The 56,909-nt window shown below is 75.7% G+C and carries 58 protein-coding genes and 1 tRNA gene (2 of these 59 cut by a window edge); 14 read left to right on the forward strand and 45 right to left on the reverse strand.

The genetic code is table 11. The features are described 5' to 3' along the window. The 6 genes from ACI789_RS03295 to ACI789_RS03320 form a co-directional block, all read right to left on the reverse strand. Positions 1-138 carry the beginning of an ABC transporter permease gene (locus ACI789_RS03295; RefSeq protein WP_457006712.1) on the reverse strand. Its footprint begins 735 nt before the window's first position, so 138 of the gene's 873 nt are visible here — the first part of the coding sequence; it begins with the start codon at positions 136-138; the stop codon falls past the left edge of the window. Continuing rightward, entirely contained in the window at positions 135-3,032 is a 2,898-nt protein-coding gene (locus tag ACI789_RS03300) for an alpha/beta fold hydrolase (RefSeq protein WP_457006713.1), read from the reverse strand. Before ACI789_RS03300 ends, ACI789_RS03295 begins: the two co-directional genes overlap by 4 nt. 92 nt (positions 3,033-3,124) lie before the next feature. Continuing rightward, positions 3,125-4,501 (reverse strand): LytR C-terminal domain-containing protein, encoded by a 1,377-nt coding sequence (locus ACI789_RS03305; RefSeq protein WP_457006714.1) that lies wholly within the window; start codon positions 4,499-4,501, stop codon positions 3,125-3,127. A gap of 521 nt (positions 4,502-5,022) precedes the next feature. After that, complete coding sequence (locus ACI789_RS03310; RefSeq protein ID WP_457006715.1) at positions 5,023-5,385, reverse strand: DUF3263 domain-containing protein; 363 nt, start codon at positions 5,383-5,385, stop codon at positions 5,023-5,025. Positions 5,386-5,514: 129 nt separating this feature from the next. Next, complete coding sequence (gene rarD / locus ACI789_RS03315) at positions 5,515-6,432, reverse strand: EamA family transporter RarD (RefSeq protein WP_457006716.1); 918 nt, start codon at positions 6,430-6,432, stop codon at positions 5,515-5,517. Between the two features lie 63 nt (positions 6,433-6,495). Continuing rightward, complete coding sequence (locus ACI789_RS03320) at positions 6,496-6,927, reverse strand: CBS domain-containing protein (RefSeq protein ID WP_456917057.1); 432 nt, start codon at positions 6,925-6,927, stop codon at positions 6,496-6,498. Positions 6,928-7,012: 85 nt separating this feature from the next. Between ACI789_RS03320 and ACI789_RS03325 the strand changes: the two genes are divergently transcribed. After that, positions 7,013-7,423, forward strand: a complete 411-nt coding sequence (locus ACI789_RS03325; protein WP_456917056.1) for a DUF5313 family protein — start codon at positions 7,013-7,015, stop codon at positions 7,421-7,423. Positions 7,424-7,492: 69 nt separating this feature from the next. On the opposite strand, the gene ACI789_RS03330 is transcribed toward ACI789_RS03325, so the two are convergent. Beyond that, on the reverse strand, positions 7,493-7,702 hold the full coding sequence (locus ACI789_RS03330; protein WP_457006717.1) for a dodecin: 210 nt from the start codon (positions 7,700-7,702) through the stop codon (positions 7,493-7,495). 269 nt (positions 7,703-7,971) lie between these two features. Here ACI789_RS03330 and ACI789_RS03335 point away from each other — a divergent pair, with 269 nt between their 5' ends. Together ACI789_RS03335 and ACI789_RS03340 are read left to right on the forward strand one after the other, a co-directional pair. Next, complete coding sequence (locus ACI789_RS03335) at positions 7,972-8,589, forward strand: nuclear transport factor 2 family protein (protein WP_457006718.1); 618 nt, start codon at positions 7,972-7,974, stop codon at positions 8,587-8,589. 163 nt (positions 8,590-8,752) lie between these two features. After that, positions 8,753-10,246 (forward strand): M28 family metallopeptidase, encoded by a 1,494-nt coding sequence (locus ACI789_RS03340; RefSeq protein ID WP_457006719.1) that lies wholly within the window; start codon positions 8,753-8,755, stop codon positions 10,244-10,246. Between the two features lie 48 nt (positions 10,247-10,294). Here ACI789_RS03340 and ACI789_RS03345 read toward each other — a convergent pair. The 3 genes from ACI789_RS03345 to ACI789_RS03355 form a co-directional block, all read right to left on the reverse strand. Then, a tRNA-Thr gene (locus ACI789_RS03345) sits at positions 10,295-10,367 on the reverse strand. 119 nt (positions 10,368-10,486) lie between these two features. Further along, a complete protein-coding gene (locus ACI789_RS03350; protein ID WP_457006720.1) occupies positions 10,487-11,803 on the reverse strand; it encodes a BtrH N-terminal domain-containing protein in 1,317 nt (438 codons plus the stop codon). Positions 11,804-12,047: 244 nt separating this feature from the next. Then, on the reverse strand, positions 12,048-12,698 hold the full coding sequence (locus tag ACI789_RS03355; RefSeq protein ID WP_457006721.1) for a hypothetical protein: 651 nt from the start codon (positions 12,696-12,698) through the stop codon (positions 12,048-12,050). A gap of 346 nt (positions 12,699-13,044) precedes the next feature. On the opposite strand from ACI789_RS03355, the gene ACI789_RS03360 reads away from it, so the two are divergent. Both ACI789_RS03360 and ACI789_RS03365 read left to right on the forward strand, forming a co-directional pair. Beyond that, positions 13,045-13,293, forward strand: coding sequence for a hypothetical protein (locus tag ACI789_RS03360; RefSeq protein ID WP_457006722.1), 249 nt, complete (start codon positions 13,045-13,047; stop codon positions 13,291-13,293). A gap of 157 nt (positions 13,294-13,450) precedes the next feature. Beyond that, on the forward strand, positions 13,451-15,247 hold the full coding sequence (locus ACI789_RS03365; RefSeq protein WP_457006723.1) for a hypothetical protein: 1,797 nt from the start codon (positions 13,451-13,453) through the stop codon (positions 15,245-15,247). A gap of 21 nt (positions 15,248-15,268) precedes the next feature. Here the strand turns inward: ACI789_RS03365 and ACI789_RS03370 are convergent, their stop codons facing one another. Beyond that, entirely contained in the window at positions 15,269-15,910 is a 642-nt protein-coding gene (locus ACI789_RS03370) for a hypothetical protein (RefSeq protein ID WP_457006724.1), read from the reverse strand. A 178-nt stretch (positions 15,911-16,088) separates the two neighbouring features. Between ACI789_RS03370 and ACI789_RS03375 the strand changes: the two genes are divergently transcribed. The 3 genes from ACI789_RS03375 to ACI789_RS03385 all read left to right on the forward strand — a co-directional run bounded on the left by ACI789_RS03375 (position 16,089) and on the right by ACI789_RS03385 (position 19,535). Further along, on the forward strand, positions 16,089-16,865 hold the full coding sequence (locus tag ACI789_RS03375) for an ABC transporter permease (protein WP_457006725.1): 777 nt from the start codon (positions 16,089-16,091) through the stop codon (positions 16,863-16,865). 108 nt (positions 16,866-16,973) lie between these two features. Beyond that, positions 16,974-18,206 (forward strand): S1C family serine protease, encoded by a 1,233-nt coding sequence (locus tag ACI789_RS03380; protein ID WP_457006726.1) that lies wholly within the window; start codon positions 16,974-16,976, stop codon positions 18,204-18,206. A 42-nt stretch (positions 18,207-18,248) separates the two neighbouring features. Then, positions 18,249-19,535, forward strand: a complete 1,287-nt coding sequence (locus tag ACI789_RS03385) for a DUF445 domain-containing protein (protein WP_457006727.1) — start codon at positions 18,249-18,251, stop codon at positions 19,533-19,535. Positions 19,536-19,568: 33 nt separating this feature from the next. Here ACI789_RS03385 and rlmB read toward each other — a convergent pair whose 3' ends face one another. The 5 genes from rlmB to ACI789_RS03410 are packed head-to-tail and all read right to left on the reverse strand — an operon-like array spanning position 19,569 to position 23,688. Further along, positions 19,569-20,555 (reverse strand): 23S rRNA (guanosine(2251)-2'-O)-methyltransferase RlmB, encoded by a 987-nt coding sequence (gene rlmB / locus ACI789_RS03390; protein ID WP_456917044.1) that lies wholly within the window; start codon positions 20,553-20,555, stop codon positions 19,569-19,571. Beyond that, positions 20,537-21,937, reverse strand: coding sequence for a cysteine--tRNA ligase (gene cysS / locus ACI789_RS03395; protein WP_457006728.1), 1,401 nt, complete (start codon positions 21,935-21,937; stop codon positions 20,537-20,539). The genes rlmB and cysS overlap by 19 nt, the downstream gene beginning before the upstream one ends. A 59-nt stretch (positions 21,938-21,996) precedes the next feature. Then, on the reverse strand, positions 21,997-22,497 hold the full coding sequence (gene ispF, locus ACI789_RS03400) for a 2-C-methyl-D-erythritol 2,4-cyclodiphosphate synthase (protein WP_457006729.1): 501 nt from the start codon (positions 22,495-22,497) through the stop codon (positions 21,997-21,999). Next, positions 22,494-23,156: a 2-C-methyl-D-erythritol 4-phosphate cytidylyltransferase gene (gene ispD / locus ACI789_RS03405; RefSeq protein WP_457006730.1), complete on the reverse strand. Its 663-nt coding sequence runs from the start codon at positions 23,154-23,156 to the stop codon at positions 22,494-22,496. Before ispD ends, ispF begins: the two co-directional genes overlap by 4 nt. 49 nt (positions 23,157-23,205) lie before the next feature. Continuing rightward, complete coding sequence (locus ACI789_RS03410) at positions 23,206-23,688, reverse strand: CarD family transcriptional regulator (RefSeq protein WP_097206868.1); 483 nt, start codon at positions 23,686-23,688, stop codon at positions 23,206-23,208. A 122-nt stretch (positions 23,689-23,810) separates the two neighbouring features. Here ACI789_RS03410 and ACI789_RS03415 point away from each other — a divergent pair, with 122 nt between their 5' ends. Further along, positions 23,811-24,668, forward strand: a complete 858-nt coding sequence (locus ACI789_RS03415) for a UbiA family prenyltransferase (protein ID WP_457006731.1) — start codon at positions 23,811-23,813, stop codon at positions 24,666-24,668. 20 nt (positions 24,669-24,688) lie between these two features. Here ACI789_RS03415 and ACI789_RS03420 read toward each other — a convergent pair whose 3' ends face one another. After that, entirely contained in the window at positions 24,689-25,621 is a 933-nt protein-coding gene (locus ACI789_RS03420) for a hypothetical protein (RefSeq protein WP_457006732.1), read from the reverse strand. Positions 25,622-25,631: 10 nt separating this feature from the next. Beyond that, positions 25,632-26,225, reverse strand: coding sequence for an RNA polymerase sigma factor (locus ACI789_RS03425; protein ID WP_457006733.1), 594 nt, complete (start codon positions 26,223-26,225; stop codon positions 25,632-25,634). Between the two features lie 213 nt (positions 26,226-26,438). Between ACI789_RS03425 and ACI789_RS03430 the strand changes: the two genes are divergently transcribed. From ACI789_RS03430 to disA, 3 genes are all read left to right on the forward strand, one after another. Further along, a complete protein-coding gene (locus ACI789_RS03430; protein WP_457006734.1) occupies positions 26,439-27,143 on the forward strand; it encodes a hypothetical protein in 705 nt (234 codons plus the stop codon). 60 nt (positions 27,144-27,203) lie between these two features. After that, entirely contained in the window at positions 27,204-28,568 is a 1,365-nt protein-coding gene (gene radA / locus ACI789_RS03435) for a DNA repair protein RadA (RefSeq protein ID WP_457006735.1), read from the forward strand. A gap of 122 nt (positions 28,569-28,690) precedes the next feature. Then, positions 28,691-29,776: a DNA integrity scanning diadenylate cyclase DisA gene (gene disA / locus ACI789_RS03440; RefSeq protein ID WP_456917035.1), complete on the forward strand. Its 1,086-nt coding sequence runs from the start codon at positions 28,691-28,693 to the stop codon at positions 29,774-29,776. 18 nt (positions 29,777-29,794) lie between these two features. On the opposite strand, the gene ACI789_RS03445 is transcribed toward disA, so the two are convergent. Beyond that, positions 29,795-30,484, reverse strand: a complete 690-nt coding sequence (locus ACI789_RS03445; RefSeq protein ID WP_457006736.1) for a MucR family transcriptional regulator — start codon at positions 30,482-30,484, stop codon at positions 29,795-29,797. A 77-nt stretch (positions 30,485-30,561) separates the two neighbouring features. Here ACI789_RS03445 and ACI789_RS03450 point away from each other — a divergent pair, with 77 nt between their 5' ends. After that, positions 30,562-31,455: an A/G-specific adenine glycosylase gene (locus ACI789_RS03450; RefSeq protein WP_457006737.1), complete on the forward strand. Its 894-nt coding sequence runs from the start codon at positions 30,562-30,564 to the stop codon at positions 31,453-31,455. A gap of 158 nt (positions 31,456-31,613) precedes the next feature. Here the strand turns inward: ACI789_RS03450 and ACI789_RS03455 are convergent, their stop codons facing one another. The 16 genes from ACI789_RS03455 to ACI789_RS03530 all read right to left on the reverse strand — a co-directional run bounded on the left by ACI789_RS03455 (position 31,614) and on the right by ACI789_RS03530 (position 47,305). Further along, a complete protein-coding gene (locus ACI789_RS03455; RefSeq protein ID WP_457006738.1) occupies positions 31,614-31,823 on the reverse strand; it encodes a hypothetical protein in 210 nt (69 codons plus the stop codon). A gap of 85 nt (positions 31,824-31,908) precedes the next feature. After that, positions 31,909-34,443, reverse strand: a complete 2,535-nt coding sequence (locus ACI789_RS03460; RefSeq protein WP_457006739.1) for an ATP-dependent Clp protease ATP-binding subunit — start codon at positions 34,441-34,443, stop codon at positions 31,909-31,911. 224 nt (positions 34,444-34,667) lie between these two features. Further along, on the reverse strand, positions 34,668-34,928 hold the full coding sequence (locus ACI789_RS03465; protein ID WP_456917030.1) for a hypothetical protein: 261 nt from the start codon (positions 34,926-34,928) through the stop codon (positions 34,668-34,670). Continuing rightward, complete coding sequence (locus tag ACI789_RS03470; protein WP_457006740.1) at positions 34,925-35,137, reverse strand: hypothetical protein; 213 nt, start codon at positions 35,135-35,137, stop codon at positions 34,925-34,927. The genes ACI789_RS03465 and ACI789_RS03470 overlap by 4 nt, the downstream gene beginning before the upstream one ends. A 323-nt stretch (positions 35,138-35,460) precedes the next feature. Continuing rightward, the gene (locus tag ACI789_RS03475; protein WP_456917028.1) at positions 35,461-35,814 is read right to left on the reverse strand and encodes a histone-like nucleoid-structuring protein Lsr2; all 354 of its coding nucleotides are present in this window, start codon (positions 35,812-35,814) and stop codon (positions 35,461-35,463) included. Positions 35,815-35,964: 150 nt separating this feature from the next. Continuing rightward, a complete protein-coding gene (gene lysS / locus ACI789_RS03480) occupies positions 35,965-37,470 on the reverse strand; it encodes a lysine--tRNA ligase (RefSeq protein ID WP_457006741.1) in 1,506 nt (501 codons plus the stop codon). 11 nt (positions 37,471-37,481) lie between these two features. Further along, positions 37,482-38,288: a type III pantothenate kinase gene (locus ACI789_RS03485; protein WP_457006742.1), complete on the reverse strand. Its 807-nt coding sequence runs from the start codon at positions 38,286-38,288 to the stop codon at positions 37,482-37,484. Between the two features lie 2 nt (positions 38,289-38,290). Further along, a complete protein-coding gene (gene nadC, locus ACI789_RS03490) occupies positions 38,291-39,193 on the reverse strand; it encodes a carboxylating nicotinate-nucleotide diphosphorylase (protein ID WP_457006743.1) in 903 nt (300 codons plus the stop codon). After that, positions 39,190-40,863, reverse strand: a complete 1,674-nt coding sequence (locus tag ACI789_RS03495; RefSeq protein ID WP_457006744.1) for an L-aspartate oxidase — start codon at positions 40,861-40,863, stop codon at positions 39,190-39,192. Before ACI789_RS03495 ends, nadC begins: the two co-directional genes overlap by 4 nt. Continuing rightward, a complete protein-coding gene (panD, locus tag ACI789_RS03500; RefSeq protein WP_457006746.1) occupies positions 40,860-41,282 on the reverse strand; it encodes an aspartate 1-decarboxylase in 423 nt (140 codons plus the stop codon). The genes ACI789_RS03495 and panD overlap by 4 nt, the downstream gene beginning before the upstream one ends. Further along, entirely contained in the window at positions 41,282-42,160 is an 879-nt protein-coding gene (panC, locus tag ACI789_RS03505) for a pantoate--beta-alanine ligase (RefSeq protein ID WP_457006747.1), read from the reverse strand. Before panC ends, panD begins: the two co-directional genes overlap by 1 nt. After that, positions 42,157-43,101: a Rossmann-like and DUF2520 domain-containing protein gene (locus ACI789_RS03510; protein ID WP_457006748.1), complete on the reverse strand. Its 945-nt coding sequence runs from the start codon at positions 43,099-43,101 to the stop codon at positions 42,157-42,159. The genes panC and ACI789_RS03510 overlap by 4 nt, the downstream gene beginning before the upstream one ends. 236 nt (positions 43,102-43,337) lie before the next feature. After that, the gene (locus ACI789_RS03515) at positions 43,338-44,579 is read right to left on the reverse strand and encodes a DUF6779 domain-containing protein (RefSeq protein WP_457006749.1); all 1,242 of its coding nucleotides are present in this window, start codon (positions 44,577-44,579) and stop codon (positions 43,338-43,340) included. A gap of 111 nt (positions 44,580-44,690) precedes the next feature. Then, positions 44,691-45,704, reverse strand: coding sequence for a glycine betaine ABC transporter substrate-binding protein (locus ACI789_RS03520; protein WP_457006750.1), 1,014 nt, complete (start codon positions 45,702-45,704; stop codon positions 44,691-44,693). A gap of 144 nt (positions 45,705-45,848) precedes the next feature. After that, positions 45,849-46,580, reverse strand: a complete 732-nt coding sequence (locus ACI789_RS03525; RefSeq protein ID WP_456917018.1) for an ABC transporter permease — start codon at positions 46,578-46,580, stop codon at positions 45,849-45,851. Then, positions 46,577-47,305, reverse strand: coding sequence for an ABC transporter permease (locus tag ACI789_RS03530; RefSeq protein ID WP_457006751.1), 729 nt, complete (start codon positions 47,303-47,305; stop codon positions 46,577-46,579). Before ACI789_RS03530 ends, ACI789_RS03525 begins: the two co-directional genes overlap by 4 nt. Before the next feature lie 3 nt (positions 47,306-47,308). On the opposite strand from ACI789_RS03530, the gene ACI789_RS03535 reads away from it, so the two are divergent. Next, positions 47,309-48,472, forward strand: coding sequence for an ABC transporter ATP-binding protein (locus ACI789_RS03535; protein ID WP_457006752.1), 1,164 nt, complete (start codon positions 47,309-47,311; stop codon positions 48,470-48,472). Here the strand turns inward: ACI789_RS03535 and ACI789_RS03540 are convergent, their stop codons facing one another. The 10 genes from ACI789_RS03540 to dacB all read right to left on the reverse strand — a co-directional run. Beyond that, a complete protein-coding gene (locus ACI789_RS03540) occupies positions 48,473-48,970 on the reverse strand; it encodes a DUF3180 domain-containing protein (protein WP_457006753.1) in 498 nt (165 codons plus the stop codon). Positions 48,971-48,975: 5 nt separating this feature from the next. After that, positions 48,976-49,482 (reverse strand): 2-amino-4-hydroxy-6-hydroxymethyldihydropteridine diphosphokinase, encoded by a 507-nt coding sequence (gene folK / locus ACI789_RS03545; RefSeq protein ID WP_457006754.1) that lies wholly within the window; start codon positions 49,480-49,482, stop codon positions 48,976-48,978. Beyond that, positions 49,479-49,865 (reverse strand): dihydroneopterin aldolase, encoded by a 387-nt coding sequence (gene folB / locus ACI789_RS03550; protein ID WP_457006755.1) that lies wholly within the window; start codon positions 49,863-49,865, stop codon positions 49,479-49,481. Before folB ends, folK begins: the two co-directional genes overlap by 4 nt. Continuing rightward, entirely contained in the window at positions 49,855-50,718 is an 864-nt protein-coding gene (gene folP / locus ACI789_RS03555) for a dihydropteroate synthase (RefSeq protein WP_457006756.1), read from the reverse strand. The genes folB and folP overlap by 11 nt, the downstream gene beginning before the upstream one ends. A gap of 78 nt (positions 50,719-50,796) precedes the next feature. Beyond that, positions 50,797-51,420 (reverse strand): GTP cyclohydrolase I FolE, encoded by a 624-nt coding sequence (gene folE / locus ACI789_RS03560; protein WP_457006757.1) that lies wholly within the window; start codon positions 51,418-51,420, stop codon positions 50,797-50,799. Further along, the gene (gene ftsH, locus ACI789_RS03565) at positions 51,417-53,408 is read right to left on the reverse strand and encodes an ATP-dependent zinc metalloprotease FtsH (RefSeq protein WP_457006758.1); all 1,992 of its coding nucleotides are present in this window, start codon (positions 53,406-53,408) and stop codon (positions 51,417-51,419) included. The genes folE and ftsH overlap by 4 nt, the downstream gene beginning before the upstream one ends. Positions 53,409-53,582: 174 nt before the next feature. Then, on the reverse strand, positions 53,583-54,170 hold the full coding sequence (gene hpt, locus ACI789_RS03570) for a hypoxanthine phosphoribosyltransferase (RefSeq protein ID WP_456917009.1): 588 nt from the start codon (positions 54,168-54,170) through the stop codon (positions 53,583-53,585). Beyond that, the gene (gene tilS, locus ACI789_RS03575) at positions 54,167-55,201 is read right to left on the reverse strand and encodes a tRNA lysidine(34) synthetase TilS (protein ID WP_457006759.1); all 1,035 of its coding nucleotides are present in this window, start codon (positions 55,199-55,201) and stop codon (positions 54,167-54,169) included. Before tilS ends, hpt begins: the two co-directional genes overlap by 4 nt. A 10-nt stretch (positions 55,202-55,211) precedes the next feature. Continuing rightward, on the reverse strand, positions 55,212-56,294 hold the full coding sequence (locus ACI789_RS03580) for a zinc-dependent metalloprotease (RefSeq protein ID WP_457006760.1): 1,083 nt from the start codon (positions 56,292-56,294) through the stop codon (positions 55,212-55,214). Positions 56,295-56,360: 66 nt separating this feature from the next. Then, positions 56,361-56,909 carry the 3' portion of a D-alanyl-D-alanine carboxypeptidase/D-alanyl-D-alanine endopeptidase gene (dacB, locus tag ACI789_RS03585; RefSeq protein ID WP_457006761.1) on the reverse strand. The gene runs 873 nt beyond the window's last position, so only the last 549 of its 1,422 coding nucleotides appear in the window; the start codon falls outside the window, past its right edge; the stop codon is at positions 56,361-56,363.

The raw sequence follows: 56,909 nt of genomic DNA on the forward strand, positions 1-56,909 counted from the left end.
CGCCACCATGAGCGCGAAGACGCCGATGGTCCGCCGCCGCTTGAACTGCCGGCGCAGCTCGACCGACAGCCTCAGCGTCCGCTCGGGCCGGTAGCCGGCGACCGCCCCGGTCGGCTGGACGTGCTCCGAGACGCTCACGACTCCCCCACCAGTGCCAGGAACGCGTCCTCCAGCCGGCGGCGCGGGGTGAACGCGTCCACCTCGACGCCCGCCTCGACCAGCGCCTGGAGCGCCCGCGCGCGGGTCGTGCCGTCGAGCTCGGCGACCAGACCCTCGTCGGTGCGCTCCACCGACACCCCGGGCAGCGCCGCGAGGACGGCGGCCGCCCGGTCGGTGGCGGCGTCGTCGGCGAGGCCGACCTGCACGGCGCCGCCGGTGCCCACGATCTCCTCCACCGTGCCCTGGGCGATCTTCTGCCCCTTGGCCATGACGACGACGTGGCTGCAGGTCTGCTCGATCTCGCTGAGCAGGTGGCTGGAGACGATCACCGTGCGGCCGGTGGCGGCGTAGGAGCGCAGCACCTCGCGCATGGCGTGGATCTGCGGCGGGTCCAGCCCGTTGGTCGGCTCGTCGAGGACCAGCAGGTCGGGCAGGCCCAGCATCGCCTGCGCGATCGCGACCCGCTGCCGCATGCCCTGGCTGTACCGGCGGACCGGGCGGTCGATCGCCGCGCCGAGGCCGGCGACCTCGATCGCCTCGTCCATGTGCGCGTCCTCGGCCGGTCGACCCGTGGCCGCCCAGTACAGCCGCAGGTTGTCGCGGCCGGACAGGTGCGGCTGCAGCCCGGTGCCCTCGACGAAGGAGCCCAGCCGGGACAGCACCGGGGCGCCGGGGCGGATCTCGTGGCCGAACACGGTGATCCGTCCGTCGGTCGGCCGGATCAGGCCCATGAGCATCCGCAGGGACGTCGTCTTGCCGGCGCCGTTGGGGCCGAGCAGGCCGAGCACCTGGCCGCGGCGCACCTCGAAGGAGAGGTCCCGGACGGCGACGAAGCCGTCCTTGTAGGCCTTGGTGACGCCGGTGAACCGCAGCGGGACGTCCTCGCCGTCGGGCTCCACGGCCGACACCCGGCGGCGTCGGCGGCGGCCCCAGAGGGCGGCGGCGCCCCAGCCGGCCAGACCCAGCGCCGCCAGCACGCCGAGCAGCACCCACCAGCGGGAGGTGGTGCCGGCGACCTCGGTGCGGCCGACGACCTCGGGGACGTCCAGCGCGGCGCCGTCCCCGCCGGCGAGGGCCACCGAGTACACCGCCGACTCCGCCGGCAGCGCGAACGCCTGGTCGGTCGAGGAGACGACGACGCGCAGGGTGTGGCCGGCCTCGAAGCGGTGCACGATGGCCGGCAGGGTCACCGAGACCTCGGTCGGTGCGGTGGGGTCGGTCGAGAGCCCGGTCAGGGCCAGGGGCGCCACCTGACCGGCGGGCAGGGTCATCGAGCCGTTCGGCGCGACGTCGTAGAGCTTGGCGAACAGCGTCGCCGACCCCCTGGGCGAGGCGATGTCGAGGTCGACGGTGGACGCCCCCACCACCTCGACGGCGCTCTCGAGCGGCGCGCTGTCGAAGGCCGCGAACTGGCCGGGGATCTCCAGGGTGCCGCCGGACAGCGCCGCCGACAGCGCCCCGACCCCGGGGACGACGGTGATCGCCGCGGGCGTGCCGCCGGCCGGGGTGACCACCGGCTGCACCGACCCGCTGACCGGGATCGACGCCCGGGTCGCCGGGTCCCCGCCGGCCAGGCCGGGGTAGGCCGGGGCGACGACGGTCTGGTTACCGCCCTGCACGCTGCCGACGCCGGCCCCGACGCCGCTGGGCACCGGGAACTCGAAGCCGGTGCCCGGGTCCTCGCCGCGGGCGGGGTCGCCGGGGTCGCGCAGGTACCAGTCGAACCAGCCGGCGACCTGCTCGCGCAGCCGCTCGGTGGTCCGCTCCGAGGCCTGGCTGTCGTGGCCGCCGGTGAACCAGACGACCTTGACCGGGGTGCCGTCGGCGGCGATGCCGCGGGCGTTGGCGTCGGCCTGGCCGAGGCCGAACAGGGAGTCCTGGGTGCCCTGGACGAGCAGGGTGGGGGCCTCGATGCGGTCCAGCACGGTGGCGGGGCTGCTGCGGTCGAGCACCGCGGCGATCTGCGGCGTCAGCGTGCCGGTGGCGGCGGCGGTCTGGTAGGCGGCGCAGATGTCGGCCCGGAAGCGGCCGCAGGTGAGGGCCTGCTGCACCTGGGCGGGGTCGACCGCGGCCGGGTCGATCGTCGGCCGTCCGCCGTCGGTGCCACCCGCCGGGGTGGCGCCGTCCCCGCCGTCGCCGTCCTCCCCCGCACCGCCGAGCGCGTCGAGGAGCCCGCCGGTCGGTGCCGAGCCGACGCCGAAGAACAGCCCCGACCACAGCCGCTTGTAGACGCCACCGGGGCCCTGCGGGGTGGCCGCGACGGTTCCCGCGTCGTCCTGCCCGACCTGCGAGGGGAACAGCGCGGCCGACAGCGAGTTCCAGGTGATCTGCGGGGCGATCGCGTCGACGCGGTCGTCGTACCCGGCGGCCAGCAGCGACAGCGCCCCGCCGTAGGAGCCGCCGGCCACGCCGACCCGCGGGTCGCCCGCGCCGTCGAGCAGGACGTCGTCGCGCTCGGCCAGCCGGTCCAGCAGGGTGGAGAGGTCGGCGACCTCGAAGCGGGGGTCGTTCAGCCCGATCTGGCCCGTGCTGCTCCCGAAGCCGCGCGCGGAGTACGTGAGGACGACGTAGCCGCGCTCGGCGAGGTCGCGGGCGTCGTCGGCGACGGAGTCCTTGCTGCCGCCGAAGCCGTGGGCGAGGACGACGGCGGGCGCCGGGTCCTCGGCCGTCGCCGCGCCGGGCACGAACAGCGTGGTGTCCAGCTCGACGGCGTCGGCCCCCGACCCCGAGGGGACCGTCGCCTCCTCGGTGGCGACGTCCTCGGCCGCGGCGGCCGGTGCGGCAGGGGCGGCGAAGACGAGGACGCCCGACACGAGCGGGGTGACCAGGGCGGCGAGCGTCGCGCGGGCGCCGGGGCGCGGGCGGGGACGCACGGGCCCGCGAACGGGACGCACGGAGCGGCCAACGGACGACCGTCCTCCGGTGTTCCGGGACGGCCGCGGACCGGTGGGCACCCGCTGCCCGGTCAGGGCCGCCACTCGCCGGTCGTGACCACCACGAGCCCCGGGTCGTCGACGTCCGGGACCTCGAAGAAGCGCGTCGCCGGGCCGGTGATGTCCGGGAACTGCTCGATCAGCTGCAGCGCGGCCTGCCGCTGCTCCTCGTCGCCCTCGGTGACGTAGACGGTGGTGACGGCGACGTCCCCGCCCTGGTACTGGCCGACGCCCTGCGACTCCCACCCCTGCTCCCCCAGCGCGTCGGCGACCTCCTTGGCCAGGCCGGTGACGCCGGTGGCGTTGAGCACGGTGACCGGGACCCGCACCGGCGTGCTGGGCGCCTCCTCCGCCGGCGGCAGCGGGTCGACCTCCAGCGGCGGCAGCACCGAGCTGGGCGCGGCGACGGGTGCGGACGACGGGGCGGCCGTGGTGGCCTGCGCGCCCGCAGCCTCCTGCGGATCGGACCCGGCGAAGGAGTAGACCCCGAGCACCACCAGCGCGACCACGGCGACGGCGAGCAGCGCGGTCGCGGCCCGGCGCACGGGGGACGGACGCCGGGGCGCGTCGTCGTCCTCCAGGTACGGGACGGGCGAGACGCCGTTGCGGCGGGCCTCCTTGCGCCGCTCGGCCTCGGCGGCCTGGCGCTCGGCGCGGAACGCCGCGCGGCCGCCGACCACCCCCGTGGCGGTGCCGGTCTCCGGGCCGCGCACGGGCTCGGCGGCGTCGACCTCGTCCCGGTCGAGGTCGTCACCCGGGCGTTCGTCGAGGTCATCGGTCCGGCCGCGGGCGGGGGTGCGGTCGGGGATCGCCTCGGTGGCCGGTGCCGGCGCCCGGCGGGAGCTGCCGGAGTCGCGGGACGGGGTGCGGTCCGGGATGGCCTCGGTCGCCGGGGGCGGGGCGTCCTTGGTGCGCGAGGGGCTGGTCCAGTCCCGGTAGCCGGGGGCGGCGTCGCCGCGGGCGGGCTCGGCGTCGGCGGGGTGCCCGGTCGGCGCGGACGCAGGAGCGGCGGACCGGCGGTCGCGGCCGACGCTCCGGCCGCGGGCCGGGTCCCGGTCAGCCCCCCGGTTGCGGCCGGCGTGCCGGTCGCGGGCCGGGTCCCGATCACGGCCGGCGTCCCGCTCCGGCCAGCCGGAGGGCGCGGCGGGCTGGTCGGTCCCGTGCTCGGGGGTGGGAACGGCCTGGAAGGGGGCGACCGTCGTCCGGGGCGCGGCCGGCGCGGCGGGTGCCGAGGCGGCGGGGGCCGCGGCGGCCGGCGGGACCGGCAGCCGCAGCCGGGTCTTCGGAGCCGGCTCCGCCGCGCGGGGCCGGGCGGGCGGGGTGGGTCGCGCGGGGGACGCGGAGGCAGCCGGAGGCGCGGAGACCGCGGGCGGCGTGGGCCGGGCGGGCGACGCCGGCGGCGCGGGCACGGACCGGGCCGCGCCGGCGGCCGGAGCCCCCGCGGGCGTGCCGGCAGCCGGTGCGGGCCGCGAGCCCCCTGCAGGCGGAGCCGACCGCGACGCGCCGGCCGGCGTGGTCCGTGGCGCGCCCGGAGTCCGCGTCGCCGCCGGAGCAGCAGGGGTCCGCGGCGCGGCGGGGGTCCCCGGCGCCGCCGGAGCGGCCGGGGTCCGTGGCGCGGCAGGGGCGGCCGTCGTCCGCGGCGGGGCCGGGGCGGCCGGGCGGGTGGCACCGGGCGCACCGGCGCGCGGGCCGGCCGGCGGCAGCGGGCGGGGCGGCGCCGGACGGCGGCGCCCCGGGTCGTCCCCCGCGTCCAGCAACCCCTCCCGACGACGGTCGGCGCGGCTGCGGCCGGGCGTCGTCGGGTGGTCGCTCAGGTCCTGATCGACCGGGGAACCCGGCACGTCGGTCCGGCGACGACCGTGCGGGACCGGGGTCCCCCGGTCCGATACGTCACTGCCTGACGCGGCGTGCCTGCCCACAGTGACCAAATCTAGACGGAATCGCCTCCGTTGCCCAGGACGTGAGACGAGCGACGCGAGCCCCGCGCGGCCCGCAGCCGGCGCAGCCTCCGGACCAGCAGCGGATCCGCCTCCAGGGCGGCCGGCCGGTCGAGGAGGGCGTTGAGCACCTGGTAGTAGCGGGTGGGCGCGAGGCCGAAGCGCTCGCGGATCGCCGTCTCCTTGGCGCCGGGGCGCCGCCACCACTGCCGCTCGAAGGTGAGCATCTCGTGCTCGCGGCGGGTGAGGGTGCCGACCGGGGAGCCGGCGTCGGACGGGGCGGTCGTGTCGGGCGCGGGTGGCGGGAGTACCTCGCCCCCCGGCGGGGAGACCGCGGGAGCAGGTTCGGCAGACATCGACGGTCCTTCTCTACGTGGTGATGCCCCGACGGTAGTCCCGCCCACCGACATCTCCAGGGCTGCCGGCAGCCCCCGTGCAGGGTCCCGCCGCGGACCTGCGAGTGGCGGGGGGCGAGGGGGTCTCCTTCAGACCGGCGCGGGCGCCTCGGCCGCCATCCGCCGGCGTGCACCGGCGCGGGCCTGGCGCAGGCTGTCGACGGTGAAGACCGCCAGCGCGATCCACACGATGACGAAGCCGGCCAGCCGCGCGGGGGGCATCGGCTCGCGGTAGACGAAGACCCCGATGGCCAGCTGCATGAGCGGGGTGACGTACTGCAGCAGCCCGACCGTCGACAGCGGCACGCGGCGGGTCGCGGCGGCGAACAGCAGCAGCGGGATGGCCGTGGCGATGCCCGAACTGACCAGCAGCAGCGAGTGGCCCACGCCCGCCGAACCGAATGTCCCCTCCCCGCGCACCTGCAGCACGACCAGCAGCACCAGCGCCGGGACGGCGACCAGCGCCGTCTCCACGAAGAGACCCGGCGCCGCCTCGACCCGCACCACCTTCTTCATCAACCCGTAGAGCCCGAAGGTGGCCGCCAGGGTGAGCGCGATCCACGGCGGACGGCCGTAGTCGACGGTCAGCACCGCCACCGCCACCGCGGCGATGCCGACGGCGACCCACTGCAGCACCCGGAGCCGCTCGGCGAACACCACCACGCCGAGCAGCACGCTGACCAGCGGGTTGATGAAGTAGCCCAGCGAGGTCTCGACGACGTGGCCGGAGTTGACGGCGAGGACGAAGACCAGCCAGTTGACGGCGATGAGCACCGCCGCGCCCAGGAGGACCAGCAGCGCGCGGCGATCGGCGAAGACCGCCCGCACCTGTCCCCAGCGGCGCACCGCGGTCAGCAGGACGGCCACGAAGAGCAGCGACCAGACCACCCGGTGCGCCACGATCTCGACGCCGCCCGCCGGCTCCAGCAGGGGGAAGTAGAGGGGGAAGAGCCCCCAGAGACCGTAGGCGGCCAGCCCGGAGGCGACCCCCGCACGCCGCTCGTCCACCCGAGCACCGTACGCCGGGGAGGCGCCCGTCCGGTCGCCGGATCCTGAGCCCCGCTCAGGACCTCAGACCGTCTGGATGTAGTCGACGAGCTTGGCGCGCTCCTCCTCCAGCTCGTCGAGGCGCGCCTTGACGACGTCACCGATCGAGACGATGCCGACGAGCGCGCCGCCCTCGACGACCGGCACGTGGCGCACCCGGTGGTCGGTCATCGTGCGGGCGAGCTCCTCGACCCCGGCCGAGGGCGGGCAGGTGTGCACGCGGGCGGTCATGACGCTGGACACCGGGTCGCCGAGCAGCCCGGCACCGCGCTCGTGCAGCGCGCGGACGACGTCCCGCTCGGAGACGATGCCGTCGACGCTGCGGCCGTCGGCGGACACGACGAGGGCCCCGACCCCGTGCTCGGCGAGCAGCGCCAGGGCGTCCCGCACGCTGACCGAGGCCTCCACGGTGGCGACGTCCGAGCCCTTGCGGCGGAGCAGCTGCTTGATGTGCACGAGACCTCCCTGGGGACGACCGGCTCGGGAAGTGTGCGCCTGCGCACACCCCTCCGGCAACGTCCGAGAGGCCTACCGTCGAGGCGTGCAGAAGCCTTCCACCGCACGCCGGCCGACGCCGCTGCAGTGGCTGCGCTACGCCTACGGCGGCGGCCTGCCCGAGGAGCTCTCGCCGTGGGTGCTGGCCGACACCACCCGGCGCGGCTGGGTCCGCCGGCACCTCACCCGTGCCGTCGTCCAGATGCTGCCGCTGGTGGTGCTCTGCGTCGCCGTGGTCCCGGTGCCGCTGAGCTACCGCCTCTCGGCCGCCGCCGGGGGTCTGCTCCTGGGCCTGTTCTTCTCGGTGGCGTTCATGACCGAGACGACCGAGCACCGGGTGGCCAAGGCCGGCTACCGCGCCGGGACGGCGGCCCGGCTGCGCGAGCAGCGCGCGGAGCGGGAGCGGCTGGAGCGCCGCTCCCCCTACCGCCGCGACGGGGCCGGCAGCTTCGACTGAAGAAGGACCCCGTCCTCCCCACCCCTCGCAGGCTCGGGGTGGGACCCGGGACGGGGCCACCCTGGGGCGTCAGTCCTCGACGCGGAAGCCGATCGCCAGCCGGACCTGGAAGTAGGCCACGTCGCCGTCGAGGACCTGACCGCGGATCTCCTTGGTCTCGAACCACTCGATGTGCCGGACGGTCTCGGCGGCCTTGCGGACCGCCGTGCGGATCGCGTCGTCGACGCTCGTGCTGCTGCTGCCGACGATCTCGCTGAGCCGGTACACGTGGTCGCTCAAGGCTGCCTCCTGGCCTCTGCCACGCCGATGGCGCGGGCCGGCCGACGACCGGCCGGGGGACCGAACGCTAGCGAGGTGGCGTGGTCTGCACCACGCGAGCGGCGGGCACCGGACGTGCGCTCTCCGGTCACCGGACGCGCGGTGACTCGACGCGGCGCGGAACGGACGGTCACCGGGTGACCCACCGCGCTGGTCGGCCCGGCCTGCGCGGGACAGGATGCCTGGCAGACGCAGCCGGAGACCGGCTGACCGCGGAACAGGAGGAGCCCGTGCCCGACGAGGTGCAGGACCGACAGGAGATCCGGCAACTCGTCGAGAACTGGGCCGTGTGGCGTGATGCCGGCGACTGGGACCGCTTCGCGACCGTGTGGCACCCGCAGGACGGCTACATGACGGCGACGTGGTTCCAGGGCCCGGCAGCGGACTTCATCGCCATCAGCCGCACGGGCTTCGAGAACGGCGTCAGCATCCTGCACTTCCTGGGCGGGCACACCGCCGACGTCCGGGGCGACCGGGCGATCGCGCAGACCAAGATGACGATCAACCAGCGCGCCGAGGTCGACGGCGTCGCGGTCGACGTGGTCTGCACCGGCCGCTTCTACGACTTCCTGAGCCGGCACGAGGGCCGGTGGAAGATCGTCCGCCGGCAGCCGATCTACGAGAAGGACCGGCTGGACGTCGTGGACCCCGGGGCGAGCCTGAGCCTGGACCCGGAGCTGCTCGGACGGTTCCCGACGGGCTACCGGCACCTGGGCTACCTGCAGACGAAGGCCGGCTTCACCGTCGCCACCGGCCTCCCCGGCCTGACGGGTCCGGTCGTCGAGAACCTCTACACCGAGGGCGCGGCCTGGCTCGCGGGCGCGCCCACCCCCGGCGTGCCGCTCTGAGCCCCCCGCTCCCCCGTCGGGCCTGCTCGGGTCGGCCCGGACGCGGGCGACGTCCGGGGGCGGCGACCACGCGTTCGCCTCCCGAGCGGCACACTGTGGACAGGACGCGTGTGACTGCCGCCACACCGCCTGCCGTGCCGCGTCCCCGGACGGAGGAGCCCCCGTGCACCGACCACTCCGACGCCGCTGGGCGGCCCCGGTCCTGCTCGTCCTCGCCTCCCCGGCGTTCGCCAGCGCCCCCGCCGTCGCGGCCGCCGACACCGACACCGCCGCGCTCCGCGAGGCCGTGACCGTCGACGGGATCAGCGAGCACCTCGCGGCGCTGCAGGCGATCGCGGACGCCAACGGCGGCAACCGGGCCAGCGGGAGCCCCGGGTACGACGCGTCCGGCGCCTACGTCGCCGACCAACTGGAGGACGCCGGGTACGAGGTGACCCGGCAGGAGTTCACCTTCCCGTTCTTCCAGGAGACCGCGCCGGCCACGTTCCGGCGCACGGCGCCCAGCGGGCGGGAGTACACCGCCGAGGACTTCGCCGTGGCCACCTACTCGGCGTCGGGCTCGGTGAGCGCCCCCGTCCAGGCGGTCGCCGACAACGTCGTCCCGCCGACCGGCCCGGCGAACTCCTCGACCGCGGGGTGCGAGCCCGAGGACTACACCGGCTTCGTGCCCGGCAACGTCGCCCTGGTGCAGCGGGGCACCTGCCCGTTCGGCCAGAAGGCCGCCACGGCGGCGGCCGCGGGGGCCTCGGCACTGCTGATCTTCAACGAGGGCCAGGAGGGGCGGACCGAGGTCCTCAAGGGGACCCTGGGCACCCCGATGCCGGAGGACTCGGCCATCCCGGTGCTGGGCACCAGCTACGCCGTCGGCGAGGAGCTGACCGGCCTGCTGGCCGCCGGCGAGGTGCGGGTGGAGCTCACCACCTCGACGCTGTCGGAGACCCGGACCACGTACAACGTCCTGGCCGACACCCCGGAGGGCAGCCAGGACCGCGTCGTGGTGGTCGGCGCCCACCTGGACTCGGTGGCCGCCGGGCCGGGCATCAACGACAACGGCAGCGGCGCGGCGACGATCCTGGAGATCGCCGAGCAGCTCGACGAGCTCGACGTGCACCCGCGCAACGCCGTCCGGTTCGCCTTCTGGGGCGCGGAGGAGGCGGGGCTGCTCGGCGCGCAGCACTACGTGTCCACCCTCAGCGAGGCAGAGCGCAGCCGCATCGCGCTCAACCTCAACTTCGACATGCTGGGCAGCCCCAACCACGGTCGCTTCGTCTACGACGGGGACGGCTCGTCGATCCCGCCCACCGGTCCTGCCGGCAGCGGGGCCGTCGAGCAGGTCTTCACCGACTACTTCACCGCGCAGGGCCTGACCTCCGAGCCCACCTCGTTCGACGGCCGGTCGGACTACGGCCCGTTCATCGCCCAGGGCATCCCGGCCGGGGGCCTGTTCTCCGGCGCGGAGGGCCTCAAGACCGAGGCGCAGACAGCCCTCTACGGCGGCACGGCCGGGGTCGCCTACGACGCCTGCTACCACCAGGCGTGCGACGACTTCGACAACGTCTCGGCGCAGGCGCTCGACGAGCTGGGGGACGCCGCGGCCCACGCCACGCTGGTCTTCGCCCTGGCCGAGTCGCTGCCGGGAGCGCCGGCCGCACCCTGACACCAGCAGGGGGCGGACCGGACGCCGTCCGGCCCGCTCCCGGCCGGGAGCCGACGGGGGGACTCGAACCCCCAACCGCCCGATTACAAGTCGGGTGCGCTACCAGTTGCGCCACGCCGGCGGGACACCGCGGGACCACGTCCCAGGACGAGTCTAGGGACACCGCGGAGGACGACCCCGCGGCGGCGCCGGGGACCTGGCCGCGCCTGGCGTGTCAGCCTCGGCACGGCCCGCGGGCCGTCACCTCCCCAGGACGGCGCCGAGGCGGGTCACCGCCGCGACCTCGGCGTCGTGGATGCCGGCCAGGTGTCCGCTCATGTCGGCCAGCACCGCCGCGAGGCACTCGTCGTCCAGCGGAGGCGCGTCGGCGTGCTCGGCCCGCAGCCGCCACAGCTCCTCGGCGGCCGCCGCCCGCTCCGCCGCGCCCGCGTCGCCCTCGGCGACCGCTCCGGTGACCGTGGCGGTGAGGGTCCGCAGCCGGGCGACCTCCGGGACGTCGTCCGGCAGCGCCGTCTCGGCGAGGGCGTGCCAGCGGTCGGCGATCTCCCGCCACCGCGGCGCCTCGGCGGCCAGCCCCGGCTCGTCGAGCACGGCGGCGGCCTGCTCCAGCCCGTCGGCGAACAGCCCGCGCAGGTGCCCGCCGTCCATCCCGGCGGGCTCGACGCCCTCCCACACGCTGGCCAGCGCCCGCAGCAGTCCGCGCCGGTCGGCGAACACCGTCGGCCACCCCTTCACGGCCCGGCGGTCGACCAGCAGCCGGGACCACTTCCGCCAGGCGGGGAGCGCGAAGGAGGTCGACGTCCCGCCCAGGTGGTCGACGCCGGCCTCCAGCCCGGCGCGCACCGCGGCGCGCAGCCGGTCGGCCGGCACGGCGGCGTCCGCGGTCCGGACGACGAGCATCGTGTTGCGGTAGCTGCCCACCCGGGCCCGCGCCCGGTCCAGGTCCGCGGCCGGCACGGTCAGCGGCGCCAGCGTGCGGTCGTCGACGTGCACCCGGTCCCCCGCGGCGGCGTAGGCGACGACCGGGTGGCCGCCACCGCCGTCGAGGAACGGCGGCAGGTTCCAGTAGCAGAGGTGGTAGCGGTCCGGCCAGACGATCGCCGGGTCGCCGGCGGCCAGCGTCGAGGTCAGCGCCCGGGCCGCGCCCGCGGCGCCGCCGGTGCGCGACCAGGCGATGTCCAGGCCCAGCCGGTCGACCGTCGTGGCCAGCCGCCGGTCGAAGTACTGCCAGGAGTTGGCGAACCCGAGGGTGACCACGCGACCGTCGTCGTGGGCGAACTCCCAGAGGATGTAGCCGGCGCCGAGGCCGCCGCCGACGACGAACAGCAGCGGCTCGGTCAGCGGCCCGTCGGGGCCGGTGACCCGGCGGTGGGCGAGCACGTTGGCCAGGGCTGCGGTGTCCGGGTCGGTGCCGCCGCGCAGGGCCCATCCGGCGTCGACGACGGGGCCGGTGTCGACGGCGCCGCCGACGACGTGGGCCCGGGCGACGGCGTATCGCTCGCCGGTCCGGGCCATCCGCGCGCGCACGCGGGCCTTGAGCTGCTTGGCCGTGGTCATGGTCGGACTCTCCCGGCTGCGCCCGCGGCGACGGCTCCACGCGCCGTGCGCCGCCGCAGCCGTGACATCCGATCGGGTGGGACGTCCGGGCCGTGCAGCGCCTCGAGGCTCTCGCAGTCCCCTTTGCCCCGCGTCGCCGGCCCGCGTGGAGGACCGGTCTGGGGTTGGGCGTGAGGCTCGCCCGGAGATCACGATAGCCCCGGCGGCGCCGGCTCGGGGGTCGAGCCGCGCCGCGGGCCGCGGGTCAGGAGCCCGATGCGAGCGCCACCGCGAGCCCCAGGAGCAGTACCAGGAGCAGCAGGCCCGGGAAGAGCAGCAGTGCCCGGCGTCCGGTCAGCCAGCGCTCGGCCGTCGTCGGGGGCGGCGCCTCCCGGGCCGGCCCCGGCGGGTCGGCCAGCCAGCGCCGGGCATCGGCCACCCGTACCCACCACCAGCGCGTGTACCCGGCGGCCACGCCGACGACCAGGACGGCACCCACGGCCGCGAGCACCGGTCGGCGGTCCCACTGACCGGCGACGAGCAGGCCCAGCGGTCCCAGCAGGAGGCACCAGCCGGCCCAGCGCACCTCCACCAGGTAGCGCGCCTGCCCGTCGACCCGGGCCCGCACCGCCGGTCCCGGGTCGACGTGGGAACGCAGGGCCACCTGGACCCGGTACGCGGCCGAGCGCCTGGCACGAGCGCGCGGGCCGGACTGGGCGGCAGCGGCCATCCCGGCCAGTGCCAGGACCGACCCGACCGCGACCCACGCGCTGCCGCCGGTCCAGAGCCCGAACCCGCCGGTCAGCAGGACGATGCCGGCGAGGAAGGCGACGAGGACCGGGGCCGCCAGCAGGTCCAGCCGGCGTTGCCCGCGCTCGGCCTCGGCCCAGTCGACGTCCCCGGTCGGCGTGGTCACGGGCGCCCCTGCGCGGAGGCGGGCCGGAGCGGGAGCGCGGACACGCGCCCACCGTAGGAAACGCCGGGTCGACCTGCAGTTGCACCGCCCGAGCACCGTCCGGACGGGGGAACGCGCGCCCCGGGCTCGGGAGGGCCGGCGGCAGAGCCCGGCCCAGGGGGGCGTCGAGGGGATCGAGGCACCCGCCCGCCGCGACCCGCGGAGAGGTGCGGTTGGCGTCAAGCGAGCCAGGGCAACAGGGGGTCGAGCCGCGGCGCCGTCCTCGACGACCGCCGCGGCCGAGGGGCCCGCCGGTCGAGCAACCGGGCGGAGGGGCCCCTCCGCAGCCGATCGGGGTGGCGACCACATGAACAGCCGCGTGGCTCACTCCCGGTCGCACGCGGGCAGCGAGCGCACGCCGCCACCGCCACCCGAGCCCCCCGACGTCCCCCTGACCGGCCACTCCACCCCGGCCGACGGCGAGCGCTGCCCGCACACGCACCCGCTGTGCGCGGACATGCGCTGCCAGCGGCCGCACCACGGTCCGGACGTCGTGTGCCACGCCGTCGGCCTCCAGCCCTACTGGTCGTCGTTCTGGGAGTCGCCCGGGACCTGACCGACGTGGCCGCCACGCCGCCCGCGAGGCCCCGGCGGGTGTTGCGCCACCGGGGCGGCTGGGTCCAGCCTGCGTCTGGCGGTCGGTGCACCAGGACAGCCCCGTGCGGACAGCCGGACGTGCGGCGAGCCGGAGTGGCGCTGTGGGCAGGTGACGCGTGCCTGCGTTCGAGGTCGAGGACACGACCGCTCTGCTGCGGCGGTACGAGCCGGTGGTGCGGCTGACCCGCGGCGAGCTGTTCCACCCCAGCTCGGTGACGGGCTACCTCGAACGGGCTGCGCTGCTGCGCGGGTCCGGCGGATCGACCCGCGTCCTCGCCGGCCCGGGGACGCTGACGCCCGACGCGCTGGCCGCGCTGGGTGCCCGGTACCGGGGCGAGCCGTTGTCCCTGCGCTACGTCCAGCAGCCGATGGGCCGCCGGGAGCACCGGCGCTGGCGGCGCAGCGGGACGTACCAGCCGCTGCGGACGTCGAGCGGCGCGGCGGCCACCGGGCTGCTGGCCCGGGTGGTCCCCGCGCTGATGCGGCTCTCGCTGCACCTGCGCGGCAAGGTGCCCGGTGGGTGGACCGCAGCCGCCCACGAGCAGACCCGGTCGGCCGCGGACGCCGACGCCTGCCACTACTACGGGCACGTCGTCCGCGACGGCGGGTACCTCGTCCTGCAGTACTGGTTCTTCTGGCCGATGAACGACTGGCGCTCGTCCTTCGGCGGGGTCAACGACCACGAGGCGGACTGGGAGCAGGTCAGCGTCGTCCTGGCCGAGGAGGGAACGGCCCTCACCCCGGTGTGGGTGCTGTTCGCCAGCCACGACGAGACCGGCGCGGACCTGCGGCGCCGCTGGGACGACCCCGACCTGGAACTCGTCGGCGACCACCCGGTCGTCTACGTCGGCGCCGGCTCGCACTCGGCGGCCTGCCTGCCCGGGGACTACCTCGTCGCGGTCGCCCCGGAGCTGCCCGCCTGGCTGGACCGGCCACGCCGGCGGGTCGCCCGCGTGCTGCCCTGGTGGGACCCGGACGCCGCCGGCATCGGCATCCCGTTCATCGACTCCCGCCGCGGCGACGGGCTGTCCATCGGCCCGGGGCAGGACCGGGAGTGGCACCGCGAGGTGATCGACGACGACACCGGCTGGGTGCGGGACTACCGCGGCCTGTGGGGGCTGGACACCGGCGACCCGTGGGGTGGCGAGCGCGCGCCGGCCGGGCCGCGCTACGAGCGCAGCGGCGCCGTGCGCCGGTCCTGGGCCGCACCGCTGGCCTGGGCCGACCTCGACGGTGAGCCGCCGACCCCCCGGGCGGCCGACGCGCTGTGGCGGGCCCGGCGCGGACAGCTGGGGGCCCGGCTCTCCGGCGTCCACGCGCGGTTGGACGCCGTGCGGGAGGAGCTGCGCAGCGCGACCGTCGCCGACCGCGCCGCCGGCCGGTCCGCCCAGCGCCCGAGCCGGGTGCGGGCCGCGCTGCAGGACCAGGTCGCCGGGCTGCGGACGCAGCAGGCGCAGCTGGCGGCCGAGCTCGACGCCCACGACGGGAGCCCGGGCACCCCGCCTCCCGTGCCCCACCCCCACGACCACCTGCGCCACCGGGCCCTGCCCCTGGACCGGGACACCGGCGCGCGCGCCCGGGCGATGCTGGTGTGGGCGTCGGCGTCCAGCACGGTCCTGTTCGCGGCGCTGGGCCTGCTGCTGCTGATCGGGGACGTCGGGCTGCTGGTCCCCGCGGCGGTCATCGTCGTCACCGTGCTGCTGGTCGAGGCGACGCTGCGCGGGCACCTGGTGGGGCTCGTGGTCAACCTCGCCCTGGCCGCGGTCACCGTCGCCGCCGCCTGGACCGTCGTCCTGCTCCTGGTCGACAACCTCCGGCTCGGGGCCGGGGTCCTGCTGCTGCTCGCGGCCGTCTACATGGCCGGGCAGACGGTCAGCGACGCGCTCCACCGCCGGCCGGGACGCCGGGACTGACCTCCGGCGGGCAGCGGTCGGTCAGGCGGCCGGGTCGCCGTGCCGGAGGTACCCGGCCGGGTCGCTGCTCGCGAGGGGACCGGCGGCCAGCCACCGGGCGAAACCGGCCGGGTCGCGTCGCTCGAGCTCGTCGAGGGCCTCCTGCCGGCGCAGGACCAGCGCCTGCCGCGTCGCGGGGTCCAGCGGGCCGTTCAGCGCCGTCGAGGTCCGGACCCACTCGCGGCCCAGGTCGCCGGTCGGCAGGTCGGCCACCGGCAGGACCGGCATCTCGGTCACCCGCGGCAGGCCGAGCGCCGCGCCCGGCCCCGGGGTGGCGGTGCGGCGCGACCGCAGCGCCCACACCCCCAAGGCGGTGGCCACGCCGCCCGCGGCCACCAGCAGCGTGAGCAGCGCACCGCCGATGGTCGCGGTGCCGGAGAGGACGAGGAGCACCGCGACCGTCGCCGCGGCGGTCCGCCAGGCGGCCTCCACCGCCAGCCGGCCGTTCCGGCCGCTGGACTCCCGCGCTATCCCCCACGCCAGACCGGCGGAGACCAGCCCGGCGATGCCGATCGCGACCAGGCCGCTGGGCGGCAGGGCCAGGCCGCCGACGACCGCGAACGCGGCGCCGCAGAGCAGCACGAGGCCGAGGAGGAGACGGGTGAGGGGGCCGCGGGTGGGCACGGGGCAGCCTCCAGGACTTGCCGGACTCGGGGTCGGGCCGCGGAGAGCGACCCGACCGCCCCCTACCCAGAACACCGGCGCTTGCACCCACCGTGTCGGCGGGTCTTCGCGACGGAGCCGGCGGTGCCGCCGACCGCCGGTCCGGCCGGGCACGACCGGCCCGGCAGGATCGGCGCCCGTGGGTTCCTCCGTCGTCGAGCTCGGTCCGCGGCTGGCCGTGGTGCTGGTGGTCCTCGCCGCCGTCGCCGCGACCGTCGGCCGGCTGTCGGGACTGGGCCAGGACCGCCCCGTCGCCGTCGCGGCGCTGCGGGCCGCCGTCCAGCTGGGGGTGGTCTCCGCCGTCCTGCTGGTCGTGGTGCACTCGCTGCTGCTGTCGGCGGCGTTCGTGGCGCTGATGGTCACCGTCGCGGCGGCCACCGCCGCCGGCCGGGCGACGGGGCTGCCGCTGCGGGCCCCGGGGGCGCTGCGCCGGGTGGGCACCGCCGCGCTGCCGGTGGTCGGCGGGGCGGGGCCGGTGGTGGCGCTGGTGCTGGCCAGCGGGGCCGTGCCGCTGCGCGGCGAGGCGGTCATCCCGGTCGCCGGGATCCTCGTCGGCGGCGCGATGACGGCCACCTCGCTGGCCGGCCGCCGCCTGCGGGACGAGCTCACCGGGCGGCGCGGCGAGGTGGAGGCCGCGCTCGCCCTCGGGTTCCTGCGGCGGGACGCCGTCCTGGAGATCGGCCGCGCCGCCGCGGCCACGGCCCTCGTACCGGGGCTGGACCAGACCCGCACCGTCGGGCTGGTGACCCTCCCCGGCGCGTTCGTCGGCGTGCTCCTCGGCGGCGGCAGCCCGCTTGAGGCCGGCGCGGCGCAGCTGCTCGTGCTGGTCGGCCTGCTGGCGACCCAGGTGGTCGCGGTGTGGGCGGTGACCGAGCTGGTGGCCCGGGGGCGGCTGCTCCCCGACGTCCCCCGCTGACGCGTCCAGGGACCTCACAGCCGACCGTCAGCCCCGCGGCAGCCGGGCAGCCGATCGTGGTCTGCGCGAGGGCGGCGGACCGCCGCCCGATAGGAGGACTCAGGAACCGTGAACCACTACGGCACCCCCACCGCAGCCCCGTGGACGCCGCCGGCCTGGCAGCAGCCGGGCGCCGTTCCTCCGCCGCCGCCCGGCTCCCTGCCCCCTGCCGAGCCGCAGCCGCAGGAGCCCCGCCGGCGGTCCGGCCGGCTGAGGATGGGCGTCGCGGGCCTGCTCGCCGGCGCGCTCATCGGCGGCGGCGCCGGCGCGGGCGTGGTGGCGCTCACCGACGACGGCGGGACGACCGGCACCACGACCGCGGCCGCGCAGAACGTGACCATCACGAACCCCGAGACGGCGACCGCCGTGACCGCCGCCGCGGCCAAGGCGGCGCCGAGCGTGGTGACCGTCTACGTCACCGCCCAGTCCGGCTCCGGCAGCGGCTCCGGCGTCGTCCTCACCGACGACGGCTACGTGCTGACCAACAACCACGTGGTGAGCCTGGACGGCAGCGCCGGCTCGGCAACCATCTCGGTGCGCACCTCCGACGGCACGCTCTACAACGCGACCGTCGTCGGCACCGAGCCGACCTACGACCTGGCCGTGCTGAAGCTGGACGGTGCTTCCGACCTGACGCCGGCCACCTTCGCCGACTCCGACGACGTGCAGGTCGGCGACCTCGCGGTCGCGATCGGCGCCCCGCTCGGGCTGTCGGACACCGTCACCGACGGCATCGTCAGCGCCACCGGCCGCGCCGTCGCCACCGGCTCCACGCAGGACGACGCGACGGTCATCGACGCGCTGCAGACCGACGCCGCGATCAACCCGGGCAACTCCGGCGGCGCCCTGGTCAACGGCGCCGGCGAGGTCATCGGCATCAACACCGCGATCGCCACGGTGGCCGCCGGCGCTCCCGGCCAGCAGTCGGAGAGCGGCAACATCGGCGTCGGCTTCGCCATCCCCGGCAACACCGCCGAGCGGATCGCGCAGGAGATCATGGCCTCGGGCTCGGCCCGGACGACGTTCCTCGGCGTGAGCGCGCAGACCGCGGCCGACGACGGCAACTCCGAGATCGGCACCGGCGCGCAGATCGTGCAGGTGCAGCCGAACAGTCCGGCCGCCGCCGCGGGACTGCAGGCCGGTGACGTCGTGACCGCCGTCGGCGACCGGGTGGTCACCACCTCCACCGAGCTGACCGCCGCCGTCCGCAGCGCGACGCCGGGCGACCAGGTCACCCTCACCGTCCAGCGCGGCCAAGCCACCTCCCAGGTCGACGTCACGCTGGGCAGCACCACCGACTGACGCACCAGCGCGGTCCGGGGCGGGGTGCCTAGGCTCGGTCAGGTGCCGGCACCCCGCCCGACCGCGACCGCGCCCCTGGCCCGCTCCCTCGACGACCCGGAGCGGGCCCGTGACCTCGCCCGCATGAAGCGGCTGGCGACCGGGCTGTTCCTGGCCGCCGCCGCGGTGTTCCTGACCTGCGTGCTGCTCGGCCCGGACGCCGGGGCGTGGGTGGGCTACGTGCGGGCGACCGCCGAGGCCTCGATGGTGGGCGCGCTGGCCGACTGGTTCGCCGTCACCGCGCTGTTCCGGCACCCGCTGCGGCTGCCGATCCCGCACACCGCGATCATCCCGCGCAAGAAGGACCAGATCGGCGCCAGCCTGGGCACCTTCGTCCAGGAGAACTTCCTGACCCGCGCCGTGGTCGAGGAGAAGCTGACCACCATCGACGTCCCCGGCCGGCTCGGCGGCTTCCTCGCCGCCCCGGGACGGGCCGAGCGGCTCTCCGGGGACGCCGCCGCCGTCCTCCAGTCGGTCGCCGACCTGCTCCGGGACGACGACCTGCAGCCCGCCGTCGCCGCCCTGGTCGACCGCAAGCTGCACGCCACCCCCGCCGCCCCGATCGTCGCCCGGGCCCTGGAGCTGGTCGTCGACGGCGACCGCCACCAGGAGGTGCTGTCGGCGGCGCTGCGCGGGCTGGCCCGCTTCCTCGACGACAACCGGGTGGTGTTCCGCGCCCAGCTCGGCGACGCCTCCCCCGCCTGGGTGCCCGACTGGGTCGACGACCGGGTCTTCGACCGGGTGTTCGCCGGGGTGATGCGGTTCCTCGAGGAGGTCGGCGAGGACCCCCGCCACGAGCTGCGCCGGGTCTACGACGCCCGGCTGCGCGCCTACGTGCACGCGCTGCGCACCGACCCCGCCGCCGCGGGACGGGTAGAGGAGCTGAAGAAGGAACTGCTCGAGCACCCCGCCGTCCGGTCGTGGTCGGGGTCGCTGTGGACCAACCTGAAGAACGCCGCGCTGACCGCGGCCGGCGACCCCGACTCCGAGCTGCGGGCGCGGATGACCGGGATGGTCCGCACGCTGGCGGAGAAGCTGCAGAGCGACCCGACCCTCCGCGAGCTGGTGCAGCGGCACACGCACACCGCGGCCGGCTACCTCGTCGAGCGGTTCTCCGGGGACGTGGCCGACCTGGTCGGCAGCACCGTGGCCCGCTGGGACACCGAGGAGACCAGCCGCCGCATCGAGCTGCAGGTCGGCCGGGACCTGCAGTTCATCCGGATCAACGGCACCGTCGTCGGCGGCCTGGCCGGCCTGGTGATCTACACGATCGCCCAGCTCATCGGCTGAGCGGAGTCGTACGGCGCGGTTTCCGCGCCCCTCCTACTCCGCTCGGCGGCGCGCCATCGCCGCGGCGTACAGCGCGATGCCGGCGGCGACGCTGACGTTGAGCGACTCGGTGTCGCGGGCGATCGGGATGCCGACGACGACGTCGCAGCGCTCCCGCACCAGCCGGGACAACCCCGTCCCCTCGGCACCGACCACGAGCGCCACCGGGTCGGCGAAGCCGTCGAACTCCGACACGTCGACGTCGCCGTCGGCGGCCAGGCCGACCGTCATCAGCCCGGCGTCCTGGTAGGACCCGAGCGCCCGGGCGAGGTTGACCGCCCGGGCGACCGGCAGGCGGGCCGCGGCACCGGCGCTGGTGCGCCAGGCGGACGCGGTCATGCCCACCGCCCGCCGCTGCGGGACGACGACCCCGTGCGCGTCGAAGGCCGCGGCCGACCGGACGACGGCGCCCAGGTTGCGCGGGTCGGTGACCCCGTCCATCGCCACGACCAGGGGCGGCCGGCCCGAGTCGCGGGCGAGGTCGAGCAGGTCGTCGGGGTGCGCGTACTCGTAGGGCGGCACCTGCAGCCCGATGCCCTGGTGCAGCGCGCCGCCGGACATCCGGTCGAACTCGGCCTTGCCGACCTCCAGCAGCGGCAGTCCGCGGTCGTTGGCCAGGTGCAGCGCCTCGGTGATCCGCTCGTCGGTCGCCGCCCGCGTGTCCCCGGTGACGACGTACAGGGCGGTCGCGGGGATGTGCGCCCGCAGCGCCTCCACGACCGGGTTGCGGCCGAGCAGCAGCTCGGGCGCCTCCTCGGAGCGCTGGCGGCTGCGGTCACGCTCGGCGCGGCGCCGCGCGTCGGCCTGGGCCCGCCGCTGCGCGGGGTGACCCGGCCGCATCTCCGCAGGCGGGGTGGCGCCGCGCCCGGCCAGGGATCGGCGGTTCTTGCCGCCGGTGCCGGCGGTGGCGCCCTTCTTGCCGGCGCCGCTGGTGCGGCCCCGGCGCTGGCTGTTGCCGGCCATCAGCGGCTCAGCTCCCATCGCGGTCCTTGTGGGGTGTCCTCGACCTGGACACCGAGCGCGGCCAGCTGGTCGCGGATCGCGTCGGCCGCGGCGTAGTCCTTGCGGGCGCGGGCGGCCTGGCGCTGCTCCAGCGCGAGCGAGACCAGCCCGCCGGTGACCTCGGTCAGCCGGTCGTCGGCGCCGGCGGCCCAGCGCGGGTCCAGCGGGTCCAGCCCGAGGACGTCGAGCATCGCCCGCGCCGAGCCCAGCGCCGCCGCGGTCGCGTCGTCGTCCCCGGCGGCCAGCGCGGTGTTGCCCTGCCGCACGGTCTCGTGGATCGCCGCGACCGCGGCCGGGGTGCCCAGGTCGTCGTCGAGGGCGGCGGTGAACTCCGGTGCGAGGTCCGCCTTGCCGGCGTCCGCACCCACCCGCTCAGCGGCCCGCTTCACGAACGACTCCAGCCGCCGGTAGGCCGCTCCGGCCTCCTCCAGCGCCGCGTCGGTGAACTCGATCGTCGACCGGTAGTGCGGGGTGACCAGGTAGTAGCGCAGCTCCACCGGCCGCACCCGCTTGACCACCTCGTCGACCAGCGCGGTGTTGCCCAGCGACTTGCTCATCTTCTCGCCGCCGAGGGTCACCCAGCCGTTGTGCAGCCAGTAGCGGGCGAAGCCGTCGCCGGCGGCCATCGACTGGGCGCGCTCGTTCTCGTGGTGCGGGAAGCGCAGGTCCAACCCGCCGCCGTGGACGTCGAACTCCGGCCCGAGGTAGCGCTCGGCCATCGCCGAGCACTCCAGGTGCCAGCCCGGCCGGCCGCGTCCCCACGGGGTCGCCCAGCCGGCGGTCTCCGGCTCGCCGTCCTTGTGCGCCTTCCACAGCGCGAAGTCCCGCGGGTCGCGCTTGCGCTCGTCGGTGTCGGTGTCGGCGGCCGGCTGCAGGTCGTCGGTGCGCTGGCCGGTCAGCTCCCCGTAGCCGGCGAAGGAGCGGACGTCGAAGTACACGTCGCCGTCGGAGGCGTAGGCGTGGCCGCCCTCGATCAGCCGCTCGATCAGCGCGACCATGTCCGGCACGTGCCCGGTCGCCCGCGGCTCGTAGGTGGGCGGCAGCACGCCGAGGACGTCGTACGCCCGGGTGCAGGCCAGCTCGTTGGTGTAGGCCCACGCCCACCACGGGACGCCGTGCTCGGCGGCCTTGGCGAGGATCTTGTCGTCGATGTCGGTGACGTTCCGGACGTAGGTGACCTCGAGCCCCTTGGCCGCCAGCCACCGGCGCAGGACGTCGAAGGCGAGCGCGGCCCGCACGTGGCCCACGTGCGGCGGGCCCTGGACGGTGAGCCCGCAGACGTACATGGAGGCCTGTCCCGCACGCAGGGGCGTGAAGTCGCGGACCGCGCGGGCGGCCGTGTCGTACAGGCGGAGGCTCACTGCGCGGAGTCTACGGAGCGCAGCGCCGGCTCTGCGCGGAGTCTTCGGGCGTTCGACTGTCAGCCCGGCCCGGCGTCCGTCGACCCGGTCCGGACCACCAGCGCCGTCGCCATCGCCGCGCGCCCCTCGCCCCGGCCGGTCAGGCCCAGGCCGTCGGTGGTGGTGGCGGTGACACTGACCGGAGCGCCGAGGGCAGCCGACAGCGCCGCCTCGGCCTCGGCCCGCCGCGGGCCGACCTTCGGGGTGTTGCCCACCAGCTGCACCGCGGCGTTGCCCACGCGCCAGCCGGCCTCGGCGAGCACCTCCCGGACGTGCTCCAGCACCGCCACCCCTCGGGCGCCGGCCCACCGGGGGTCGTCGGTGCCCAGCAGCCCGCCGATGTCGCCGAGCCCGGCGGCCGACAGGACCGCGTCGGTCAGGGCGTGCGCCACGACGTCACCGTCGGAGTGCCCGGCGCAGCCGTCGGCGCCCGGCCACAGCAGCCCGGCCAGCCAGCACTCGCGCCCGGCCTCGACCGGGTGCACGTCCACCCCGATCCCCACCCGCGGGAGCTGGTTCACCGCCGGACCTGCAGCTCGGCCAGCGCCAGGTCGTGCGCCACGGTGACCTTGGCGGCCCGCTCGTCACCGGGCACGGTGGCCACCGGGACCCCGGCCGCGCGCACCACCGCGGCGTCGTCGGTGAGCTCGGCGTCGTCGGGCAACCGGCCGTAGGCGGCGACGAGGGTCTCCCGGTCGAAGCCCTGCGGGGTCTGCACCCGGCGCAGCTCCTCGCGCGGGAGGGTGCCGGCGAGCAGCCCGTCGGAGTCGACGGTCACCGTGGTGTCCACGACCGGCAGCACGGGGACGACGGCGGGTGCTCCGGCGGCCACCGCGGCCAGCACCCGGGCCACGACGTCGGGCGGGGCCAGCGGGCGGGCGGCGTCGTGCACGAGGACGGCGTCGCAGCGGTCGTCGGCCGCCGCGAGGGCCGCCCGGACCGAGGCGGTGCGGGTGCCGCCGCCGACGACCAGCCGGACGTCGGTCGGCAGCACGGTGGCGAAGGCGGAGAGCTCGGCGGCCGGGACGGCGACGACGACCTCGGCCACCCCGCCGTCCCGGAGCGCGTCGACGGCCCAGCAGACCAGCGGCCGGCCGCCCAGGGGCACCAGCGCCTTCGGCCGATCTGCCCCCAGACGCAGACCACTCCCGGCCGCTGCGACGATGCCGACAGCGTGCACGGGAGTGGTCTGGACGTGCTGGAGCGCAGGAGAACTCGCGGGGACGAGCTCAGCTGGCGAGGACCTCGTCGAGGAGCACCTCGGCCTTGTCCTCGTTCGTGCCCTCGGCCAGGGCGAGCTCGCTCACCAGGATCTGGCGGGCCTTGGAGAGCATGCGCTTCTCGCCGGCGGAGAGGCCACGGTCCTTGTCGCGGCGCCACAGGTCGCGGACGACCTCGGCGACCTTGTTGACGTCGCCGGAGGCGAGCTTCTCCAGGTTGGCCTTGTAGCGGCGCGACCAGTTGGTCGGCTCCTCGGTGTGCGGGGCGCGCAGGACCTCGAAGACCCGGTTCAGCCCCTCCTGACCGACGACGTCACGGACGCCGACGATCTCTGCGTTGTCGGCCGGCACGCGCACGGTGAGGTCACCCTGGGCGACCTTGAGCACGAGGTAGGCCTTCTCTTCACCCTTGATGACCCGCTTCTCGATCGCCTCGATGAGCGCGGCACCGTGGTGCGGGTAGACAACGGTCTCGCCGACAGTGAAGCCCATGTGTGTGTGACCCCTTTCGCTGTCCACAGGTTACCACGCGAAACTGACGAAGGGGACGGCCCGAATTCGTAAACCCGCAGGTCAGCGGCGGAATGAACTGGTCGAGAGGGGTTGACATCGGCGTGGTGGATGTGCCTGCGCACCCCTCCCGCCCGGCGGTGACCGCCCGCGCGCTGGCGCTGGCCACGCACCCCGGCCCGGCCGTCGCGGTGACCGTCGTGGCCACCCTCCTCGGGGTCGCCGCAGGGGTCCCGGGCGGGCGGGTGGTCCTGCTGTCCCTCGCCGTCCTCGCAGGTCAGGCGTCCATCGGGTGGAGCAACGACTGGCTCGACGCCGACCGCGACCGCGCCGTCGCGCGGGCCGACAAGCCGGTCGTCCAGGGCGCCGTGGCCCCCTCGCTGCTGCGCTCGCTGGCCCTCGCGTCGGCCGCCGCGGCCGTCGTCCTGTCCCTGGTCCTCGGTCTCGTGCCGGGGCTGCTGCTGCTCGTCCTGGTCGCCAGCGGCTGGGCCTACAACGCGGGACTCAAGCGCACCGCCGTGTCCGTCGTGCCCTACGTGACCGGGTTCGGGGCGCTGCCCGCCGGCGTGGTCGCCGCCGCCCCGGGAGGACCGGTCGCGCCCTGGTGGCTCGTGGCGGCCGGCGGCGCGCTGGGGGCCGCGGCCCACCTGGCCAACGTCGCCCCCGACCTCGAGGACGACCTCGCCACCGGCGTCCGCGGGCTGCCGCACCGGCTGGGGGCGCGGGTCTCGGCGGTCACCGGTGCGGTCCTGCTGGGCGCGGCCTCGCTGGTGCTGGTCCTGGGTCCCGACGGCCGGCCGACGGCCGCCGGGTGGGCCGGGCTGGCACTCGCCGTGCCCGCCGTCGCCGTGGCCGCCCTGGCCGGTACGCCGCGCTTCCGCCGGCTGGCCTTCCCGGCGGTCATGCTGCTGACCGTCCTGGACGTGGTGCTGCTGCTGGCCGGTGGGGCCGCGGTCACCTGAGCGCGGCCCCACCGCCGGGGTCACTTCCGGCCGTGGCCCTTGCCGTTACCGTTGTCGTTGCCGTTGCCGTTGCCGCGGGACTCGACCTCGGCCGCGGGGACCGCCTCGGCGGTCTCCTCCTCGGCCTCGGGCGCCTCGACCTCGGTCTCGGGCTCCTCCGCCGCGGTCCGCTCGGCCTCGCGGGCGTCCTTGCGCTGCTGGTTGCGCGCGTGGGCCTGCTCGCTGACCGTGCCGCCGTCGACCCAGCCCTGGCGGGCACCCTCGCTCACCCACGAGCCGTGGGACTGGCCCTCGACCGGTCCCTCCTGCCACGCCTCCTGCTCGGGGGTGACCTCGTCGGCCGGCTCCTCGGCGTCGACAGGCTCCTGGGCGTCCTCCGGCACCCCGGTCTCCTCCGGCACCCCGGTCTCCTCCGGCACCTCGGTCCCCTCGGGGACCTCGGCCTCCTCCAGCGTCCCGGTGCCCTGCGGGTCCTCGGTGGCGCCCGGCGTCGCGTCGTCGACGCCTTCGGTCGCGTCCCCGGAGGGGGCTGTGGTGTCGCCGTCCGAGGCGGGCTGGACGACGGGGGCCGGCTCGTCCCGGGCGACGGCGACGGTGGCGGTCGTCGCACCGGCCAGGGCGACGACGACCGCGCCGGTGCCGGCGGCGGCCTTGGCGAGCGCGCCGGCCGAGGCGATCTTGGCGACGAGAGTGGTGAGCAGCATGCGAGGCCTCTTCCGTGAGGTCCGGGCGGGGCGCCCGGCCGTCCCGGGGGACGGTTCCTGGTGGGGGGTGAGGAGACCGGTCGCCAGCAGTTCGGCCAGGGCCGCGTTCGGCCGCCCGGGAGCCTCGGCGTCCGCCCGGACCGCGTCGGTGAACGCGGCCAGGCCGGAGGCGCCGTCGGGCACGGGGCGGCCGGCGAGGACGGCGTCGAAGGCCGCCTCGAGGGCTCGGTCGTCGGCTGGCGTGGTCATCTCGTCCTCGTCATCGCCGGAGGGCTCCAGAAGGGTGCGCGCCGACCCCCACCCGTTCGGGGGAGGTCGTCTCGAGGGTGCTGCGCAGGCTGCGCAGCCCGCGGCGTTGGAGTGCCTTGACCGAGCCGACGGAGCGGCCGAGCACGGAGGCCACCTGCTCGACGGTGAGGTCGCCGAGGATCCGCAGCAGGAGGACCGCGCGCTGGTCGGTCGGCAGCGTCGCGCACAACCGGTGCACGTCGTCGGTGCCGATCCGGACGAACGCGTCGTCCTCCACGTCGCCGCCGCCGAGGTCGCCGAGCACCGCGTCGTCGTCGGTCACCTGCGGACGGCGGCCCCGGCGACGCCAGTCGTCGACCAGCCGCCGGTGGGCGATCGTGAAGACCCAGGCGCGGAACGCCTCCTCGTCCCCGCGGAAGCCGGCCAGCCCGGTGAGGACGCCGATGAACGTCTCGCTGGCCAGGTCGTCCGGCTCGGCCGCGCCGTGGAGCCTCAGGTAGCCGGTCACGGCCGGCGCGAGGTCCCGGTAGAGGACCTCGAAGGCCCACGCGGCCCCCGCCCGGCCCGCGGCCAGGACGTCGTCGAACGGCAGTCCCGTCCGCATCCCGCCTCCCGTCGTCGCCCTCGTTGCTCCAGGGGAATCGGCAGACGTCGTGGCGAACCGGACCGGCACCACCCGGTCGGGTGGTGCGAGGCGACGACGGCGCGCCGGGGCGTCCCCTTCCCTCCGGGCGGGTCCCCGGGGCCGGGCGTTAGGCTCGGCGCGACAAGGGCCATCGACGTGCGGTGGCCGGCACGTCCCTGGAGGTCGACGGCTGTGAACCGCGCACTGCGCGCCGCCACGATGGGTGCCCTGCTCCTCAGCCCGATCGCGTTGACCGCGTGCAGCGCGGGGCAGGTCTCGCAGACCGCCACCCAGAACCGGGACAAGGTGGGCCCCGAGGCCCAGGCCGGCGACATCACCCTGCGCCAGGTCCTGCTCGAGTACCCCACCGAGGGCCGGTACGCCGCCGGTGACGACGCGTCCCTGTCCATGACGATCGTGAACGGCAGCAACGAGGCCGACACCCTGGTCGGCATCGAGGGCGACGCCTTCACCGGCGTGATCGTGAGCGGGCAGGCGACCGCGTCCCCCGCCGTCCCGGGCTCCCCCTCGGCAGCGCCGACCACCGGCGCGACGCCCTCGGCCCCGGCCGCGCCCGGTGCCCCCGCCGCGCCCAGCGCACCGGCCGCGCCGACGACCGCCACCGCGAGCACGCGGGTCGACATCCCCGTGCCCGCCCGCTCCAGCGTGCAGATCGGCGACGACGGCACGCTCACCGTCGACCTCGCCGACCTGTCGGAGGAGCTGACGACCGGCCAGACCGTCGACCTGACGCTGACCTTCCAGCGCGCCGGCGAGGTCTCCGTCCAGGCGGGCGTCGCCACCCCCGACCGCGCGCTGCCCCGCGGCGAGGGCTTCGACTTCCACGACGGGGCCGCGGAGGGCCGCGAGGGCGAGCAGGACACCGAGTCCGAGTAGCCGGAGGGCCCCGTCCGCGTCCTCCCCGGAACTGTCGTACCCGGCGGTTAGCGTCGCCGGGTGCCTTCTGCAGGAGTGAAGTCCCGCCCCGCCCACCGCTGCACCGAGTGCGGCTACGGCTCGGCCAAGTGGGTCGGCCGCTGCCCGGAGTGCCAGGCGTGGGGCACGCTGCAGGAGGTCGGCGTCCCGGCCTCGCCGCTGCGGTCCGTGGCGGCCGGCCCGGTGACCGCCCCCGCCGTCCCCATCGCCCAGGTGGAGCTGGCCTCCGCCCGCGCGGTCCCCACCGGCATCGACGAGCTCGACCGGGTGCTCGGCGGCGGGCTGGTGCCCGGCGCGGTGCTGCTGGTCGCCGGCGAGCCGGGGGTCGGCAAGTCGACCCTGCTGCTCGAGGTCGCGCACCGGGTGGCCGCGGCCAACGGTCCGGCGCTGGTGGTGTCGGGTGAGGAGTCCGCGGCCCAGGTGCGACTGCGGGCCGAGCGGATCGGCGCCCTGCACGACGGCCTCTACCTGGCCGCGGAGACCGAGCTGTCCGCCGTCCTCGCGCACGTGGAGCAGGTGAACCCCTCGCTGCTGGTCCTCGACAGCGTGCAGACGGTGCGCTCCCCCGCCGTCGAGGGCACCGACGGCGGGTCCACCCAGGTGCGCGCGGTGGCCAGCGCACTGACCGGGGTGGCCAAGAGCCGCGGGATGACGACGATCCTGGTCGGCCACGTCACCAAGGACGGCGCCATCGCCGGGCCGCGCACCCTGGAGCACCTCGTCGACGTGGTCGTCTCCTTCGACGGCGAGCGGCACTCCACCCTGCGGCTGATCCGGGCCACCAAGAACCGGTTCGGGCCGGCCGACGAGATCGGCTGCTTCGAGATCGGGGACCGCGGCGTCGTCGGCGTCCCCGACGCGTCGCACCTGTTCGTCTCCCGGCGGGCCGCCCCGGTCCCCGGCAGTTGCGTCACCGTGACGATGGAGGGCAGCCGGCCGCTGCTGGCGGAGGTGCAGTCGCTGGTCGCGTCCAACAGCGGGGGCGGGTCGCCGCGGCGGGCGGTCAGCGGGCTGGACTCCCAGCGGGTGGCGATGGTCAACGCCGTCGTCGAGCGGCGCGGCGGGGTGCGCCTGGCCGACGCCGACGTCTTCGCCGCCTCGGTGGGCGGCGTGCGGATCACCGAGCCCGCGGCCGACCTCGCCCTGGCGCTGGCGATCGCCTCCGCGGCCAAGGACGTCGCCCTCCCCCAGGGCCTGGTCGCGCTGGGCGAGGTGGGGCTCTCCGGCGAAATCCGGCGGGTGGGCGGGACGGGGCGCCGGCTGGCCGAGGCGGCCCGTCAGGGCTACCGGGTCGCGCTGGTCCCCGAGGACGCCGGCGCCGCGCCGAAGGGCATGCGACTGGTCGAGGTGCCCGACCTCGGGGCCGCGTTCGCCCACTTCTTCTGACTCTCCGTCACGGCCGGGGTCCGGTGTCTCGCCGGATCCGGTGAGGTGGCTCACGGACCCGGAGCAGTACCGTCGGGGCCACGTAGACTCAGCCGCCAACACACCGAACGTCAGGAGCGCTCGTGCCCCCCGCCGTGGATTCCGAGGTCGCGCTCCGCGAACTGCTCGGCCGCATCGCACCGGGGACGGCACTGCGCGACGGCCTGGAGCGGATCCTCGCCGGCCGCACCGGTGCGTTGATCGTCCTCGGCTACGACCGCGTCGTGGAGTCCATCTGCACCGGCGGTTTCGCCCTCGACGTCGCCCTGTCGGCCACCCGGCTGCGCGAGCTGGCCAAGATGGACGGCGCGGTGATCGTCTCTTACGACGGTGCCCGCATCGTCCGGGCCGGCGTCCACCTGATGCCCGACCCGACGGTCCCCACCGAGGAGTCCGGTACCCGGCACCGCACCGCCGAGCGGGTGGCGATCCAGACCGGCTTCCCGGTGATCTCGGTCAGCCAGTCGATGCACATCATCAGCGTGTACGTCGCCGGCCGGCGGTACACCCTCGAGCACCCGACGACCATCCTGGCGCGCGCCAACCAGGCCCTGGCCGCGCTGGAGCGGTACAAGCTGCGGCTCGACGAGGTGGCCAGCACCCTGTCGGCGCTGGAGATCGAGGACCTCGTCACCGTGCGCGACGCGATGAGCGTCAGCCAGCGGCTGGAGATGGTCCGGCGGATCGCCGACGAGATCGAGGGTTTCGTCGTCGAGCTCGGTACCGACGGCCGCCTGCTGGCCCTCCAGCTCGACGAGATGCTCGCCGGCGTGGAGGAGGACCGCGGCCTCCTGGTGCGCGACTACCTCCCGGGCGGGGCCCGCCGTCCGAAGACCATCGAGAGCGTGCTGACCGACCTGCGGGCGCTGTCGGCCACCGAGCTGCTCGACCTGTCCGCCGTGGCCCGCTGCTACGGGCTGCCCACGTCGGCCGACGCGCTGGACTCCCCGGTCAGCCCCCGCGGGTACCGCCTCCTGGCGCGGGTGCCGCGGCTCCCGGCCGGCATCATCGACCGCCTGGTCGACCACTTCGGCGGGCTGCAGAAGCTGCTGGCCGCCACGATCGAGGACCTGCTCGCCGTCGACGGCGTCGGCGAGGCCCGGGCCCGCGGCATCCGCGAGGGCCTGTCCCGCCTGGCCGAGACCTCGATCCTCGACCGCTACAGCTGAACGGCCCGGGGCCGTCCCTCAGGTGACGGCGAAGGCGGCGTCGGGGCTGGTCTTGGTGTCCAGCCGCCCGCGCAGCAGGTACTGCCCGGGGCCGACGGCCGTGCGCTGCGCGGTGCAGCCGGGATCGCTGGACAGGCCGCTCCACACCAGCGGGAAGGCGACCGACTCACCCGGTGCGAGGGTGCGGGTGTCGCTGCTGGCCTCGGGGAAGCAGTCGTTGCTGCCCCACAGCCGGTTGCCGGCGCCGTCGAGCAGCACGATCTCCTGCAGGCCCTTGTCGAGGGTCCGCACGCACGGCACCGGAGAGACGTTGGTGATCACCAGCTCGAAGGTCGGCTTGCTGCCCGCCGGCGCGCTGCCCGGCGTGCGCACCTGCAGGCCGATCCCGTCGTCGCTGCACGGCCCGCCCGGCTCGGGTGCCGGCGCGCGGGCAGGCTCCGGCTCCGGCTCCGGTGTCGTCTCGGGCGCGGGGGTCGGGGTCTGCACGCTGGCCAGCGAGGGCACCACCCGCTCCAGGGCCGGCAGCTCGGCCGGCTCGTCGGCGGCGGTGGTGGGCGCCGCGGCGGCCGAGGTGCTGCTGCCGCCGTCCCGGAGCGCGGCGACCAGCAGCCAGCCCGCGCCGCCGAGCACCGCCACGACCAGGAGCAGGACCAGCAGGCGACGCCGCCAGTAGACCGCCGCGGGGAGGGGGCCGACCGGGTGCAGCACGCCGAGAACCGTAGTGCGCCGACCGGGGGGCTCCCGCGTCGGCACGCCGTCCCCGCCGGGCGGCACACTGGACCCCCGTGGACAGCACCGCCCCGCCCCTGACCGGGACCGGCCTCGGCGAGGCCCTCGTCGACTGGTACGCCGACGCCGCCCGCGACCTGCCGTGGCGGCGCCCGGACGTCGACCCGTGGGCGGTGCTCGTCAGCGAGGTGATGCTCCAGCAGACCCCCGTCGCGCGGGTCGAGCCGGTCTGGCGGGAGTGGATGGCGCGCTGGCCCACGCCGGCCGCGCTCGCCGCTGCCTCTCCGGCGGAGGTGATCCGGGCCTGGGGCAAGCTCGGCTACCCGCGACGGGCGCTGCGGCTGCGCGAGACCGCCGTCGCCCTCACCGAGCGGCACGGCGGCGCCGTCCCCGCCGACGTGGCAGCCCTCGAGGCGCTGCCGGGCATCGGCACCTACACCGCCCGCGCGGTCGCCTGCTTCGGCCACGGGCAGCCGCAGCCGGTCGTGGACACCAACGTGCGGCGGGTGGTGGCCCGGCTCGTGCACGGCCGGGCGGAGGCGGGCACCGCGCGGACCGCCGACCTCGCCGACGTCGCCGCGCTGGCCCCCGCCGACCCGGCACGGGCGGTGCGGTTCTCCGTGGCGGCCATGGAGCTCGGCGCGCTGGTGTGCGTCGCCCGCACGCCGCGGTGCGGGGCCTGCCCGGTGCGGCACAGCTGCGCCTGGCGGCTGGCGGGGTGCCCGGCGTCCGACGGTCCGCCCCGCAGGGTGCAGCGGTTCGCCGGGACCGACCGTCAGGTGCGCGGGCGGCTCCTCGACGTCCTGAGAGCCGCTCAGGGGCCCGTGGCGGCCGTCGAGCTCGACGGCGCCTGGGACGACGCCGTGCAGCGCTCCCGGTGCCTCGACTCCCTGCTCGTCGACGGGCTGGTCGAGCAGACCCCCGACGGCCGGTTCCGCCTCCCCGCCTGACGGCGCACGCCCCGTTGATCATGGGGATGTTGCCGGCCGTCACGGCGCGTCCTCGCGTGTCGCCCGCAACAACCCCATGACCAACGAATCGGGACGGCCGGCGGGGTGGGGTGGGACGGCCGGCGGGGTGGGACGGCCACAGCAGCCCGCGCTCGTCCTCAGCGACGCGGGCGCGGGTTGCTGAGGTCGCGGAAGGTCATCAGCCAGCCCGCCAGCGCCACGACGAGAGCCAGCACCAACAGGACGGCGCGCAGCCAGCCGGGCAGGCCGCGCCCCTGGACCCACACCACGGTGGCGCCGACCATCGCCGCCACGATCAGCAGCCCGCCGTAGACCGGCGTCCGCCTCGGGTGCTCGCCCCGCGCCATGACGTCATCGTCCTGCGGGGTGAACGCCGCAGGGGCCGCCTCCCGTGCGGGAGGCGGCCCTTGTCGTGCTGCTACCGGGACTCGCTCAGTGGTCGGAGGTCCCGGTCGCCGGCGGCTCCTCGTCGCCGACCGAGAGCGCGACCGGCGGGGTGTCGGGGAGGTCGATCGGCTTGGCCTCGCCGCGGAAGACGAACTTCTGCTCGGCGCCCTCGCCCTCGACGTCCACCACGACGATCTGACCGGCGGTCAGCTCGCCGTAGAGGATCTTCTCCGACAGCGTGTCCTCGATCTCGCGCTGGATCGTCCGGCGCAGCGGCCGGGCACCCAGCACCGGGTCGAAGCCGCGGTGGGCCAGGAGCTTCTTGGCCTCCTGCGTGATCTCCAGCGACATGTCCTTGTTCGCCAGCTGGCTCTCCACGCGGGCGACCATGAGGTCGACGATCTGGATGATCTCGGCCTCGGTCAGCTGGTGGAACACCACGATGTCGTCGATGCGGTTGAGGAACTCAGGCCGGAAGTGCTGCTTGAGCTCGTCGTGCACCCGCGACTTCATGCGCTCGTAGTTGGACTGCGTGTCGTTCCCGGCCTGGAAGCCGAGGCCGACCGCCTTGGAGATGTCCCGCGTCCCGAGGTTGGTCGTGAGGATCAGGATCGTGTTCTTGAAGTCCACGATCCGGCCCTGACCGTCGGTGAGCCGGCCGTCCTCCAGCACCTGCAGGAGCGTGTTGAACACGTCCGCGTGCGCCTTCTCGATCTCGTCGAAGAGGACCACCGAGAACGGCTTGCGCCGCACCTTCTCGGTCAGCTGGCCGCCCTCGTCGTAGCCGACGTAGCCGGGAGGGGCACCGACCAGCCGCGAGACGGTGAAGCGGTCGTGGAACTCACCCATGTCGATCTGGATGAGCGCGTCGTCCTCACCGAAGAGGAAGTTGGCCAGCGCCTTGGCCAGCTCGGTCTTACCGACACCCGAGGGGCCGGCGAAGATGAACGAGCCACCGGGACGGCGCGGGTCCTTGAGGCCCGCCCGCGTCCGCCGGATCGCCTGGCTGACGCTCTTGATGGCCTCTTCCTGGCCGATGATCCGCTTGTGGAGCTCCTCCTCCATGCGCAGGAGTCGGGTGGTCTCCTCCTCCGTCAGCTTGAAGACGGGGATGCCGGTCCAGTTGGCCAGCACCTCGGCGATCTGCTCGTCGTCGACCTCGGCGACGACGTCCATGTCGCCGGCCTTCCACTGCTTCTCGCGCTCGGCCTTCTCGCCCAGGAGCTGCTTCTCCTTGTCGCGCAGCGACGCGGCCTTCTCGAAGTCCTGCGCGTCGATGGCCGACTCCTTCTCGCGGCGGATGGCCGCGATCCGGTCGTCGAACTCGCGCAGGTCCGGCGGCGCGGTCATCCGCTTGATCCGCATCCGGGCGCCGGCCTCGTCGATCAGGTCGATCGCCTTGTCCGGCAGGAAGCGGTCGGAGATGTACCGGTCGGCCAGCGTCGCGGCGGCGACCAGGGCGCCGTCGGTGATGCTGATCCGGTGGTGCGCCTCGTACCGGTCGCGCAGCCCCTTGAGGATCTCGATCGTGTGGGTGAGCGTCGGCTCGCCCACCTGGATCGGCTGGAAGCGGCGCTCGAGCGCGGCGTCCTTCTCCAGGTGCTTGCGGTACTCGTCGAGCGTGGTGGCGCCGATGGTCTGCAGCTCACCGCGGGCCAGCATCGGCTTGAGGATGCTGGCGGCGTCGATCGCGCCCTCCGCGGCACCGGCCCCGACGAGGGTGTGGATCTCGTCGATGAACAGGATGATGTCGCCGCGGGTGCGGATCTCCTTGAGGACCTTCTTCAGCCGCTCCTCGAAGTCACCGCGGTAGCGGGAACCGGCGACGAGGGCGCCGAGGTCGAGGGTGTAGAGCTGCTTGTCCTTCAGCGTCTCGGGGACCTCGCCCTTGACGATCGCCTGGGCCAGGCCCTCGACGACGGCGGTCTTGCCGACGCCGGGCTCGCCGATGAGGACGGGGTTGTTCTTGGTCCGCCGCGAGAGGACCTGCATGACCCGCTCGATCTCCTTGGCCCGCCCGATGACCGGGTCGAGCTTGGAGTCGCGCGCGGCCTGGGTCAGATTGCGGCCGAACTGGTCGAGGACCAGCGAGGTCGACGGGGTGCCCTCCGACGGGCCGCCGGCCGCGGCCGGCTCCTTGCCCTGGTAGCCGGACAGCAGCTGGATGACCTGCTGGCGGACGCGGTTGAGGTCGGCGCCGAGCTTCACGAGGACCTGGGCGGCGACGCCCTCACCCTCGCGGATCAGGCCGAGCAGGATGTGCTCGGTGCCGATGTAGTTGTGGCCGAGCTGCAGCGCCTCGCGCAGGGACAGCTCGAGGACCTTCTTGGCCCGAGGGGTGAAGGGGATGTGCCCGGACGGGGCCTGCTGGCCCTGCCCGATGATCTCCTCCACCTGCTGCCGGACACCCTCCAGCGAGATGCCCAGGGACTCGAGCGCCTTGGCGGCGACACCCTCACCCTCGTGGATCAGGCCCAGGAGGATGTGCTCGGTGCCGATGTAGTTGTGGTTGAGCATCCGGGCCTCTTCCTGGGCCAGGACGACCACGCGGCGGGCTCGGTCGGTGAACCGTTCGAACATCTGCTGCTTCTCCTCTGACCGGCTGGTCCGGCACTGCCCTCCCCGCGCTGGGGAGGAGCACCCGACGTCCGTCGGCGCGCGGCGCACCGGTCTTCCACTGTAGTCGCGGACTCCGTCCCTCCGTCGGCACGCGAGGCCGCCGGTGGAGGAACTGGAGCTGCCCGGTCCAACCGATGGTGGCGCGGTGGTGTTCCGGGACCGTTACGCCGTGAGCGGACGCGGTGTCAGCAGGTGAGCGCCAGGCACACCCAGCACAGCGGCCACTCCTCGTCGCCGTCGTCCGGCCAGGTCCACAGGGCGGGGTCGAGCAGGGTGACCGGCGCGAGGCAGAGCGCGCGGCCGGCGATCAGCCCGTCGGCGCCGACGGCGTGCAGCCGGGTCGTCGGCGCCTCGTCCGCGGCCGGGCGGCAGCCGACCTCGTCCACCCCGACGGTCCAGTGGCCGTGGTCGAGCGAGCCGCGCCCGGCGCTCCGGCCCGCCGTCACTCGAGGACCACCAGGACGCCGTCGGCCGCGAGCCGGTCGGTCAGCTCGTCGAGCACGGCGCGCGCCGCGGGCTCCACGGTGGCCTGCAGCCGGACGGCGATCCGCCGGTGCCCGTGCCGCTGGAGGGCCAGCACGGTCCCGCTGAGCAGGTCGGCGCCGACCTCGTCGAGGTGGCCCCGCGCCCGGACGAGGCCGCGGACCTGGTCCACGGTGGCGGTGAAGGAGGGGGCGAGGGGGGAGGTGTCCTGGGGGGTCGGGTCAGAGCTGGGATCGCGACCACCCGTCGTGGTCGCCCACGCCGCGTCTTGGCTCATACCCCAAGCGTTACTGGACCGTCCGTATCCACCCAGGGACCTAGGACCCTGACCTGCGACTTCAGGTGAACTCTCGGTGGCGGGGACGACAACGGCCCGGCTCCCCGAAGGGAGCCGGGCCGCATGACGTGCTGGATCGGCCCCCCTTACAGGACCCGCCCCGGCCCCGTCCCGGGTCCCGCCCCGAGCGTGCGAGGGGTGGGGAGGACGGGGTCCTTCTAGTGCGCGGCCTCGTAGGCCTCGACGACGCTGGCCGGGATGCGCCCGCGGTCGCTCACCTGGTGGCCGTTCTTCCGGGCCCAGTCGCGGATCGCGCCGGCCTGCTCCCGGTCCATCCGGCCGCCCCCACCGGTCGCGCGGGAGCGCCCGTTGCCGGACGCCCGGCCCGAGCCGCGGCCGACCTTGCGGGCGGCCTGGACGTACCGCGAGAGGGCGTTGCGCATCTCCTCGGCGTTCTTCTCGGACAGGTCGATCTCGTAGTTCGTCCCGTCGAGGGAGAAACTCACGGTCTCGTCGGCCGGGAGGTCCTCGTCGAGGTCGTCACTGAGGATCACCTGGACCTTGCGAGCCATTCCACTTCCCCACTTCCCGCTACGGCCCCTTTCGGGGCGGTCGGTCGCCCCGAAGCGGGGCAGTTGCTTTGCCGCCTCGAACCATAGTGCATTCAGCGAGAAGTCCGGAATGACGAAATACCGGATGGGGTGAGAAACGGACCGCGGAGTTCAGGACGAAATCGGCCGCACGAGCGGGAAGAGGATGGTCTCGCGGATTCCCAGGCCGGTGAGGGTCATCATCAGCCGGTCCATGCCCATGCCCATGCCACCGGTCGGCGGCATCCCGTACTCGAGCGCCTCGAGGAAGTCCTCGTCGAGCGCCATCGCCTCGGGGTCGCCGGCCGCGGCCAGCGCCGCCTGGGCGGTGAACCGCTCGCGCTGGGCCACCGGGTCGACCAGCTCGGAGTAGGCGGTCGCGCGCTCGACCCCGGCGATGTACAGGTCCCACTTCTCCGCCAGGCCCGGCGCCGACCGGTGCGCCCGGGTCAGGGGCGAGGTGTCCAGCGGGTAGTCGACGACGAAGGTCGGCGACTGCAGCGTGTCCTGCACCAGCGCCTCGAACAGTTCCTCGACGACCTTGCCGGGAACCCACTTCGGGTCCACGCCCACACCGTGGCGCTCGGCGATGGACCGCAACTGCTCGTGCGGGGTCTCGGGGGTGATCTCCTCCCCCACTGCGTCCGACACCAACGTGTAGAGCGGGATCTGCGGCCACTCGCCCGACAGGTCGATCTCGGTGCCGTCGTTGTGCCGCGCGACGTGGTCGCCGAACAGCGCCGCGCAGCATTCCTGCGTCAGTTCCCGGGTGAGCGTGGCCATCACCTGGTAGTCGGCATAGGCCTGATAGGCCTCCAGCATCGCGAACTCCGGCGAGTGCGTGCTGTCGGCGCCCTCGTTGCGGAAGTTGCGGTTGATCTCGAAGACCCGCTCGAGCCCGCCGACGATGCACCGCTTGAGGAACAGCTCCGGTGCGATGCGCAGGTACAGGTCGAGGTCGAACGCGTTCATGTGGGTGCGGAAGGGACGCGCCGCGGCGCCGCCGTGCACCGTCTGCAGCATCGGGGTCTCGACCTCGAGGTAGCCGCGCGCGGCGAGACCGGCGCGCAGCGTCGACATCACCGTGGACCGCTGCCGCACCGTCCGGCGAGCCTCGTCGCGCACGATCAGGTCCACGTACCGACGGCGGACCCGCAGCTCCTCGCTCATCGGCTTGTGCGCGACCGGCAGCGGGCGCAGCGCCTTGGCGGTGAGCTGCCAGGAGTCGGCGAACACCGAGAGCTCCCCGCGCCGCGACGTCCCGACCTCGCCCTGGACGAACACGTGGTCGCCGAGGTCGACGTCGGCCTTCCAGGCGTCCAGCGCGTCGGCGCCCACGCGGTCGCGGGAGAGCATGACCTGCAGCTCGGCGTCGCCCTCGCGCAGCGTCGCGAAGCACAGCTTGCCGGTGTTGCGGCTGAAGATGACCCGGCCGGTGACCCCGACCTTCTCCCCGGTCGTGGTGTCCGGCGGCAGGTCCGGGTGGGCGGCGCGGACGTCGGCCAGCGTGGTCGTGCGGGCGACGGCGACCGGGTACGGGTCGACGCCGGAGTCGCGCAGCCGGTCCAGCTTCGCCCGGCGGACCCGGAGCTGTTCGGGGAGTTCGTCGTCAGGCGGGCCGGGCGGTACGTCTGTCACGGGAGGCCAGCCTACGGGGAGGGCGGGCGACGTCCTGCCGCCTGCTGCCGTTCGAAGGCCAGCCGCAGCCCGTGCACGGTGAGGTCGGGCTCGCGCTCGCCGATGGACCGGCAGCTGCCGGCGACCAGCGGGGCCAGCCCGCCGGTGGCGACGACGACCGGCGGCACCCCGAACGAGTCCACCAGCTCCGCGGCGATCCGGGCCACCAGCCCGTCGACCAGGCCGGCGAAGCCGAGCACCAGGCCCGACTGCAGCGCGGCCACGGTGTTCTTCCCGATCGCGTGCGGCGGCACGGTGAGCTCCACCGACCGCAGCTGGGCGGCGCGGCTGGCCAGCGCCTCGAGGCTGACCTCCACCCCCGGGGCCAGCGCTCCCCCGAGGAACTGCCCGGACGGGCCGACGGCGTCGACGTTGGTGGAGGTGCCGAAGTCGACCACCACCACGGGCCGGTCGCCGCCGTCGGGCCCGCGCCCGTACAGCTCGTGTGCGGCGAGCGCGGTCACCACCCGGTCCGCGCCGACCTCGCGGGGGTTGTCCACGTGCAGCGGGACGCCGGTCCGGACGCCGGGGCCGATGAGGACGACCGGCACCTCGAGGGAGTCCAACAGCTGCCGCAGCGCCGGCAGCAGCGCGGGCACCGTCGAGCAGGCCGACACCCCGGTCACCTCGGTGTCCCGCAGCAGCCCCCGCCACAGCAGCCGCAGCTCGTCGGCGGTGGCCCGCGGCGCCGTCGTCACCCGCCAGCAGCCCACCCGCCGGTCGCCGTCGAAGGTGGCCAGGACGGTCTGGCTGTTGCCGACGTCGACGGTGAGCAGCACGGTCAGGCCCGCAGGTCGAGCGCGAGGTCGAGGATCGGCGCGGAGTGGGTGAGCCCGCCGACCGACAGGTAGTCGACGCCGGTCCCGGCCACCTCCCGGGCCACGTCGAAGGTGAGCCCGCCGGTGGCCTCCAGCTCCGCGCGGCCGCCCACGAGCGCGACGACCTCGCGCAGCGCGGCCGGCGCCATGTTGTCGCAGAGCAGGAAGTCGGCGCCGGCCTCGACCGCCTCGACGGCCTGGGCCGGCTCGTCCACCTCGACCTGCACGGTCACGCCCGGGGCGCGCTCGCGGACGGCGGCGACGGCGGCGGCCACCGACCCGGCCGCGGCGACGTGGTTGTCCTTGACCATCGCCACGTCGTAGAGGCCCATCCGCTTGTTCGACCCGCCGCCGCAGCGGACCGCGTACTTCTCCAGCGGCCGCAGCCCCGGCGTGGTCTTGCGGGTGTCCAGGACGACCGCGCCGGTGCCCTCGACGGCGTCGACCCACCGGCGGGTGAGCGTGGCGACGCCGCTGGCCCGGCTGGCGATGTTGAGGGCGCTGCGCTCGGCGGCCAGCAACGCCCGCACCGGTCCGCGGACGGTCAGCAGCACGTCGCCGCGGCTCACGCGGTCGCCGTCGGACGCACCCGCGGTGAGCGTGGCGCCGGGTGCGAGCCGGGTGAAGACCCGGGCGGCGACCGGCAGGCCGGCGACCACGCCGTCGGCGCGGGCCACCAGGTCGGCGGTCCCGAGCTGGCCGGCGGGGACGGTCGCGGCACTGGTGACGTCGTGGGTCACCGCGAGGTCGGGGGCGGCGGGCAGCGGCGCGCCGCCGGTGAGGTCCTCGGCGAGGGTGCGCTCGACCAGCTCGCCGACCCACGCCTCGGTCAGCCCGGTGCCGGTCAGGTCCCGGGGGTCGTTCACCACGGCTGCACCACCGGGGTGCCGACCGGGCGGCGGGCCACCGTCAGGCGGCCGGACGGGTCCAGGCGGACGTCGAGGTGCACGCGCCACTCCTCCTCGGTCTCGGGGTGGTCCTCCCGCCAGTGGCACCCGCGGGTCTCCTCGCGGGCCGCGGCCGCGGCGGTGAGGGCGCTGGCGACGGTCAGCAGGTCGGTGGCCTCCCAACCCTCCACACCGGGGGCGACCCCGCCCAGCCCGGCGGCCAGCGCGGCGAGCCGGCCGACCGCGTCGACGAGCCCGGCTCCGTTGCGCAGGGCCCCGACCCGGGCGGACATCGTGTCGGTCACCGCCCGGCGCCCGGCCGGGTCCAGCAACCCGGACGGGGCGGTCTCGGGGACCTGCCCCGGCGAGGGCGCGGGCAGTCGCCCGGCGAGCTCGGCCCCGATCCGGGCGGCGAACACCAGGCCCTCGAGCAGCGAGTTGGAGGCCAGCCGGTTGGCGCCGTGGACGCCGGTGCAGGCGACCTCCCCGCAGGCGTAGAGCCCGGGCACCGTCGTCCGGCCGGCGAGGTCGGTGACCAGGCCGCCGGAGGCGTAGTGCGCCGCGGGGGTCACCGGGACCAGGTCCGTGACCGGGTCGATGCCGGCGGCGCGGCAGCTGGCGGTGATGGTCGGGAAGCGTGCGGCGACGTCGGGCACCCCGCGGGCGTCCAGCCAGACGTGGGGGACGCCGTCGCGCAGCTGCACCGCGGTGATCGCCTTGGCGACGACGTCGCGCGGGGCGAGCTCGGCCAGCGGGTGCACCCCCACCATGAACCGCTCCCCCGACCCGTCGCGCAGGACCGCGCCCTCGCCGCGCAGCGCCTCGCTGACCAGCGGCTGCTGGCCGCGGGCACCGGGCCCGAGGTAGAGCGAGGTCGGGTGGAACTGGACGAACTCCAGGTCGGTGGCGACCGCGCCGGCCCGCAGGCCCAGGGCCACGCCGTCCCCGGTGGACACCGAGGGGTTGGTGGTGGCGGCGTAGACCTGCCCCATGCCGCCGGTGGCCAGCACGACCGCGCGGGCGCGCACCGCGCCGACGCCGTCCGCGCTGCCCTCACCGAGCACGTGCAGGGTCACGCCCGCAGCCCGGCCCTCGGCGTCGGTGAGCAGGTCGAGGACCATCGCGTGCTCGACCAGCGTCACGCCCGGGTCGGCGCGGACGGCGTCCTGGAGGGCTCGCTGCACCTCGGAGCCGGTGGCGTCGCCGCCGGCGTGCACGATCCGGTCGGCGGAGTGCCCGCCCTCGCGGGTGAGCAGCAGCCGGCCGGCGGGGTCGCGGTCGAAGGCGGCCCCCCAGTCCATGAGCTGGCGCAGCCGCTGCGGTCCCTCGGAGACCAGGACCGACACCGCCTCGGGCTCGCACAGCCCCACGCCGGCCACCTCGGTGTCGCTGGCGTGTGCCTCGGGGCTGTCGGCGGGGTCCAGGACGGCGGCGATGCCGCCCTGCGCCCAGCGCGTGGACCCGGCGTCCACCCGGACCTTGGTGACCACGGCGACCGACAGCCCGGCCGCCCGCGCGTGCAGCGCGACGCACAGCCCGGCGACGCCGGAGCCCACGACGCACACGTCGGCGGTGAGCTCCCAGCCGGGCGCCGGCGCCGACAGGCGCAGCGGGAGCCCGGTGACGGTGTCGGTCGCCGGTGCCGTCACCGAACCGGGACGCCGCGGTCGCTGCGCATCTGGTCGGTCGCGCCGGGGACCGGGGCCGAGGGGTCGCCGCCGAGCTCGACGATGCGGTTGGCGTAGTCGACGTGCACGACCCTGGGGATGTGGCTCTTGGCCTCGGTCTCGTCCATCAACCCGTAGCTGATCATGATGACCAGGTCGCCGGGGTGCACCAGGTGCGCGGCGGCGCCGTTGATCCCGATCACCCCGCTGCCCCGCTCGCCGGGGATGACGTAGGTCTCCAGCCGGGCGCCGTTGGTGACGTCGACGATCGCGACCTGCTCGCCGGGCAGCAGGTCGGCCGCGTCGAGGAGGTCCTCGTCGATGGTCACCGACCCCACGTAGTGCAGGTCGGCCTGGGTGACCGTCGCCCGGTGGATCTTGGACTTGAGCATCGTGCGCATCATCGGGAGGCTCCCGGGGGCTGGAGGGTGGGCGAGCTGAGGTGCAGGGGGGTGTTGTCGATCAGGCGGGTGCTGCCGGCGCGGGCGGCGACCAGCAGGCGGGCGGGCCCCGCGGCCGGGGCCGGGCCGAGGTCGGGGTCGGTGAGCGCGAGGTAGTCGGGGACCAGCTCGGGAGCGCCGGCCAGCACCTCCCGCGCCGCGGCCAGGACCGCGTCCGCGCCCCGCGGGCCGGCGGCGGCACCCGCGCGGAGCGCCCGGGACAGCGCCGCGGCGGTGGCCCGCTGGTCCGGGGAGAGGTACCGGTTGCGGGAGGACAGCGCCATGCCGTCGTCCTCGCGGACGGTGGGGACGCCGACCACCTCGGGGCCGAGGACGAGCTCGCGGGCCATGGCGCGGATGAGCACCAGCTGCTGGTAGTCCTTCTCGCCGAAGTAGGCGACGTCGGGGCGGACCAGGCCGAACAGCTTGGCGACGACGGTGAGGACGCCGGCGAAGTGCCCGGGGCGGACGGCGCCCTCGAGGACGTCGCCCAGCGGCCCCGGGTGCACGGTCACCCCGACCGCGCCGGGCGGGTAGACCTCCTCGACCGGCGGGTGGAAGACGACGTCGGCGCCCTCCTCGGCCAGCGCCGCGAGGTCGGCGTCCCAGGTGCGGGGGTAGCGGTCGAAGTCCTCGCCCGGGCCGAACTGGGTCGGGTTGACGAAGACCGAGACGACCACGGAGCCGCCGCGCTCGCGGGCGGCCCGGACGAGGGTGCGGTGCCCCTCGTGCAGCGCGCCCATCGTCGGGACGAGGGCGACCGGGCCGGGCAGGTGCGCCCGGAGCCGGGCCAGGTCCGCAGTGGTCTCCGCGACGGCCGGGGTGGTGGGGGCGCTCACCGCGAGCCCGCCGTGTCGGCGGCCTCGTACAGCAGGTCGAGCAGCGGCGCGCCCTCGTGGCGCTTGAGCCGGCCCGCGGCCAGGGCCCGCTCGGTCGTGCGCTGGGCCATCGCGACGTAGGCGGCGACCGACTCCGGCGCCCGCTCGGTGAGGGTCTCCAGGTGGTCGTGGACGGTGCCGACGTCGCCGCGGCTGACCGGGCCGGTGAGCCCCTTGTCGCCGCGCCGCAGCCCGTTGTCCAGCGCTGCGGTGAGCAGCGGGGCCAGCACCCGCGCCGGTTCGCCGACCCCCGCGGTCCGCAGCAGGTCCGCGGCCTCGGCGACCAGCGTGACCAGGTGGTTGGCGCCCGTCACGAGCGCGGCGTGGTAGAGCCGCCGGTCGGCCTCGGCGACGAAGAACGGCTCGCCGCCCATCTCGAGCACCAGCGTCTCGGCGACCGGCCGGTGCTCGGGGGCGCTGGTGACCGCGAACGGCGCGCCGGCCAGCCGGTCGGCGTCCTCGGGGGCGCCGGTGAAGGTCATGGCCGGGTGCAGGGCCAGGGGCAGGACGCCGGCCCGTGCGGCCGGGGCGAGCACCGCGAGGCCGTGCGCCCCGGAGGTGTGGAAGGTGAGCTGGCCCGCGCGCCACACCCCCGTCTCGGCCAGGCCCGCGACCAGGCCGGCGAGGGTGTCGTCGGGGACGGCGAGGACGACCAGGTCGGCGGCGGCGACCACCTCGTCGGTGGGGAGCAGCGGCGTGCCCGGCAGCAGGCGCGCGGCGCGCTCGGCGGAGGCGGTGGAGAGGCCGGCGGCGGCGACCACGTCGTGGCCGGCGGCGGCGAGGGCGGCGCCCAGGACGGCGCCGACGCGTCCTGCGCCGACGACCCCCACGCGGAGCCGGGCGGGAGCGGTGTCGGCGGGCAGGAGGCCGGCAGCGCGGAGGGTCCTGCGGGCAGCAGGCATCGGTGCACCTCTCGTTCCAGTCCCTCGCGGGTACCGGACTCGGGTTCGCGGCCGTCCTCGTCGACGACCGTCAGGGCGTGCAGGTCGTGCGGTGGTGCCGGCGCGGGCCCCGCTGCGGCCAGGGTGTGTCACGCGGGTTGAGCGCCGATGGCGAGTGTGTGACCGGCAGGCAGCCGGTGCAACGGCTGGGGGCTGTGGACTGGGTCACCCCGGCGCCGGCGGCCGGGCTGCCGGTGTCAGCGCCCGAGCACGCGGGCCAGGACGTCGTCGGGCTCGTCGTCGTCCCGGTAGCGGCGCCGCCGCCGGCCGCCGGACGCGCCGGCCTCGTTCGCGGCGAGGATCTCCGCCAGGCGCGAGGACCCGTGGTCGGCCCCGGGGACGGGGTCCCGGCCGACGGCGGGGCGCTGCTCGGTCGGCTGCTCGCCGGGCGCGACCGGCCGGTGCGGGTCATCGGTGTGCCGCCGGCGCGGCTCGGCGGCGGAGTGCCGCGAGTGCCCGGCCGAGGCCGCCTCGGCGGGCTCCACCAGGGACCGCTCGGCCAGCCAGTCCAGCGGCGGCGGGGGCGGCGCGGCCGCCGACGTCGCCGGGGCCGGGCGCTGCGGCGCCGGCGTCTCGACGCGCACCTCGGCGAACTGCCGGGTCGCTCCCCCACCGGTGAGGTCCTCCAGCCGGATCCCCGGCCGGGCGGCGGTTAGCTCCGGCGCCGGGGCGGCCCAGCCGGCGTCGATGGTGCCGGCAGCGGGCGCCTCGGTCGTCGCGGGAGCGGTCCGGATGGACTGGGTGCGCAGCATGATCCGCTCGACGAGCATCTCGCCGGACAGCTGCTCGGTGAGCTCCGTCCGCAGGCGCCCGACGTCGGCGCGCAGGTCGGCCAGCTGCGCCAGGTCCCCCCGCAGGTCGGCGAGCCGGTCCAGGCCGGTCCGCAGCTCGGCGAGCCGGGCGACGTCGCGGCGCAGCTCCGACAGCCCGGCCACGTCAGTGCGCAGCTCGGCCACCCGCGCCACGTCCCGGCGCAGTTCCGCGACACCGGCCAGCTCGCCGCGCAGCGCCGCGAGGTCGGCGCGCACCGCCTGCTCCGTCTCGCTCCGGACGTCGTTCTCCACGCGCAGCTCGAGCTCCCGCCGAGCGGCGACCTCCCGCTCCAGCTCCAGCTCGTAGGCCAGCCGCAGCTCGGCCTCCCGCTCGGCCGCCTCCCGCTCGACCGCCGCGACGTCGCCCCGGTCGGCGACCGCGCCGCCCCGCCGGGCGGTCACCAGCGCGGCGAGCACGAACGCCCAGGCCGCGCCGATCACCGCGAGCCGGAGCACCTGCGGGTCGTCGGTGACGAACACGACGACGGTGGCGGCGACGGCGAGGACGCCCCCCACCGCCAGACCGGCGGTCCGCACTCCCGGGGGGACCGCCTCGGAGCCGCGCCGGACGGTGCGGGAGCGGGGTCCGGAGCGCTGCGTGGCCACGTCGTCCCGGTCCCCCCGCATGGCGTCCAGGGTAACGGTGGGAGAGCCCTCGGTGACGTGCCGAAACGGCGCCGCCCGGCCCCCTGCAGGGTCCCACCGCGAGCTCGCGAGCGGTGGGGGCAGGGGGTCCTTCTACTGCGCGAGCGCCCCGTCGGAGCTGAAGACCAGGCCGATCGAGACCTCGCCCTGCTGGATCGCGGCCTTGGTCAGCGGGCCGCCCGGGTCCAGCTCGCGGAACTCGGCGAACTGCAGCCCGTAGGTCTCCTCCAGGCCCGGCTGGCAGAACGGCCGGTCCGGGCACTCCGCCGGGCCGCCGAGCACCAGCGAGCCGTCCCCGCAGGCGTCGGCCAGCTCCGACAGCGTCGCGACGCCCACCTGGTCGGCGAAGGCCTGGGTGACCGCGAAGGCGTTCTGGTCGGCGGCCTCCGAGGGTTCGCCGAACACCAGGCCGACCTGCTCGGCCAGCGGCTGCAGCGCGCTGACCGTCGCCTGCACGTCCCCGCTGGCGACCGGCTGCGCCTCGGGGCCGTTGACCTGGCGGTTGAGGAACTCGGTGACCGTCGACAGGTACTCCGGGAAGACCTGGATGTCCGAGCCGGAGATGAGGGCCGGCAGGTACAGCTCGCGGTTGCCGACCTCCCGGACGGAGGCGTCGAAGCCCGCGGCGTCGAGCACGTCGGCGTAGACGTTGGCCAGCACGGTGGACTCGGTGAAGTTGCCGCCGCCGACCGCGATGGCGCCGCTGCCCTGCTCCAGGGACGCGGCGTCGACGTTGTCCTGCACCCAGGCCGCGGCGACGTCCTCGGCGCTCTGGCGGTCGATGTCGACCGCGGCGTTGAGCTCGATGAGCGCGTCGGTGGTCAGCGCCGCCGAGACCGCGTCCAGCGCGGGGACCAACGCCGGGTTCGCCTGGGCGGTGGCGGAGTTGACCGCCGGGACGACGTTGTCGGCGTTCTGCAGCTGCTGGTCGTCCTCGAGCACGACCAGCTGCTCGCCGGCCACGGGGGCGCAGGCGTCCCCGGCCGCGGTGGCCCCGGTGGTCTGGCCGCCGCCGGTCCCCGACGAGCCGGACTCGCCGCAGGCCGTCGCGGTGAGCAGCACCGCGGCCAGCGCGAGAGGAGGGACGATCCGGGTACGGCTGCGCATGGTGCCCGCCTTCTGTGTCCCGTGCGGCCGGGGGCGGCCGCGACGCGTGTCTGGCGGGAGGAGTCCCGCGCCGGTCATGCAACCGCCTGGCCAGGTCGGAGGCCAACCCCGGCGGAGAGGTGTTGCGCGGTTGTTACCGACGGCTCAGAGGGGGACGCCCGACGCGGTGGGTTCCGGCGTCCCGGAGGGCTCGCGCCGTCCCGCGCGGAAGGGCAGCCGGCGCGGGCCCGGGGTGACCGCCCACGACACCAGCACCAGCACCAGCTCCGTGAGCAGCGCGAGCCCGGCCACGAGGAGGGCCCCGGCGAGGATCTGACCGAGGTCCTGCTGACCGAACCCGAGGTTGATGATCCGGCCCAGTCCACCGCCGCCGACGAGGGCGGCGAGGGTCGCGGTGGCGACCACCTGCACCGCCGCCGTCCGGACGCCGGTCATGACCAGGGGCAGCGCCAGGGGCAGGTCGACGCGGGACAGCAGCTGGCGGCGGCTCATGCCCATCGCCCGCGCTGCCTCGCGCACGTCGCGGTCGACCTCGCGGAACCCGACGAAGGTGTTGGTGAGCATCGGCGGGACGGCGAAGACGGCGAGCGCGAGGACCGTGGCGGTGTCGCTGAAGCCGATCGGCGTCACCGCGAAGACGGTGAGCAGGGCCAGGGTCGGCACCGCGCGGCTGACGTTGGAGAGGACGACGATCCCGCCGGCGCCGCGGCCGCTGCGGCCCAGCGCGACCCCGGCCGGGATGGCGAGGACGGCGGCGAGCAGCACCGCGGCGGCGGAGACGGTCAGGTGCTCGGCGAGCAGGTCGAGGATGCCGCCGGACCGGGTCCAGTTGAACGGGTCGTTGAGGTAGACGAGCGCGTCGCCGAACGCGTTCACGCCCGGGCCGCCCGGGTCCACGGCGTGAGCAGCCGCTCGACGCCGGCCAGCAGGACGTCGGCGACCAGCGCCAGCAGCACGCAACCGACGGCGCCGGTCACGATCTCAGCCCGGTAGAAGTTCGCGTTGAACCCGCCCACGATCAGCTGCCCGAGCCCGCCGTTGCCCGTGATGACGCCGACGGTGACCAGGGCGACGGTGGAGACGGTGGCGATCCGCAGGCCGGCCATGAAGGTCGGCAGCGCCAGCGGCAGGTCGACCTGCCAGAACAGCCGCGCCGGGCCGTAGCCCATCCCCCGCGCGGCCTCGCGGACGTCGGCGGGCACCCCCTGCAGGCCGACGAGGAAGTTCCGGACCAGGATCACCAGCGTGTAGAGCGTGAGCCCGAGCAGCACGGTGGTGGCCGACAGCTGCCCGGTGAAGGGCGCGAGGAAGGCGAACATCGCCAGCGAGGGGACCGTGTAGACCACCGTCGACAGGCCCAGCACCGGCCCCGACAGCAGCCGCGAGCGCCGGGCCAGCAACGCCAGCGGCAGCGCGACCAGCGCCCCCAGCAGGACCGCGCCCACCGTGAGCCTGACGTGCTGGCCCAGGTAGCCCACAATGGTGTCCCAGTTGTCGGTCACGTACGACGGGCTGAACCAGGGGTTCGGCGCCTCGTCCGCCGCGAGCACCACCAGGTCGCTCGCCGCACCCAGCAGCGGGTGCGCACCCAGGAAGGCCACGTCGTGGACGCTACTGCCACCGCCGCCTCGCCGACGGACACGGCCAGGGAGGGCGGCGCCCAGGAGATCCGGCTCGAGGGCGTCAGCAAGGTCTACCCGGACGGCACCGTCGGCGTCGCCGAGCTGGACCTGACCTTCGCCGCCGGAGAGCTGTCGGTGCTGGTCGGCCCGTCCGGCTGCGGCAAGACGACGACGATGAAGATGATCAACCGGATCATCGAGCCGACCACCGGCCGCATCCTGCTCGGCGGCGAGGACGTCACCCGGGTGGATGCCGACCGGCTGCGCCGCCGGATCGGGTACGTCATCCAGAGCGTGGGCCTCTTCCCGCACCAGACCGTGCGCACCAACGTCGCGACCGTGCCGCGGCTGCTCGGGTGGGACCGCGGGCGCATCCGGGCCCGGGTCGACGAGTTGCTCGCGACGGTCGGCCTCGACCCCGCCGTCCACGGGGACCGCTACCCCGCCCAGCTCTCCGGTGGCCAGCGGCAGCGGGCCGGCGTGGCCCGGGCGCTGGCCGCCGACCCCGCCGTCCTGCTGATGGACGAGCCGTTCTCGGCCGTCGACCCCGTGGTGCGCGAGCGGCTGCAGGCGGAGTTCCTCCGGCTGCAGGAGACGGTGCGCAAGACGATCGTCTTCGTCACCCACGACATCGAGGAGGCGGTCCGGCTCGGCGACCGCATCGCCGTGATGAGCACCGGCGGGCACGTCGAGCAGTTCGCGCCGCCGGCCGAGCTGCTGGGGCGGCCGGCCAACCAGGTGGTGGCCGACTTCGTCGGCGGCGACCGCGCCCTCAAGCGGCTGGCGGTCACCCCCATCGACCCGGCTGCGCTGGAGCAGCCGCCGACGGTGGGCCTCGGCGACGGCCTGGCCGACGTGGGCGTCGCGCTGGACCGCGCCGGCTCGGACTGGGCCGTGGTGCTCGACGGCTCCGGCCGGGCGGTGGGCTCGCTGCCGTCCGCGCGGGCCGCCGGCGCCGGGACGGTGGGCTCCGCCGTCGTCCGCAGCGACGGGGCCGTCCCCGTGGACGCCTCGCTGCGGACGGCGCTGGCCACCCTGCTGCAGTCCGACGCCGGCTGGGTGGCGGTGGTGGACGGCGACCGCTACCTCGGCGTGCTCACCCCGGGGTCGCTGCACGCGGCGCTGCGGACGTCGGTCCGCGGCTGACTACCCTCGCGCGCCGAGCTGCGGTTCGTCGTCCTCCGAGGACGGCGGGATGCGGCAGACCGACTCGAGCCACAGCGCGGCGCCGACCAGCGCGGCCGAGCACACGACGCCGATGAGGCCCGCGACGGCGTCCCCGCCCGCGGCCTGCAGCCGGGACAGGGCCGGGACGACGTACAGCAGCAGCCCGACCCAGGTGCCGAGGAACACGGCGCCGACGTAGGCGCTGGCCTGGGCGAGCACGGCCAGCCGGGCCACGAGCATGGGTTCCACCGGCCGCACCGGGGCGTACCCGCGCTCGGCCGGCGGGCGGCGGTCCCGCTGGGCCGCCAGCCGGGCGCGCAGCGTCCGGGCGCCGAGCAGCTCGGCGACGGCGAGCACCCCGATCGGCACCGGCAGCCACCAGCGCAGCTCCGGCAGCGACCCGTAGACGGCGCGCACCACCAGCCAGACCGCCACCGCCAGGCCGACGGCCAGGACGGCGAGGTCGCGCCGGGACACCGGTCTCAATGCAGGTGCTCCCAGCGGACCACCGCCGCGACCTCCTCGGGCGGCAGCGCGGCGACCAGGTCGACCACCCGGCCGTGCCCGGGCAGCACCGCCGTCGGGTCCAGCGAGGCCCACGGGACGAGCACGAAGGCCCGCTCGTGCGCCCGCGGGTGCGGCAGGGTCAGCCGGGGGTCGTCGGAGTGCACCGGCCGCCCGTCGTCCCCGGTGACCGTGACGACGTCGACGTCGAGGGTGCGCGGCCCCCACCGGACCTCGCGGGTCCGGCCCGCGGCCTGCTCGAGCTCGTGGGCGCGCGCCAGCCACCCGGCCGCGTCGTGGGGCCCGCGGACGACGACGACCGCGTTGAGGTAGGGCGGCTGCTCGACCGGCCCCCACGGCGGGGTCTCGTACAGGGTGGACCGCGCCACCAGCACGCCGTCGTCCTTGAGGGCGGTGATCGCGCCGCGGAGGGTGGCGGCCCGGTCGCCGAGGTTGGCGCCGAGGGACAGGACCGCGCGGCTCATGCCCGCTGCCGCCGGATGCTCACGGTGACGTCGTCGAAGGGCACGCCGAGGTCGGCCTCGGGCTTGTGCACGGTGATCTCGACGGCGTCGACCAGCGGGTCGGCGAGGCAGACGTCGGCCAGCCGCTGGGCGAGGGTCTCCAGCAGGTCGACCGGCTCCCCGGTCAGGACCGCGTGCAGCGCCTGGGCCAGCTCGGCGTAGTTGACCGTCTTCTCGAGGTCGTCGCCGGCCGCGGCCGGGGCGGTGTCGAGCTCGAGGACGGCGTCCACGCGGAAGGTCTGCCCCCGCTCGCGCTCGAACGCGTAGACCCCGTGGTGGGCGTGGGCGGTGAGCCCGCGGACCGCGATGCGGTCGGGGCGGCGGGCCGGGTGGTCACTGGGCATGCGGCTTCCTCTCCCGGCGGGCGGCCTGGACGGCGGCGACGGTGCGGACGGCGTCGGCCGAGGCGGCCGCGTCGTGCACCCGCACCCCCCACGCGCCGGCCTCGGCGGCGAGCACGGTGGTGGCCAGCGTGGCGGCGTCGCGCTCCTCCGCGGGGCGCACCGTGCCGTCGGGGGCGGCGAGCAGCCGGCCGAGGAAGGTCTTGCGCGAGGCGCCGACGAGCACCGGCAGCCCGAGGGCGATCAGCCGGTCCAGGCCGGCGAGCAGCGCCCAGTTGTGCTCGGCGCGCTTGGCGAAGCCCAGCCCGGGGTCGAGCACCAACTGCTCGGGCGCCACCCCGGCGGCCACGACGTCCTCCACGCGGGCGGTGAGCTCCGCGCAGACCTCGGTGACGACGTCGCCGTAGCGGGCCGCGGCGTACATCTCGCGGCTGTGCCCCCGCCAGTGCATGAGCACCCACGGGACGCCGGCGTCGGCGACCAGCCGGGCCATGCCCGCGTCGGCCAGCCCGCCGCTGACGTCGTTCACCAGCACCGCCCCGGCGCTCAGCGCCGCCTCGGCCACCTCGGCGCGGGTGGTGTCGACGCTGACCCGCACGCCCGTGCCGGTGAGCTCGCGGACCACCGGCAGCACCCGCCGGCACTCCTCGTCGGCGTCGACCCGGTCGGCGCCGGGCCGGGTGGACTCCCCGCCCACGTCGACGTAGTCGGCGCCGGCCGCGTGCATGGCCAGGCCGTGGGCGATCGCCGAGGGGGCGTCGGCGAAGCAGCCGCCGTCGGAGAAGGAGTCCGGCGTGACGTTGAGGACCCCCATGACCACGCAGTGGCCGGGGCGCGGCAGCTCGAGGGGTGTCACCGACCCCTGTCCACGGCTCGGTTCCGGACTCGCTCCGCTCCTCGGTCGCTGGCGCTCCCTGCGATGCTCACTCGACCGTCACCCTCGCACCACGAGGCTCATCGCCTCGCTGCGCGTCGCCGGGTTGTCCCGGAAGATCCCGCGGACGGCGGAGGTCACCGTGGTGGAGCCGGGCTTGCGGATGCCGCGCATGGCCATGCACAGGTGCTCGGCCTCGATGACCACCAGGACGCCGCGGGGCTTGAGGACCTCGGCCAGCGCGTCGGCGATCTGGCTGGTCATCCGCTCCTGCACCTGCGGGCGGCGGGCGTAGACCTCGACCAGCCGGGCCAGCTTGGACAGCCCGGTCACCCGGCCGTCGTCGCCGGGGATGTACCCGATGTGCGCGACCCCGTGGAAGGGCACCAGGTGGTGCTCGCAGGTCGAGTACATCGGGATGTCCTTGACCAGGACCATCTCGTCGTGGTCCTCGTCGAAGGTGGTGGCGAGGACGTCGACGGGGTCCTGCCACAGCCCGGCGAAGGTCTCGGCGTAGGCGCGGGCCACCCGGGCCGGGGTGTCCTTCAGGCCTGGGCGGTCCGGGTCCTCCCCCACTGCGAGGAGCAGCTCGCGGACGGCGGCCGCAGCCCGCTCCTCGTCGATGCCCGTGCGCGGTGGGGCCGGCAGCAGCTGGTCCTCCGGCTCGGCCGGGATCTCGCTCACCGCTGGACGGGGGCGCCGATGTCGCCGACGGCGGTGCTGCCCTGACCGACGTGCCCGTTCCCGTTCTGCGCCGCCTGCTCGGCCGGCGTCAGGACCGGCGGCAGGTCGGAGGGGGTGCGCTTGCCGAAGCCGTTGTACGGCGCCAGCGAGGGCCGCTTGGTGACCGGGGAGCAGATCCGCGCCATGTCCTCCTTGGAGAGGGTCTCCTTGTCGATCAGCTCGAGGACGAGCTGGTCGAGGACGGCCCGGTACTCGACCAGGATCTCCCAGGCCTCGTCGTGCGCCGCCTCGATCAGCGCCCGGATCTCGGCGTCGATGTCGGCGGCGACGGCCTCGGAGTAGTCCGGGTGCGAGCGCATGTCGCGGCCCAGGAACGGCTCGGAGTCGTTGGTGCCGTACTTCACCGCGCCGAGCTTGGCGCTCATGCCGTACTGGGTGACCATCGCCCGCGCCAGCGAGGTGGCCTTCTCGATGTCGTTGCCGGCACCGGTGGTCGGCTCGTGGAAGACCAGTTCCTCGGCGGCCCGACCGCCGAGGGCGTAGGCCAGCGTGTCGATCATCTCCGACCGGGTCTGGGTGTACTTGTCCTCGGTCGGCAGCACCAGCGTGTGCCCCAGCGAGCGCCCGCGCGGCAGGATCGTCACCTTGTGCACCGGGTCCAGGTTGGGCAGCGCGTGCGCCACGAGGGCGTGCCCGCCCTCGTGGTAGGCGGTGACCTTCTTCTCCTTGTCGCTCATCGCCCGCGTCTTGCGCTCGGGGCCGGCGATGACGCGGTCGATCGCCTCCTCGAGGGTGGCGTCGGTGATCACCGTGCCGTTGTTGCGGGCGGTGAGCAGGGCCCCCTCGTTGAGCACGTTGGCCAGGTCCGCGCCGGTGAAGCCGGGGGTGCGGCGGGCGACGGTCTCGAGGTCGACGTCCTGCGCGAGCGGCTTGCCCTTCGCGTGGACGGCGAGGATGGCCTTGCGGCCCTCCAGGTCGGGCCGGTCGACGGCGATCTGCCGGTCGAACCGGCCCGGGCGCAGCAGCGCCGGGTCGAGGATGTCCGGCCGGTTGGTGGCGGCGATCATGATGACCCCGCCCTTGACGTCGAAGCCGTCCATCTCGACGAGCATCTGGTTGAGGGTCTGCTCGCGCTCGTCGTGGCCGCCGCCCATGCCGGCGCCGCGGTGCCGGCCGACGGCGTCGATCTCGTCGACGAAGATGATCGCCGGCGCGTTCTGCTTGGCCTGCTCGAACAGGTCGCGGACGCGGCTTGCCCCGACACCGACGAACATCTCGACGAAGTCCGACCCGGAGATGGAGAAGAACGGCACCCCCGCCTCGCCGGCGACGGCGCGGGCGAGCAGCGTCTTGCCGGTGCCGGGCGGGCCGAACAGCAGCACACCCTTGGGGATCTTCGCGCCCACGGCCTGGAACTTGACCGGGTTGGCCAGGAAGTCCTTGATCTCCTGGAGTTCCTCGATCGCCTCGTCGGCGCCGGCGACGTCGGCGAACGTCGTCTTCGGGGTGTCCTTGCTGACCACCTTGGCCTTGGACTTGCCGAAGGCCATCACGCCCCGGCCGCCGCCCTGCATCGAGTTGAACAGCCAGAACAGCAGCAGGAGGAGGATCACGAACGGCAGGAAGCTGATCAGCAGGCTGACCAGCACGCTGTCCTGCGTGACGTTGGTGTTGAAGTCGACGCCGTCCCCGTTGCCGTTCAGGCCCGAGACCAGGTCGAAGATGTCGTCGGAGGCGCCGATCGGGTAGGACGCGGTGATCTGGTCACTGCCCTCGACCGGGCTCTTCAGGTCCAGGTCGAGCGTCTGTTCCTTGTCGTTGATCGTGACCGTGTCGACGTTGCCGCCGGTGATCTGCTCGATCGCGGTCCGGGTGCTGACCTCCTCGTAGCCGCCGTTGCCGCGGAACAGCGAGGAGAACGCCAACGCCAGGAGGACGACGAGGACGACCCAGAACCACACGGAGCGGAAGATCTTCTTGCGTTCCATACACCGATGCCGGGCGGCCGGGGTCCCCGGCCTGACCCGTCCACCCTCCTGATCGTCCGCCGGGACGCTCCCTGCGACCTGGGCGGGCCACCCCGGCGCTCGGTGCAGCGTCGTTGGATCGACGGTACACCGGCGAACCTGTGCGACCGCTGTGCGTGAGCCGGGGATCCCCCCTCAGCTGGAGTAGACCTCCGGCTTGAGCGTGGCGATGTAGGGCAGGTCGCGGTACCGCTCGGCGTAGTCCAGACCGTAGCCGACGACGAACTCGTTGGGGATGTCGAAGCCGACGTAGCGCACCGGCACCTCGACCTTCACCGCGTCGGGCTTGCGCAGCAGGGCGCACACCTCGAGGGAGGCCGGACGGCGGCTGCCCAGGTTCTTCAGCAGCCAGGACAGGGTCAGCCCCGAGTCGATGATGTCCTCGAGCACCAGCACGTGCAGGTCGCTGATGTCGCGGTCGAGGTCCTTGAGGATCCGCACGACGCCGGAGGAGCTCGTCGACGACCCGTAGGACGAGACGGCCATGAACTCCATCTGGGTGGGCAGCTGCAGCGCCCGGGCGAAGTCGCTCATGAACAGCACCGCCCCCTTGAGGACGCCGACCAGCAGGACCTCCCGGCCCGCGTAGTCCTCGGCGATCTGGGCGGTGAGCTCGCCGATCTTGGCCTGGATCTGCTCCTCGCTGAGCAGCACGTGGTCGATGTCGGGGCCGTAGCCGTGGTGGTTGCCGAGCTCTGCGTGGTCGCTCGCGGCCTTGCTCACGCCGATGGCTCCTCGAGGGTGTCTGGTGCGTCCCCGGCACGGGGGCCCCGCGCGTCGGGGGGCAGGAACACCAGCCTGCCAGACGTCCGGAGCACCCCGGCACCGCCGGGTAGGTCCACCCGGCCCTGCCCGCGCCACCCCGTGACGAGCGTCTCGACCGCGCGCAGGTGCACCGCCTGCAGGTCGGGGACCCCGGCCGCGCGCAGCCAGCCGCGCAGCACCCGCCGGCGCAGCGCCGCGGGCAGGGGCAGCAGCGGGCGGGCGGGCAGGCCGCCGTCCCCCGCCTCCGCGGCCAGCCGGGCCAGCTCGGCCGCGGCGAGCCCGTCGAGGGCGTCGAGGTCCTCCCGGAGCAGCTCGGCGGTCCGCGCCAGGGCGGGGGCCACGCCGCCGCCGAGGACCTCCTCCATCAGCGGCAGCACCTCCCCGCGCAGCCGGGCCCGCGTGAAGGCCGGGTCGGTGTTCCACGGGTCGTCCCACACCGGCAGCCCCTGGTCGGCGCAGGCCTGCCGGGCCGTCGCCCGCCGGACGCCGAGCAGCGGCCGCCACCAGGTCGCGCCGTCGTCGGTGCGCTCGGCCACCATGCCCGCCACCGACCGCGGACCCGAGCCGCGGCCGAGCCCGAGCAGCACCGTCTCGGCCTGGTCGTCGAGCGTGTGCCCGAGCGCGATGCGGGCGCCCTGCTCCCGCGCGGCGCCGGCCAGCGCGGCGTAGCGGGCCGCCCGCGCCGCGCCCTCCGGGCCGCCCGCCCCGCCCACGTCCACCCGCAGCACCAGGACCGGGTCCAGGCCCAGGCCGCGGAGCAGGTCGCCCGTGGCGGCGGCGCGCTGCGCGGAGCCGGGCTGCAGGCCGTGGTCGACGGTGACGGCCCCGACCGGGACGGCCGCGGACCGGGCCTCGAAGGCCAGCGCGGCGGCGAGCGCCACGGAGTCCGCTCCCCCGCTGCAGGCGGCCAGGACCGGCTGCCCGCCGCGGCGCAGCCCGCCGCGGACCGCGGACCGCAGCACCGCCACCGCGTGCGGTGGGCCGGCCACCGCGGGGACCTCAGGCGGGGATGGCGGGGCGGCCGTGCACCCGCTCGACCCAGCGCGCCGGGTCGGTGAGCTCCTCGATCCGCGGCAGGGTCTCCGGCCCGGACCACACGCGGTTGAGTCCCTCCATGCCGACCAGGTCGACCACGCCGCCGACGAAGTGCCGCCCGTCGGCGTACTGCTTCATCTTCTGCTCCAGGCCCAGCAGCCGGCGCAGCACGCGGTCGAGCGGGCCGCGGCCCTTGCGCCGCTGGGCGAACCGCAGCCGCAGCGTCCGCACCGACGGGACGACGTCCGGGCCGACGCCGTCCATCACGTACTCGGCGTGCCCCTCGAGCAGGCTCATCACCGCGGTGACCCGGTCGAGGACGGCGCGCTGGGCGGGGTCCTGGACCAGCGCCATCAGCCCGCTGTCGTCGCCGTCCCCACCCCGGACGGCGTCGCCGATGCCGCGCAGCACGTCGCGCAGCCGCTCGCGCAGCACGTCGGGATCGAGGTCGGTGGCCTCGACGAACTCGGCGATCTGGGCCTCGAGGTGGTCCCTGAGCCAGGGCACGGCGGTGAACTGCAGCTGGTGGGTCACCTCGTGCAGGCAGACCCACAGCCGGAAGTCGCTGGGGTCGACCCCGAGGCGGCGCTCGGCGTCGACGATGTTCGGCGCGACCAGCAGCAGCCGGCCGCCGGTGCCGAACACCTCGTACTGGCCGAGCACGCGGGAGGAGAGGAAGGCGAGGATGCCGCCGGCCTGCACGCCCGTGGCGCGCGAGCCGATGGCGGTGGCCAGCGGGCCGGGGCGGGACTCCTGCTTGGCGGTCAGCGCGTCGACCAGCGGGTCCAGCAGCGCGGCCATCCCCGCCGTGTTGGCGTCCACCCAGCCGGGGCGGTCGACGACGGCGACCTCGGGGGCCGGCCCGCCCGGGACGGCGGTGAGCCCGGTCAGCCCCTGCACGTGGGCGACGGCGGCGGCGGCCGCCTCGTGCAGCTCCGCGACGACCGCGCCGGCCTCTTCGCGGGTCGTCTGCGGTCCCGGGCCGACCAGGCGGCGGGCGGTGCGTCCGGCGAGGTCCCAGTCCACCATCCGAGGAGCGCTGCTCATCGGCTCACCGTACGCGCGGCTCCCCTTCGGGGCCCTCCGCCTGCGCGTGGGGGGACGGGTGCTCCGTCAACAGCCGCAGCGGGCCAGCGTCGCCGCGACGTCGTCGAGCGCGTCCTCGGCGGCCTGCCCGTCGGCGGGTGCGCCGTCGGCGACGACGGCGAACACCAGCAGCCGGCCGTCGACGGTCACCACGGTGCCGGCCAGCCCGTGGACGCCGAGCAGGGTGCCGGTCTTGGCGCGGACGCTGCCCGGAGCGGTCTGCGGGTCGGCGTCGTCGCGGTCGGCGAGGGTGCCGTCGTAGCCGGCGACCGCCAGCCCGGAGAGGATCGGCGAGGCCTCGGACAGCGAGCCGTCGGCCGCCCCGGCGAGCAGGTCGACGAGCAGCGAGACCGGGACGCGGTCCTCCGCCGACAGGCCGCTGCCGTCGGAGAGCTCCACCCCGGTGAGGTCGAGGCCGGTGTCGGACAGCGCGTCGATGACCGCCTGGGCCGAGCCCTCGAAGGTGGCCGGCAGGTCGCGGGCGATCGCCACGTGCCGGGCCAGCGCCTCGGCGAGCAGGTTGTCCGACTGGGACAGCGCCTGCTCCACCAGCCGGGCGATCGGCGCCGACCGCAC

The sequence above is a fragment of the Geodermatophilus sp. SYSU D00965 genome (genome assembly GCF_054050075.1).

Bases quoted from the DNA above. Each gene is read 5' to 3' on its own strand.
- ACI789_RS03475 (WP_456917028.1), bottom strand. From the start codon at position 35,814: ATGGCTCGCAAGGTCCAGGTGATCCTCAGTGACGACCTCGACGAGGAC.
- ACI789_RS03410 (WP_097206868.1), bottom strand. From the start codon at position 23,688: ATGGGCTTCACTGTCGGCGAGACCGTTGTCTACCCGCACCACGGTGCC.
- ACI789_RS03510 (WP_457006748.1), bottom strand. From the start codon at position 43,101: ATGCCTGCTGCCCGCAGGACCCTCCGCGCTGCCGGCCTCCTGCCCGCC.
- folK (WP_457006754.1), bottom strand. From the start codon at position 49,482: ATGAGCCGCGCGGTCCTGTCCCTCGGCGCCAACCTCGGCGACCGGGCC.
- ACI789_RS03520 (WP_457006750.1), bottom strand. From the start codon at position 45,704: ATGCGCAGCCGTACCCGGATCGTCCCTCCTCTCGCGCTGGCCGCGGTG.
- ACI789_RS03310 (WP_457006715.1), bottom strand. From the start codon at position 5,385: ATGTCTGCCGAACCTGCTCCCGCGGTCTCCCCGCCGGGGGGCGAGGTA.
- ACI789_RS03420 (WP_457006732.1), bottom strand. From the start codon at position 25,621: ATGACCACGCCAGCCGACGACCGAGCCCTCGAGGCGGCCTTCGACGCC.
- ACI789_RS03350 (WP_457006720.1), bottom strand. From the start codon at position 11,803: ATGACCACGGCCAAGCAGCTCAAGGCCCGCGTGCGCGCGCGGATGGCC.
- ftsH (WP_457006758.1), bottom strand. From the start codon at position 53,408: ATGGAACGCAAGAAGATCTTCCGCTCCGTGTGGTTCTGGGTCGTCCTC.
- ACI789_RS03425 (WP_457006733.1), bottom strand. From the start codon at position 26,225: ATGCGGACGGGACTGCCGTTCGACGACGTCCTGGCCGCGGGCCGGGCG.
- rlmB (WP_456917044.1), bottom strand. From the start codon at position 20,555: ATGGGAGCTGAGCCGCTGATGGCCGGCAACAGCCAGCGCCGGGGCCGC.
- ACI789_RS03515 (WP_457006749.1), bottom strand. From the start codon at position 44,579: ATGCGGGGGGACCGGGACGACGTGGCCACGCAGCGCTCCGGACCCCGC.
- ACI789_RS03455 (WP_457006738.1), bottom strand. From the start codon at position 31,823: ATGGCGCGGGGCGAGCACCCGAGGCGGACGCCGGTCTACGGCGGGCTG.
- ACI789_RS03360 (WP_457006722.1), top strand. From the start codon at position 13,045: ATGAACAGCCGCGTGGCTCACTCCCGGTCGCACGCGGGCAGCGAGCGC.
- ACI789_RS03460 (WP_457006739.1), bottom strand. From the start codon at position 34,443: ATGTTCGAACGGTTCACCGACCGAGCCCGCCGCGTGGTCGTCCTGGCC.
- ACI789_RS03580 (WP_457006760.1), bottom strand. From the start codon at position 56,294: ATGAGCAGCGCTCCTCGGATGGTGGACTGGGACCTCGCCGGACGCACC.
- panD (WP_457006746.1), bottom strand. From the start codon at position 41,282: ATGCGCACGATGCTCAAGTCCAAGATCCACCGGGCGACGGTCACCCAG.
- folB (WP_457006755.1), bottom strand. From the start codon at position 49,865: ATGCCCAGTGACCACCCGGCCCGCCGCCCCGACCGCATCGCGGTCCGC.